Genomic DNA, 56,467 nt, shown 5'->3' on the forward strand with positions numbered 1-56,467 from the left:
CGAAGCATCATCAGGGGTTCAGTCGCCTTCACCCGTCCGGTCTTCCCCTTGCCTGTGGTCTGCGGATGGAACGCAGGCCCTTGGGCTTCTCCCCCCGAGCTCCGCACCAAGCCGTTACCGGCAACGCACGTCGGGGTGGGGACTGGCCCTGAGCACTGGCCAGGAACTACGCTGCCGACGTCAGTCGTCGGGCCTCTGACCAGCGCATTCACTCATCTCGTGCAGCATCGTGTCGCACCTCCTTCTTCTTCGTGTCCACGCTGATCACCGGGTCCCCGGCGAGGAATTGGCGCACCTTGTCGTTGAGGTGGTGGAACTGGGCATCGCGGTCCCGGTGGGCGCTGCCGGCCAGGACCTTGGCGTTGCTCCGCAGGCTGAAGCCTGCCTCCTTCAGCAATGCGGCGATCACGTCCCGACCCACCGCGCGGCCCTGGGCGGCGAGCTCGGTGGCCAGATGCCGCAGCGACTTCGTGGTCCAGGTCAACGGCCCTATCGGGTCACCTTGCGTGCTGTCCTCGACCAGGGCCAGCAGTGCGGCTCGGAGCCCTGGGTCCTTCGCCGCCAGCGCGGGGTGCCCCGCACCTCGCCGCCGTACCCGGCCATCGGGCTCGGCATCGTCCTCCAACTCGACAAGGCCCCGACTGACGCACCCCGTGGAGACCCCCGCGGCCCTGGCGACCGCCGCGATCCCGCCATGTCCGAGTTGCCGCGCTTCCGCCGCATACAGCAGACGGCGCTGCCGCTCGTTGAGATGCGGAGTCACCGCCTCGAACTTCGCCCGCAACGGACTGATCAACTCATCGAAACGGCCCATATCACATCAACGAACCCAAGTCCCGGAAGCAACCCATAAATTCGCGACGCCTCCCGGGCCACCGCTCGGAGTCGAGATTATCCGGAATGCTCCCGTCACGGCCGTGGCGCAGGACACCGAATCTCTCCTCGTCACGGCAGGCGGCCAGAAGCACCAGGGGCGCTGGCTGGTGGGCTGCGACGGCGGGCGTAGCGCCGTACGTCAGCTCGCCGGCTTCGAATTCGTCGGCACCGAGCCGCTGTTCACCGGCTACGTCGCCAAGTTCACCTTCGCCGATCCCGAGCAGCTGCCGCTACGGGTTCAACCTGACGCCGAACGGCATGTATCTGCGTACGCCCCTCGAAGGGCACCTGGGCATGATGGACTTCGACGGCGGCACCTTCGACCGCTCCCAGCCGCTGACCCGCGAGCACCTCCAGGCGGTCCTGCGCCGTATCAGCGGCACCGACGTGACGCTGAGCGAGGTCCATCTCGCCTCCAGCTTCACCGACCGCGCGATGCAGACGACGACGTATCGCGAGGGCCGGGTATTGCTCGTCGGCGACGCAGCACACATCCACACGCGAAAGGCGCGAGAGCGGCGCAAGCGGCAGGTCGCAGCCGAGGTGGTGACCCCGCCGGAGGACACCGAGGCGGAGCCCGTTGCGGAGCGCGAGGAGCGCCGCCGGCAGCGGCGACGGCGCCGGGCACGGTTGAAGGCGGCGGCCCTGGGCCGCTCCCGCGGCGGCCTGACCTGCAAGGTTCACCTGTCGGCCGACCGGCGTTGCCGTCCGCTGTCGTTCGTGGTCACTCCCGGGCAGGCTGCCGACAGCCCGCAGTTTTCCGCCGTGCTGGCCGGGGTGCGGGTGCGCGGGCCGGTCGGACGTCCGCGCACCCGGCTCGGCGCCGTGGCCGGCGACAAGGCGTACTCCTCCCGGGCCAACCGCGCCCACCTGCGCAGACGGAAGATCAAGGCCGTGATTCCGGAGAAGGTGGACCAGGCGGCCAACCGGAAGAAGAAGGGTGCGAGGGGCGGGCGCCCGGTCTCGCACGACGCCGAGTTGTACAAAGAGCGCAACACCGTGGAGCGGTGCATCAACAAGATCAAGGACTGGAGGGGGCTGGCCACGCACTTCGACAAGAGGCCCGACAGCTACATGGCGGGGCTTGAGCTGCGCGGCGCGGTCATCTGGTTGCGCAGCCTCCACCCCGCCACATGATCACGACTCAGAACAGACCCTAAATCCACGTCCCAGCGCGGCGAGGGAAACGGCGTTTGGGCTACGTGAGTGATTCCGGCAGAACGGTCGGGTCGCAGTCCACGCGCTGCCGGAGGATCGGTGCGCCCTTTCGCTAATGTCCAAGGCGCCGCGCCTGCGCGGGCGAACGTGCAGGCACCCCAGCTCATCGATTCCCACAGCAAGGAATGATCACCCATGGCCGTGTGCGAGGTCTGCCACAACGACTACGAGCTGGCATTCGAGGTGCGTGCCGCGGGAGGAGCGGTCCACGTCTTCGACAGCATCGAGTGCGCCGCCCAAGAAATCGCCCCGACCTGTGTCAACTGCCAGTGCCGCATCCTCGGCCACGGCCTGCAAGCCGACGGACAGTTCTTCTGCTGCGCCAACTGCGCGCGTGCGCAAGGTTTGTCCCAGTCCCAGCTCGTGGATCACGCCTGAGCCCCTCGACCCGGTCGCCGGACCACACCTGACCTATGCGGGACACCCGTCTCTGCGGGTGGTGTTGCTGCCCGGGTGGTCAGTCGGCGGGCAGCGCTTCGAGGAGGTCGCCGTCGCGCGGCCGGCCGGGACGAACGCCTCGCCAGCCGGTGTCAGGGCGACGCGGTGCGTCGTGCGGTCGAACATGTGCGTGTCAAGCTCACGTTCGAGGGCCCGGACCGTGCTGGACACGGCGGACTGGACCACGTGCAGGCCGCCTTGCCGACGTCGTGAACCCGCCCGCATCCGACACCGCGACCTTCATCTGCCGCAGATCCCACATCCGCTCCCGGTCGAACTGCGCTCCGTCCAATACAGAGACGACGATCTCCGATCCTTGCTGCGTCGGCCCCGGACAACGTCGTCGTCCGGGGCCGACGCATGCTCCTTCAGACACGCGCTCCGGCACCTTCGGACGCGGACCGGCGGGATCCTTCAGGCGCGGACGAGCGGGGTGTCGACCAGATGCTCGGCCAGGAACCAGGTCTGCAGTTCCCCTGTCCTGATCACCTGTGAGACCAGCACATCGTTGGTGCCGTCATCACCCAGCTCACCGGTTCGGGCGGCGGCGTCGTGGGCCTCGACAAGGATGGTCTCGTGGGCTTCCAGCAGCCGCGACAGCATCGCCGGCACTTCCTCCACCCCGTCCGGAGGCCGCGGGATCGATGTGATCTCCGCGACGTGCCTGGGGTCCCCCACCGCGACGCCGCCCAGGGACTGGACCCGTTCGGCGATGGTGTCGACGAGTTCGAGCTGCTCCCCCGCGTGCTTGTCCAGGACCAGGTGCAGTTGGTAGAAGGTCGCGCCGCGCATCAGCCAGTGATGCTTTTTGTAGAGGCCGTAGAGGATCTGAGTGTCCGCCAGGACCTTGTTCAGGCGCTGGCAGGAGTACATCCGCGCCTCATAGGACAGACCGATCGGGAACTGCTTGACGGTGCCGAACTCCTGGATCACCTCACCCCTCTGGTGCAGCCACGGCTGGCTGCTGCTCACGGGCTTGGAAATGGTGGTCATGGTCCGCCTCCTGTGGTGCCTTGCTGTGCGTACCCGAGTGACGTTAGGTGCCCCGACGCAGGGCGCATTGACCGGGAGCGCATGCGGTAGTGCCCGCCAGTGCACAGTGCGCGGTGTCCCGTGCCAGGCGTTCACTCCCGGGCAAGCATCCGTGCGCTGGCAGGCATGGGCCTTCGGCCGGCCGACCTAGCCTCGGCGGGACAGCCCACGTCCGTGGAGCCCGAGGAACGAGGAGAGGCAGGCATGAGCGCGAACGAGCAGGCGGATGTGGTGATCGTCGGGCTGGGGCCGGGGGGTGAGTACGCCGCGGGCACGCTGGCCGAAGCTGGGCTGGACGTGGTGGGAGTCGAGGCGGAACTCGTCGGGGGCGAGTGTCCGTACTGGGGGTGCGTGCCCAGCAAGATGATGATCCGGGCCGGGAATCTGCTCGCCGAGGCGGGTCGGGTGCCCGCCCTCGCCGGTGAAGCGGTCGTGACTCCGGACTGGGGCAGGGTTGCCGGGCGTATCCGCGACGAGGCCACCGACGACTGGAACGACAAGGTCGCCGCCGACCGTCTCGCGGACAAGGGCGGTCGGCTCGTCCGGGGGACGGGCCGTCTCTCCGGGCCACGCCGGGTGGTGGTCGGCGACCGCACGTTCGAAGCCCGGCGCGGTGTCGTGCTGGCCACCGGAACGCGGCCCCGGATGCCCCCGGTGCCGGGCCTCGAGGGAACGCCGTACTGGACCAACCGGGATGCCATGGCGGTCAAGGAGCTGCCGGAGTCGATGGTCGTGCTCGGCGGGGGTGCCATCGGTGTGGAACTCGCCCAGGTCTTCGCCCGCTTCAAGTGCGCGGTCACGGTGATCGAGGGGCAGGACCGGCTGCTGTCGCAGGAGGAACCGGAAGCCGGGGAGCTTGCCGCGGAGGTTCTGCGGGCGGACGGAGTCACCGTACTCACGGGTGCTCGGGCACGGCAGGTCAGCCATGACAGCACCGAGTTCACCGTTCGACTTGAGGGTGACGGGGAGCAGCTGCGTGCCGAACGGCTTCTGGTCGCCACCGGGCGCCGAGCCGACCTGGCCGCGCTGGCGGTCGACACGGTGGGGCTGGATCCAACGGCGGGAGCCGTGAACACGGACGGGCAGATGCGGGCAGGGGAGGGGCTGTGGGCGGTCGGCGACATCACCGGCCGTGGCGCCTTCACCCATGTGTCGATGTACCAGGCGCAGATCGCCGTCCGGGACATCCTCGGGCAGCCCGGTCCCGACGCCGACTACCGGGCGCGCCCCCGCGTCACCTTCACCGATCCGGAGATCGGCGCCGTCGGGTTGACGGAGCGGCAGGCGCGTGAGCGGGGGCTGCGGGTACGCACGAGTGTGGTGCGCATCGGCTTCTCCACCCGAGGCTGGATCCACGGGCCGGGCAACGAGGGGCTCATCAAGCTGGTCGAGGACGCGGACCGGGGTGTGCTGATCGGCGCGACGTCGGCGGGGCCGGCGGGAGGCGAGGTGCTCTACGGACTGAACGTGGCCGTCCATGCCGAGATACCCATCGACCGGCTTCAGCACATGATTTACACGTATCCCACCTTCCACCGGACGGTCGAGGCCGCGCTCGGAGCCCTCCGCTGAGCCGCCCCGAGATCGCCCACGCGGCCCCGGCGCCCAGGCGATGGCGCACCATGCCGGGCCGCGACCCCGGCGAGCCGCACAGGGCCGCCACCTCGCTGGAGCTCCTCTTCGACCTGTGCTTCGTCATCGCGGTGGCGCAGGCGTCCGGGAGTCTGCACGAGGCGGTGACCGACGGGGAGTACGCCACCGGTGTCCTGCGCTTCGCGCTGGTCTTCTTCACCATCTGGTGGGCGTGGATGAACTTCACCTGGTTCGCTTCCGCATACGACCCGGACGACGTCCCGTACCGGTTGACGGTGTTGGTCCAGATCACGGGGTCGCTCGTGCTCGCCGCCGGCGTTCCCCGTGCGTTCGAGGAGGGTGACCTGCGGGTCATCACCATCGGATACGTCGTGCTGCGCACGGCGTTGGCCTCCCTGTGGCTGCGCGCCGCGTGGTCCGACCCCGCTCGACGGGCGACCACCCTGCGCTTCGCCGCCGGAGTGGCAGTGTGTCAGGCCGGCTGGGTCGGGCTGCTCGGTCTCCCGGTGTCGGCGCGGCTGCCGGGCATTGTGGTGTTGATCGTCGCCGAGGTGTCCGTCCCGGTGTGGGCGCAGTCTGCCGGGATGACCCCATGGCATCCGCGCCACATCGCCGAGCGTTACGAACTCTTCACTCTCATCGTCCTCGGAGAGTCCGTCGCGGCCGCCACCGTTGCCGTCCGGAGCGCCTTCGACCGGCACCACGGCACCGGTTCGCTGTACGTGGTGGCGGCCGGCGGCCTGCTCATGGCCTACGCCATGTGGTGGCTGTACTTCGCCAGACCCGCGTACACCCTGCTTGCCACGACGCACCAGGCCCACCGCAGGAGATTCACCTGGGCCTACGGCCACTACCTGATCTTCGCTTCGGCGACCGCCGAGGGAGCCGGTCTGGCCGCGTACGCCGATCACGTCACCCGTCGCACGGACGCTTCGCCGTTGGCCGCGGGCGCGGCGGTCACCGTCCCCGCGGCCGTCTTCCTGATCACCGTCTGGGCCTTACACCTCCGGCCCCATCAAAGAACCGTGGCCGAGTGGATTCCGTATCCCGTCGCGGCGGTCGGCGTCCTGCTGGCCGCTTTCTTCCCTGCACCTGCCCTCGCCGCCGGTGCGCTGTTGGCGGTCCTGGCCGTGGTGGTCACGGTGGAGCGCCGGTGAAGAAGCCCGCGGCGAGATCTCACCCTGTGCCGGGACCGAAGGCCGCGCGGCGGCACTCACCGTGTGGTGAGTGCCGCCGCGCGGCCGCCGTGTCGCCTGCCGCCTCGTCAGCTCGTCGCGAGTACCGCATCGCGGATCAGTTCGGCGACCTCCTTGGGCCGGGACACGGCCATGTCGTGCGAGGCGCCTTCGATCTCGACGATCGTCGCCCCGGCCCGCTTGGCTCCGAAGCGCTCGACCTCGGGTTGATCGCCTGGTCCTCGACGCCTGCCACGGAGATGATCGCACCGCCGTAGGAGTGGCCGACGAGCACCACCGGACCGTCGATCTGAGCAGCCACGGACGCTGTAGCGCTTCCGCGGTCCTCGGAACCGAGCCGGCGTGCTCCAGGAAGGACCGCAGGGTCTCCTCCAGACGATCTCCCCCGGCGGCCGCGAGCGGGGCGCGCAGCGGCTTGGGCAGCAGATGCGTTCAGGGCGTGATCCGGAAGCTGCAGGAGGGCCGCGAACTCCCGCAGTTCCTCCCAGTCGCCGACGCGCTCGAAGCGGGGCATCCGTCGGGCCGCGTTTGAGCAGGGCCCAGGGCAGTTCCTGCGCGCCGCTCTCGTCGACATGGTCGGCCACATGTTTCGCACTCTTCGGGCTATGACGGTGTGCCGCATCCGGTGCGGGCGCCGTTCCACTCCGGCTCGCTGCTGCCGAGTACCCGCTCGGCCGACGCCGAGTGCGCTGAGCTGCGGGTCCGGTCGGTAGACGAGGTGCTTGCGATATTCCGTTTCCATGCGGTGGAGGAGATCGACCTCGATGTCGATCCGGTCCAGGCGGGCGGAGACAGCGGGGCGATGCCGCCGTGGCGTGATCGAGGAGCGGACGGTGGTCCCGGTCCTGAGCGGGTAGTGCACTCTCGTGCCAACTCCTGGGCGCAGGGAGAAAAGTCGGTCGGTCGGGCCGGTCATAGCTTTGGGATGTGCCGAGCCGCAGGAACGCGGCGGGCGGGATACCGACTGTTCCGAAAGGACTCTTTGTGTTCGACATCAACAAGGTGCAGGCTGCCCCCAGCGCGGACCTGCTCACTCCCGACAACGCGGTCATGCTTTTCGTGGACCACCAGCCGCAGATGTTCTTCGGCACCGGGAGCGGCGACCGCGCCGCGATCATCAACAGCACCGTGGGTCTCGCCAAGGCGGCTCAGGCGTTCGATGTGCCGGCCGTCCTGACCACGGTGGCCGCCGAGTCGTTCTCCGGCCCCCTGCTGCCGCAGCTTGCCGAGGTGTTTCCCAAGCACGAAGTCATCGACCGCACGACCATGAACGCCTGGGAGGACGAGGCGCTCGTGGCGGCGGTCAAGGCGACCGGGCGCAAGAAGATCATCCTGGCGGGCCTGTGGACCGAGGTCTGCTTGGTGCTGCCCGCGCTGTCCGCGCTGGAGCAGGGTTACGAGGTGTACGTGGTCTCCGACGCCTCCGGCGGCGTCAGCCCGGCCGCCCATGAGCACGCGCTGCAGCGGATGATCGCCGCCGGCGCGGTCCCGGTGACCTGGGTGCAGGTGCTGCTGGAGCTGCAGCGTGACTGGGCGCGTCAGGAGACGTACGGCGCGGTCATGGAGATCGTCAAGGCCCACGCGGGCGCGTACGGCCTGGGTGTCGTGTACGCGCAGAGCATCATCGGCGCACACGCGGCCGGCTGACCTCCTTGGACACCGGCATTCTGATCCTGCGTCTGTTGGTGGGCCTGCTCGTCGCCAGCCATGGGGTGCAGAAGATCAGCTCACACCTGGGCGGCAGAGGGCTCGAGGGTGGTACGGAGGAGTTCCGTGCCGACGGTTTCCGCGGCGGAGCCCTCACCGCCCTGGCGGCGGGCAGTGGCCAGATCGGATCGGGTCTGCTGCTCGCCGCCGGCTTCCTGACCCCGCTCGCGGCGACCGGAGCCATGGGAGTCATGACGGTCGCGCTCACCGTGAAATGGCACAACGGCCTCTGGGTGCAGAACGACGGATACGAGTACCCGCTCGTCCTCATCGGCACTGCCGCCGCTCTCGCTGCCACCGGACCAGGCGCCTGGTCGCTCGACGCGGCCCTCGGCCTCACGTCGTACCCGCTGTGGTGGGCGGCCCTCGCTCTCGTGGTGGGTCTCGGCAGCGGGCTGCTCACCCGGCTCGTACTGCATCGGCAGACCCCAGCGGCGCCGCAGGCCGCCGCCCACGGCGGGCGCTGAGCGCGAGTCGCGCAGACCGAGCCGGGCCGACCCGCGTCCCCCATCCGGGCGGCCGGGCCCTCCCACTCATCCGACCAGGAGCACCCGAAGGAAATGGTGATCACCGCATCCACCACGACACCCCCGTGCGGTGGCGGCCAGCCGCTGCCGTACCAGAAGGGCCCCGGAACCCAGGCGTTCGGCATGCTCGAGCAGCTGCCGATCGGCCTTGGCCACGACACCCGCACGTAGGCCTGCCGGCGGCTGAACCACGTAGTCGCCGACACGCAGACCCTCTATTCCCTTTGCCAGAAGCACCACTGGCTCATGCACGGGGCGACCTTCCTCGACCGCGCGCGGCACCGCTGAACGCCCGCCCCATTCCGCACAACCTCCGAAGGAGAACCCCTCATGCCGAACCGGCCGACCCTCGAACCCGCCGCCCAGGCTTTCGCCGAGGCCACCGCCCAGCCGCCGTTCCTCTACCAGATTCCCGTGGCGGACGGCCGCAAGGCCGTGGACGGCGTCCAGAGCGGTGAAGGCGTCCTGCTGCCCGCCGTCGACGAGGAATGGATCACTGTCCACGGCGGTCCGACCGGCGACGTCCGCGCCCGGATCGTCCGCCCGCGCGGTGCCACCGGCCCCCTCCCCGTCATCCTCTACATCCACGGCGCGGGCTGGGTCTTCGGCAACGCCCACACCCACGACCGGCTCGTCCGGGAACTCGCCGTCGGCACCGGGGCGGCCGTCGTCTTCCCCGAGTACGACCTCTCGCCCGAGGCCCGCTACCCCGTCGCCATCGAGCAGAACTACAGCGTCGCCCAGTGGATCGCCCGCGAGGGACACCACAAGGAGCTCGACGGCACCCGGATCGCCGTCGCCGGCGACTCGGTCGGCGGCAACATGGCCGCTGCCCTCACTCTCATGGCAAAGCAGCGCGGCGACGTCCGCCTCGCCCACCAGGTCCTCTTCTACCCGGTCACCGATGCGAGCTTCGACACCGACTCGTACCAGCAGTTCGCCGAGGGCTATTTCCTGCGCCGCGACGGCATGCAGCGGTTCTGGGACCAGTACACGACCGACGAGGCCGAGCGCGCCCAGATCACCGCCTCGCCGCTGCGCGCCACCACCGACCAGCTGACCGGCCTGCCGCCGGCCCTGGTCATCACTGCCGAAGCGGACGTCCTGCGTGACGAGGGCGAGGCGTACGCGGCGAAGCTCCGCGCCGCCGAAGTCCCCGTCACCGCCCTGCGCGTACAGGGGGTCATTCACGACTTCGTCATGCTGAACGCGCTGCGCGAGACGCAGGCCGCGGAACTCGCCATCGGTGTCGCGATCGACACCCTGCGCAAGGCCCTGGTGTGATGGGACCGTCGATGAGCATGCCTGTGGCGGGCCTCGTGCCCGGCCCGCGGCAGGAACAGCCGCAGGCCGACCTCCTCGTCCGCAACGCGAAGGTGTTCACCGGCGACCCCGACCGCCCCGAGGCCCGCGCCGTCGCGATCCGTGACGGCCGGGTCGCGGCCCTCGGTGACGACCACGACCTCGCCCACCTCGTCGGCCCGGGAACCAGGGTCGTCGACGCCCTCGGGCGCCGGGTGATCCCCGGCCTGAACGACTCGCACCTGCACGTCATTCGGGGCGGCCTGAACTACGTCCTGGAACTGCGCTGGGACGGCGTGCGCAGCCTCCGACAGGCCCTCGCCATGCTGCGCGAGCAGGCCGGCCGCACCCCCAAGGGGCAGTGGATCCGGGTCGTCGGCGGCTGGACCGCCGAACAGTTCGCCGAGCGCAGGATGCCCACCGTGGCCGAGCTGAACGCCGCCGCCCCCGACACCCCGGTATTCGTCCTGCACCTGTACCAGTCGGCCCTGATGAACCGGGCCGCGGTGCGGGCCGCCGGATTCAACCGAGACACCCCCGACCCGCGCGGGGGGCAGATCGTACGGGGCCGGGACGGCGAACCCAACGGGGTCCTCCTCGCAGCGCCGGGCGCCCTCATCCTGTACTCGACCCTGGTCAAAGCACCGGCCCTCGACGAGGCCGACAAGCGGACGTCGACGCGACACTTCCTGCGCGAGCTCAACCGCTTCGGACTGACCTCCGCGGTCGACGCCGCCGGCGGATTCCAGAACTTCCCCGACAACTACGCCACGGTCGTCGACCTCGCCCGGTCGGGGGAGCTCTCCCTGCGCATCGCCTACCACCTGTTCCCGCAGACAGCCGGCCAGGAGCTCGCCGACCTGAAGCGCTGGACCGAGATGGTGAAGCCCGAGGACGGGGACGAGTGGCTCCGGCTGAACGGCGCGGGCGAGAACCTGACCTGGGCCGCCGCCGACTTCGAGAACTTCTCCGAACCCCGGCCCGAACTCGCCGCGGGGTACGAGGCCGAGTTCGAGCGGGCCGTCCGGCTCCTGATGGAGAACGGCTGGGGCTTCCGGCTCCACGCCACCTACGACGAGACGATCCGGCGCGATCTGGCCGTCTTCGAGAAGCTCGCGGCGGAAGGACTCTTCCCCGGCGGCAACCGCTGGCTCTTCGATCACGCGGAGACCGTCTCGGCCGACAGCCTGGACCGGATCGCGGTCCTCGGCGGCGCCCTGTCCGTCCAGAACCGCATGTCCTTCCAGGGCACCGCCTTCCGCGACCGCTACGGCGCCGAGGCCGCTGCCCACACCCCGCCGGTCCGGGCGATGCTCGACCGGGGCCTGACCGTGGCCGCCGGAACCGACGCCACCCGCGTCTCCTCCTACAACCCGTGGGTCGCGCTCCACTGGCTGGTGACCGGGCGCACCGTCGGCGGCACGGCGCTCTACCCGGCCGAGAACCTGATCAGCAGGGAAACCGCCCTCGGCCTCTACACCCGCGGAGGGGCGCGACTCACCGGTGAGCAGGACGTCAAGGGAGTCCTGCGGGAAGGCTGCTACGGCGACCTCGCGATCCTGTCCGACGACTACCTCACCGTGCCCGAGGCGGCTATCCCCGACATCGAGTCCGTGCTCACCGTCGTCGGCGGCCGCATCGTCTACGCGAGCGCGGAGTACGAGGGGCTCGACGAGGCACTCCCGCCGGTCAATCCGGCGTGGAGCCCGGTGGCCCACTTCGGCGGCTACCAGGGCGGTGCTCGCCAGGCGTCGCTCGTGGCCGAGGCCGTCGCCGAGTCCGAGCAGCACCGCCAGTGGCGCGTCGCACGTGGCTCCGCTCCCGAAGCGCCTCTGCCGTTCTACGACCCCTGCTTCGAGCACTGAACGAGGGAACCACCAATGAGTACTGCTTCCGCCTCCCCTGCCGGCGCCGACGACGCGCCGGGCGACCGGACGGACACACCGCCGGGACGCCGCTTCGAACCGGACCTCCGGTCGATGACCCGGATCAACCTGCGCGCCATCGCCTCACCCATGCCGCTGGGCTTCTTCACGGTGGCGATCGCCTCCGTGATGACGGGATCCATGCAGCTCGGGCTCTTCGAGGCCGACGCCCGCGGCGCCGTCGCCCTGTGCGTGCTGCCCGCCTTCGCCCTCCAACTCCTGGTGAGCATCCTGGCCTTCGGCGCCCGTGACGTGATCGCGGCGACGCTCATGGGCATCTTCGCCGGCAGCTGGCTGGCCTACGCCCTGGTCATGTTCAGCGGCACGGCAGACGGCCTGCGCGTCCTTGGCGTCTTCAATCTGGCACTCCTCTGCTTCGGGGCGCTGATGACCGCGGTGACCCGGCCCAAGCGCGCGCTGTGGCTCGTCCTCGCAGTCTCCCTTCCGCGTTGGGCGGCCACCGGCCTGTCGGGTCTTACCGGCGCCGAATGGCTCACGCGCACGTCCGGGGTGCTCGGCCTCGTGGTGGCGCTTGTCGCGATGTACGCCGCCTTCGCGCTGATGTTGGAGGACATGCGCAGCGAGGAGGTCCTGCCCATCGGCCGCAGCGGCCCCGCCCACGCCGCCGTGGAGGGCGACCTCGCCGTCCAGCTCCGCAACCTGGAACGCCAGGCGGGCGTGCGCCGCACGCTCTGAACACCTCCCGAACCGCGCAGACCCGACCCACGCACTCCTACCGACCCCACGAGCCGTACGACCGCACAGGAGCACCCATGGAACCGCAGGTGGTGAACCGACCCGAGAGGTCCCGGTACGAGGTCCTCGTCGGTGACGACGGCGAGACCGCGGGCTTCGCCGAGTACTTCCTCTCGGAGGGCGAGATCGCCTTCATCCACACCGAGACCGATCCCCGGTTCGCCGGCCGGGGCCTGGGCGGGCTGCTCGCCCAGGGAGCCCTCGACGACGCTCGCGCCCGCGGGCTGCACGTCATGCCGTACTGCCCCTTCATCCAGGGATGGATCCGCAAACACCCTGAGTACGCCGACCTGGTGCCCGAGACGTGCCGCCCACGCTTCGGCCTGTGAGACACGACGGTTCCGCCTTTCACACCCCCACCCACGCTCCGAGGAGTTCACTCATGTCCCGACATGCCCGCCCCACGGTCGTCCTGGTCCACGGCGCCTTCGCCGATGCCTCGAGCTACGCCCGTGTCATCCCCGAACTGACCGCCGCGGGACTGAAGGTGGTGGCTCCGGCGGTGCCCAACCGCAGCCTCGTCGACGACGCCGCGTACATCGCCTCGGTCGTCCGTGCCGTCGAAGGCCCGGTGATCCTGGTGGGGCATTCCTACGGCGGCGCCGTCATCACCCTCGCCGGCACGGAGGACAACGTTCGCGCGCTGGTCTACCTGGCCGGATACGCCTTGGAGGAGGGTGAGAGCCTCGGCGAGCTGCAGGGACGCTTCCCCGACTTCGGCCTCGCCGACGCACTCGTCTACACGCCATTTCCCGTGGCCGACTCCGCCGAGACCGGCACCGACGTCTCGGTGGAGGTCGAGAAGTTCCCCGCCCTCTTCGCCGCGGACGTCGACCCCAAGCTCGCCGCGGTGCTCGCCGTCTCCCAGCGCCCCCTGGCCGCACGGGCCTTCGCGGAGGCGGCGCCGGTCGTGGCGTGGAAGAGCAAGCCCTCCTGGGGCCTGGTCGCCGCCTCCGACCGGACCATCAACCCCGACGTGGAGCGCTACGGCTACGAGCGCGCAGGCATGACCACCGTCGAGGTCGACTCCTCGCACCTGGTGATGCTGTCCCAGCCCAAGGCCGTGGCCGAGCTGATCCAGGACGCGGTCCGGTCCACCGCCCACTGACCTACAGCCCGGCTTGGAGGCCGTGCCGCCATCCTGCGGCTTTGCGCGGACAAGCACGCCGTATTCTTCCCTCGGGGTGGGGAGGAATGAGGGGTTGTGTTCGGGGAGATGTCGTTCGGGTCTGCTCTGCGTGGTCTGCGGCAGCGAGGCCGTTTGACGATGGAGGAGTTGGCCGAGGCGTCGGGTGTGAGTGTCCGGGCCATCGGTGATATGGAGCGGGGGCGCAGTCGGGTTCCGCAGCGGCGCACGGTGGTGGCGCTGGCGGATGGGCTGGGGCTCGCGGACGCGGAGCGGGAGGCGCTGCTGGCCGCGGCTCGGGCGGCGCGTCCGACGCGCGCGGTCGCGGCGGCGGGGACGGTTGTGCCGCCGCGATCGGTGGGGGACTTCACGGGGCGCGAACCGGAGCTGGCGCTCCTGCGGGAGGCGGCGGAACGAGCCCGTGCCGGCGGGGAGGTGTCGGTGTGGGTCGTCTCGGGTCCTCCGGGGTGCGGGAAGACGACTCTGGCGCTGAAGTCGGCAGCGGATCTGGCGGAGGAGTTCCCCGACGGGTGTTTCGTGGTGGACCTGCACGGGGTGGACGGCCCCGTGGACACGGGCGAGGCGCTGCTGAAGCTGTTGAAGGCCCTTGGCGTGTCGGACCGTCGGCTGGCGCACGAGGATCCACAGGGCCGCGCGGGGCTGCTGCGGGCGCTGTTGGGTGACCGCCGGTGCCTGGTGGTGTTGGACAACGCCCGCGACGAGGGGCAGGTCCGTGCGCTGCTGCCCGCGGGCGGGCGGAGTCTGGTGCTGGTCACCAGTCGGCGGCCCTTGACCGGGCTGGAGGATGTCGACCGCCTGGCGCTGTCGGAGATGGCGCAGGACGAGGCGGTCGATCTGCTGCGCCGGATCCTGGGCGAGGAGCGGGCGGACGCGGAAGCCGAGGCTGTGGCGCAGGTGGCGGAGCTGTGCGGGCGACTGCCATTGGCCTTGCGGGTGGCGGGAAACTGGCTGACGGTCCGTTCCGGATGGACCGTTGACCACCTGGTCCGGCGCCTGGCCGACGAAGAACGGCGACTGGGCGCGCTCGCCGCCGGCGATGTGCGGGTGGAGGCTGCATTCGAACTGTCCTACCGTCAGCTGACCGGTCAAGCCGCGCGGATGCTGCGGCTGCTGAGTCTGGTTCCGGGGCCGGACATGACCGCTGCCTACGGCGCCGCTCTGACCGCGACCGGCGTCTTCGAGGCCGAGGACGTGATGGAGGAGCTGGTCGAGGCCGGGCTGCTGCAGGCCACCTTTACCGGCCGCTACCAGCTGCACGACCTGCTGCGGCTGTTCGCCCGCGCCCGGCTGACCCGCGAGGAGGAACCCGGCGAGCGGGAAGCAGCCGACGAGCGGCTGCGCACCTGGCTGCTGGAGACGGCTGTGGTCGCCGGTCGCTGGTACAAGCCCAAGTACGGGGCGCCGCCGTCCTCCTGGCAAGGCCTGGCCCCGTTGGAGAGTGCCGAGCAGGCCCGTGCCTGGCTCCAGAGCGAAGCCCCCGCCTGGCTCGCTGCGCTGCGCAGCGCCGCCCACAGGGGTGAGCACACCCAGGTCGTGGAGACCACCTATGCCATGGAATGGTTCTGCGACCTGTGGGTCCACTGGGGACACTGGCCCGAAGTCTTCCGCTTGGCCGGCGAGGCCGCTACCGCGCTTGACGACCCGTACCTGCAGGCTTTCCACCTCAACATGTACTCCTGGGCCCTCTCCTGCGAATCCCGGTACAGGGAGGCCATCGAACGGGCCCACGAAGCGCTGGACTGCGCCCGCCGCGCCCAGGACGCTTCCCAGCAAGCCTCGGCACTGGCGCAGGCGGCATGGGCCCAATCGGAGCTCGGCGAGGCCCAGGAGGCCGCCGACACGTCGCTCGCCGCCATAGGCCTCTACGAAGAGGCCGACGACCGCGAGGGCTGGCTGGGTGCCATGTTCACCTACGGATCCTCCCTGCGCCTGCTCGGGCGTGCCGAGGAATCTCTGATCCAGCACAAGCGCATCATCACCTTCCTCGATGCGCCCGACTGCCCGGTGAGCGGGCACCTCGCCGACATCTACCGTGCCAACACGACCCGCGCGCTCGGTCGCGGCCACGCCGTCCTGCGGCGATGGCGCGAGGCCGCCGACCACTATCGCGATGCTGTGGTCCAGTCCAACCGCATCGGCATTCCCCACATAGAGGGCAGCACGCTACTGCATCTGGGAGAGGCCCTGATCGAACTGGGAGAAGCCGAGGAAGCCCGCTACTGCCTCCGTCAGGCCCTCGCCTTCGGTGACGCGGTCGACAGCAAGGACCTGAAGACCGCACAGAAGCTCCTGGACTCGTTCCCCGCAGAGTGAGTGGCGCCCGCCGCCGCGATGTGCCCTGGGCCCGGCGTCCCGCGGGGCTGCCGCCGGCCCGGACGATCAGGTCCTGACGTGCGGGTGCGCCGGTCCTGGGGCGGAGGGATCAACCGCGGTGCCGGTGCAGGGCGACGTGCACGGTGTCGAGGGCCTGGACGAGGGCGGCGCGGGCGGCGTCCGTATCGCGTAGCGGATCGAGCACCATGAAGCCGTGGATCGTCCCGTGGTAGCGCATGGAGACCACCGGTACGCCGGCCGCCCGGAGCTTAGTCGCGTACGCCTCGCCCTCGTCGCGTACCACGTCTGCCTCGCTGGTGACCACCAGTGCCGGAGGGAGTCCGGTGAGCTGTTCCAGGGATGCCCGCAGCGGTGATGCGGTGGCCTGGCTCCGCTGCCGTACGTCGGGCAGGTACTGGTCCCAGAACCAGCGCATGGTCTCGCGGCCGAGGAAGTAACCGTCGGCGAACTCCTGGTACGAGGGGGTGTCGAAGCCGGCGTCGGTGACCGGGCAGAGCAGCACCTGCTGCAGCAGCCGCACCCCTCCGCGCTCCTTGGCGAGCAGGGTCAGTGCCGCCACCAGGTTGCCGCCCGCCGAGTCGCCCACGGCGGCCATCCGGCTTCCGTCCAGGCCGATTTCGCCGCCTCGCTCGCAGATCCACCTGGCGACCGCGTAGCACTGCTCGACGGCGATCGGGTACCGCGCCTCGGGGGCGCGCTCGTACTCGACGAAGACCACGGCCGCGTCCGTGCCGAGGGCGAACGCGCGCACCAGACGTTCATGGGTGTCGGCGTCGCCCAGGGCCCAGCCCAACCCGTGGAGGAACAGCACGACGGGGATCTCGCCGACGCTGTCGGCGGGCCTGACCACCTGCACCCGTACGTGACCGGTCGGCCCGCCCGGCAGTGCGAACCACTCCGTGGAGGTGGCTTCCTCGTCGAGAGGGTCGGGGGCGTCCTTCCCCTGGAGACGCGCAAGGTCCAGACGGGCCTGTTCCAGGTCCGGGTCGTGCGCCGACGGTGGGCAGGTGTGCCGGGCCACGAATGCTCGGGTGGGGTGGTCCAGGACCGGGCGCCGAGCGGACGAAGGGACGAAGTCGGTCACACATGGTCTCCTGCCGAGAGGGCCTGAAGCGAAAGGGTGGTTCGGTGCACCGGGTCCTTGGTCGAGCGGCGGAACGCGGTGCGGCGGCTGTCGGGCCGGGGCACTGCCGCCGCAGGCACGGGGCGGCCGGCGCGGCTCCGAGCGGGGACCTTACCCGCTGGACGACGGGAGGTCAGCCCCCTGCCGGTCAGCACCGTGGAGATCGGCGGCGCCCATGGGGACGGTCCCGGGTGCCGAGGTGACCGCCGGGGACCGCCCGAGGTCGTCCTGGCCGGTGCGCAGGTTGCGCCATTCACGGGGGGAGACGCCGTAGGCGGCGCGGAAGGCCCGGCTGAAGTGGGCGGCGTTGACGAAGCCCCACCTCTGGGACACGGCGGACACGGTGGGGGCTGTCCTGCCGCGGCGGGCCAGTTCGCGGCCGCACTCCTCCAGGCGCCGTTGCCGGATGAGCCGGCCGACGGTGGTCCCCTCGCCTTCGAACAGTCGGTGCAGGTACCGGACGGAGATCCGGTGCTTCTGGGCGATGCGCTCCGGTGACAGGTCTGGGTCGCCCAGGTTCCGGTTGATGTGGTCGAGGACGCGCAGCATCAGATGGCCCCGTTCGTCCGCGTCCGTGCCGCCCGGGTGGGCCCGCTCCGCGATCAGAGTGGCGAACAGGTCGACGACATTGCCGGCCAACCGGTTCGCTACGGCCGGCGGGTAGCCGTCGGCCGAGGAAGAGGCCAGGGTGGCCAGGAACGGGAGCAGCATCGCGCCGAAGCCGTCCCCGGTGCCGATGGCGTTGCCCGTGACCTGCCGGATGTCGCTGTCCGACACGCCCAGCGTGCGGCGCGGAAGTTGGAAGACGTGCGTGGCGAACCGCTGCGGATAGTCGAAGGAGTACGGCCGGGTCGTGTCGTACATCACCAGGTCACCCTCACCCACCTCGGTCCGCCGGCCGTCCTGGTCGAACGTGGCCGTGCCGGATATCTGGACACCGACCGCCAGTAGCGCCTCGGACGACCTGGCGATCAGCGCCGGCGTGCGGCTGACCCGCTCCGCGTCGGCCTCCATGGTGGAGACTTGGAGATATCCGAGGCGTTCGGTGGCGATCCGGCCGTCGAACGGCCCGTCGCCCCGAGGGGCGACAGTCATCGGCACCAGCGTCCTGCTCACCGCTTCGTTCCAGTACGCGACCTTGTCCCGGTCAGGCACGGAGGCGGTCGTCAACACCAAGCTCAAATTGCTCTCCGGTCAGGGGAAGTGACTCCGGGGCTGCGACGGGCGGGAACAGGACGTTGCACCTCCCCGGAAGGCGGCGGCCGGTGCCCGGCAGGGCCGGACGTCTCGTCGTACGGGCAGCGACCTCGCTGGAGCGCAACCGGGCCACTTCGGCGGGACCCGGGTTCCCGCCCGCACTGAACAGCCAAGCAGCGGGCCGTTTCTGTCTCCAGGCAGAACCACAGGCAGGAATGGCGGGAGCCGACGGGCACGTCCGGTGCTGTGCGGTAGCTGAACAGCGCAGGGCACCGTGAGCGAGCATCCGATGGGAACTGCCGGCCCGCGTCGGGCTGGTCGGTCTCGACGAGTACGCCACTTGCAGGGCCGTCCTTGCGGCACCGTCCTCGTGGACGTCGAAACCCGCCGTCCGATCGATCTGCTCCCAGACCGGGCAGAACGCTGCGCTCATGGGCAAGGCGTAGTGCATGGCGCGACAACAGGCGGCGCTTCCCGGACCTTAGCGTGACGGCGTTCCGTGCCGCACAGAGGCGCGGACCAGCTACTTCGCATCGAGGAGACAACCCATGCCGTACATCACCGCGGGCCAGGAGAACACCACCGCCGTCGACCTGTACTACGAGGACCACGGCACCGGGCAGCCGGTCGTCCTCATCCACGGCTTCCCGCTCGACGGCCACTCCTGGGAGCGACAGACCGCCGCGCTGCTCGACGCCGGCTACCGCGTGATCACGTACGACCGCCGCGGATTCGGGCAGTCCTCCCAGCCGACGACCGGCTACGACTACGACACCTTCGCGGCCGACCTGAACACCGTGATGGAGACCCTCGACCTGAACGACGCCGTCCTCGTCGGCTTCTCCATGGGCACCGGCGAGGTCGCCCGCTACGTATCCACGTACGGCTCCGCCCGCGTCGCCAAGGTCGCCTTCCTGGCCTCGCTGGAGCCCTGCCTGCTCAAGACCGACGACAATCCCGACGGTGTCGCCCCCAAGGAGTTCTTCGACGGAGTCGTCGCCGCCGTCAAGGCCGACCGGTACGCCTACTACACGGCCTTCTTCAACGACTTCTACAACCTCGACGAGAACCTCGGCACCAGGATCAGCGCCGAAGCGGTGAGCAACAGCTGGAACGTCGCGGCCGGCGGCGGTTCCTTCGCAGCCGCGGCCGCGCCCTCCACCTGGTACACCGACTTCCGCGCCGACATCCCCGCCGTCGACGTCCCGGCGCTCATCCTGCACGGAACGGCCGACCGGATCCTCCCGGCCGAGGGAACGGCGCGCCCGTTCCACCAGATGCTCCCGTCCGCCGACTACGTGGAGATCGAGGGCGCCCCGCACGGCCTCCTGTGGACCCACGCGGAGGAGGTCAACACGGCCCTCCTCGCCGCTTCATCGAGGTCGAGTACAACCGCACCCGGCTCCGCAAGCACCCCAAGTACGGGTACGTCACACCCCTCGAAACCCGGAGCCTGCTGCAGCAAGACCTCACCCCCGCAGCGTAAACATCCGCTGTCCCGGTTCAGGGGGGAACTTCACACGGTGTACTCGATGATCCGCACCAGGTGTCCCCGGGGAGGCTGGGGCAGGGTGCGTCCGGCCGCGCGGGCCTGACCGTGGCGGATGTTCTCCGCGGGCGTTCTCATGATGGACAGGTAGGAGCCGTCGGAGAGCACTTGCAGCGGCACGAAGACCAGGTTCTTCTTGATCCGCCAGGCGAGGTGGGCGCCGGTGGCGCGGGCCAGGCCCCACAGTTCGTACCCGGCGAAGTTGCGGTCGGCCAGCAGTAGCATGTCCGGTCGCAGGGAGGCCAGCAGCCGGCGGGCGAGCTTGTGCTCGCTGAACTTGGCCACCGCGTCGAAGGCCGCATCGACCAGGGCATGGGTACCGCATTCGGTCAGGGCCATCAGGCGGACTTGCGGGTGTCCGCTCTGGTTGACACCGCCTTTGCCGGTGAAGCCGAACTCGGCCGCGTTCGCCGGGGTGTCGGGGACGTCCAGCGCGGTGCCGTCCCAGGCGACCAGCCGCAGCCCGAAGGCGAACGCGCCCGGAGCGAGAGGTGTGGCCAGCGTGCCGCGTCGCCGCTCGAACAGGGCCTGCAACGGTTTGTCGCCCAGCCGCTGCCGGGCTCTTGTCAGGGCGGAACTGGTGGGCAGGCGCTGCACACACAGGCCCGGCAGGTGCCGCAGCTTGTCGGTCAGCGTGCGCAGGACCGACCGGTATCCCGGCGGACCGGCACTGTCGGAGCTGCTGAACAGGCATAACGCCAGGACGAAGTAGACCACTGCCCGGGCCGGCAACAGCCGGCGGCGTCGCTCGCCGCAGCCGGTCAACTCCACGACCTCGTCCACCAGTCCCGGGCTGATCTCTTCGGTCAACACGCCGAGCCGGACATGCTCGCCAAAGCGCTGATCCGGCGGCGCCACCAGCCCGTTCAACGGGGCCTGGCCGCCCTCGGCGATGGCAGACGGCATGCGGACGATGGCACACTGAGCACCCAACGGAGTTCCCTCGCGGACAGTCGGATCTTGGTCGATCTTCTGTCCTACCGGGAACTTTTTGCCGTGTCCCGGCCTCCGCTGACACATCACCAGAAGTGACGGATCACGCAACATCACCAGGGGATATTCCCACCCAAATCCCGCACCATCATGTGCCTGACCTGCATCAACGTGCTAACTCACCGGCATTGTCCTGACCTGGAACGATAGGACTTGTCGAGGGTCCAGATCGTGCCGTGGAAAGAAGCACTTCTCAGGTGAGGAAGCGTATCGGGTCGTACGCGCGTGTCCGCGTTGAGGGCAGCGGTCGTGGAGTGGTCTCGCAGGTCGGGTCCGTGCTACTGGTGGAGACGGTCCGCAAGACGGGCTTGGATACTGCGGTATCGGCGGCTCTGGCACCCTGGCGCAAGCCGCGGGCAGTGCACGATCCCGGGAAGATCCTGCTGGATTTGGTGCTCGCGGTCGCCCTCGGCAGCGACTGCCTGGCCGACATCGGCATGCTGCGGGCCGAGCCGGCCGTGTTCGGGCCGGTGGCCTCGGACCCGACAGTCTCCCGGCTGATGGACACGCTCGCAGCCGGTGGGCAAAGCGCCTTGAACGCGATCCGCAGCGCCCGGTCCCAAGTGCGCCAGCACGTATGGAAGATGGCCGGGCAGACGGCGCCGGATGCGACCGGCTCTGTGACCGTGGACCTGGACGGCGTCCTGGTGATCGCGCACTCCGACAAGGAAGACACGGCTGCGACCTGGAAGAAGACCTTCGGTCACCACCCGCTGATGGGCTTCGTCGACCACGGCACGGGCGGGACCGGAGAGCCGGTGGCCGCTCTGCTGAGGCCCGAGAACGCGGGCAGCGACACCGCCGCCGATCACATCACCACCACCCAACTGGCCCTGGTCCAGCTGCCCAAGTCCTATCGGCGCGGGCGCCGGACACTGATCCGCACCGACTCCGCGGGCGGCACCCACGATCGGCTTGGCGGTTGGCGATCAAGGTGGCCCTTTCGCCCACGGCAGACGAGAAAGAACCTCAAGGGACTGGAACCCTTTCTGGGGCTATTTCAACGTACAATATCCCCGGGAACAGGGCCTGCCAGCGGCTCGCCGGGCGGAACTTGAGGAGTCTGTTGTTTTGCCCCGTGCTCTCCGACCTGTTCAAGAAGAGACCCAGTCGTCCTTGCTCCGGGGCGGCCAGCGCCTGGTCCACGCAAACTTAATCGGTGAAAGGCGCAGTTTTGTCCGTCCTTCATTCGTTTTTCTGTGCTGCCGGCCTCTTCGCCGAGGGCTTTGTGCGACGGCGGTACAGCCCGGATCGTCGCACCCTCGCTGGCGTATTCGAAAGCTTGGATTGGTGAGCCACTCGATTACACCGCAGCTCGGTCGGGCGGAACGCGCTGTCACCGTGAGACCCCAACGCCTCTGCGGGGTAAATCTATTGGTTAAGGCCAGGTGGGCATCAGGCGCTTGCGCGTCTACCGGTTAGCACCGCTGACGGCGGACGAGGGCGTCTCTGAGGGGGCGAGCGCAACATAGTCGACGATCGCCGGTTAGCCAAACCGGCGATCGTGACGACCATTGAGGGTGTTCGCAGCGGCTGTGCTTGGCGGTGGAGTCGTTCGAACACTACGGCCCTTCATGTCGGCGCCTTGCAGCCCCGCAATTGACAGCGCCTGCCCATCAGCCGTGACGGGATGGGTGCAAGTTGCGCGCTGCCGCTTCGGCGGCCGACAAATCTGGAATCCCCGAGGAAACATCAATGGCTCGTCCACCTGCACTCAAGCTCGCCGAGGTTCTAGCGGAAATCCGGATGAGCCCATCGGCCTTCTACCGCCTACGCACTCGCGGTCAGGTACCCCGAATGATCAAGCTGCCCAATGGTGAATTGCGCTGTCGCCGCGCCGACCTGGACACGTGGTGGGAGGCGTGTGAAAGGGATACGCCTGTATGGCGATGAGTTACAAGGTCCGGTTCTGGGAGATCCGCGAGCGGCCAGATCGGCGCAAGGGATTTGAGGTCCGATGGACGGTTAGTGGACGTGAGAAGTCCGAGTCCTTTCTCACCAAAGGGCTCGCGGAGAGTCGGCGCGCCAAACTGATGACCGCCGCCCGTGACGGCGAACCCTTCGACACCCAGTCAGGTCTGCCGGCCTCCGAAATCCGGGCCTTGAAGCAGCGGACCATTTGGTACGTTCTGGCCCGGGAGTACATCGAGCAACGGTGGGACCGGACCCCAGGAAATACGCGCCGCACCCTTGCAGACGCCTTGGCGACTATCACTCCGGCCTTCGTTGAGCCAGGGGCCGTGTACCGTGCGCCTCGCGTACTGAGACGCGCGCTGTACTCGTGGGCCTTCAACAAGAATGCCTGGAACGCGGATGCCCGGGAGGAGTGGCAGGCCGCATTGGACTGACTGCAGCGCCACTCGCTGCCTGTCAGCGAGTTGGAGGAGCCGGACGTACTGCGGCGGGGGCTCGACGCCTTGTGCCGGAAGGTCGACGGGGCGGCTGCTGCCGCGAAGACCGTGAACCGGAAGAAGGCTGCGGTCAACGAGGTGTTCGGAGTAGCCGTCGAGCGCGGATACTTCGCTCAGAACCCGCTGAACGGCCTTCGCTGGACGGCGCCGGAAGTCGCTGACGAAGTCGATCCCGACTGCGTGCCGAACCCGGCTCAGGTCGCCCGACTGCTTGCCGCCGTCAAGGCGCTACCGGGCCGGGCCCTCACCTGTACGCCTTCTTCGGCTGCATGTACTACGCCGCCATGCGTCCGGCGGAGGTCATCCACCTGCAGAAATCTCAGTGCCGCCTGCCAACGAGCGGCTGGGGACTTCTGAACCTGAAGGGTGGAGTGGTGACTGCAGGTAAGGAGTGGACGGATCACGGCGCTGTCCATGAGGTCCACTCCCTGAAACGGCGAGCAGCCAAGGCCACGCGGCCGGTTCCTGTCCCACCAGTGCTCGTCCGCATGTTGCGCGAGCACATACGAACCTTTGGAGTGGCACCCGACGGACGTCTCTTCCGCAACGCAGCGGGGAACTACATCGATGCCTCGGCGTACGGCATTACCTGGGGGTGAGCGCGTGACGTCGCTCTCACCCTTGACGAGCACGCCCTTGAGCCGGCGAAGCGCCCCTATGACCTGCGCCACGCCGGCATCTCGTTCTGGTTGGCCTCCGGAGTCGACCCCGCCGAGTGCGCGCGCCGAGCCGGACAAAGCATCCAGGTCCTCTTCCGCTACTACGCCAAGTTCCTGGCCGAAGCGCGGAACCATGCGAACCGGCTGATCGAGGAGTCCATGCAGCGGTGGGAGACGCCGACGGGCGACGCGGAGGGCGACTGAGCGGGACCTTGGCCCGGAAATGCCCCGGAACAGCTGGTCAGATCTGGGATACCGATGGGAGATATCAGGAGTAAGGGCGCGTATCGCCTTACCATTTGGCCGTGTGCTGTGGAGGGCGCCTGACGGGTATCTTGCCTGGTCAGGCGCCCTTTTTCTGCGTCTAGAAGAAGCCAAGCTTCTTCGGCGAGTACGACACCAGGAGGTTTTTCGTCTGCTGATAGTGCTCCAGCATCATCTTGTGGTTCTCGCGGCCGATCCCCGACTGCTTGTAGCCGCCGAAGGCGGCGTGTGCCGGGTACGCGTGGTAGCAGTTCGTCCAGACCCTGCCTGCCTGGATGGCTCGGCCGGCCCGGTACGCGGTGTTGATGTCGCGGGTCCATACGCCCGCGCCGAGGCCGTAGAGCGTGTCGTTCGCCGTTCTGATCGCGTCGTCGAAGTCCGAGAAGGAGGTGACCGCCACGACCGGGCCGAAGATCTCCTCCTGGAAGACCCGCATCCGGTTGTCGCCCTCGAAGATCGTCGGCTGGACGTAGTAGCCGCCGGCCAGCTCCCCGTCGTACTCGATCCGCTGACCGCCCGTGAGGACCTTCGCCCCCTCCTGCTGGCCGATGTCCAGGTACGAGAGGATCTTCTGCAATTGGTCGTTGGAGGCCTGTGCACCGATCATCGTGTCCGTGTCCAGCGGGTGCCCCGGCACGATCTTCTCGGTGCGTGCGATGCCCGCCTCCAGGAATTCGCTGTAGTGGCCGCGCTGGATCAGCGCGCGTGACGGACAGGTGCAGACCTCGCCCTGGTTGAGGGCGAACATGGTGAAGCCTTCGAGGGCCTTGTCGCGGAAGTCATCGTCCGCGTTCCACACGTCGTCGAAGAAGATGTTCGGCGACTTGCCGCCCAGTTCGAGTGTCACCGGCTTGATGTTCTCGGAGGCGTACTGCATGATCAGCCGCCCGGTGGTGGTCTCACCCGTGAAGGCGATCTTCGCGACGCGCGGGCTGGAGGCGAGTGGTTTGCCGGCCTCCGCGCCGAAGCCGTTGACGACGTTGACGACGCCGGGCGGCAGGAGGTCGGCCACCAGCTTCAGCCATACGTGGATGGAGGCCGGGGTCTGTTCGGCCGGTTTGAGGACCACCGCGTTGCCCGCGGCGAGCGCCGGGGCCAGCTTCCAGGTCGCCATCAGGATGGGGAAGTTCCACGGGATGATCTGTGCGACGACGCCCAGCGGCTCGTGGAAGTGATAGGCGACCGTGTCGTCGTCGAGCTCGCTGAGCGACCCCTCCTGGGCGCGGAGCGCACCGGCGAAGTAGCGGAAGTGGTCGATGGCCAGCGGGATGTCGGCGGCCAGGGTCTCCCGCACCGGCTTGCCGTTGTCCCAGCTCTCCGCGACCGCCAGCTCCTCCAGGTGCGCCTCCATCCGGTCGGCGATCCTGTTCAGGACCGAGGCGCGGTCTCCTGCCGCGGTGGCTCCCCAGGCGGGGGCCGCCGCGTGGGCCGCGTCCAGGGCCCGTTCGACGTCCTCGGCACCGCCACGGGCGATCTCGGTGAAGGGGCGGCCGTTGACAGGGCTGGGGTTCTCGAAGTACTGGCCACGGGCGGGCGGGACGTAGGCGCCGCCGATCCAGTGGTCGTAGCGGGACTCGTACGAGACGATGGCGCCCTCGGTGCCCGGCGCAGCGTAACGGGTCATCTCTGTGGCCTCCCGGATCCGTGCCGTCCGCCCTTGGACGGCCCTCGGCGTGAGGATAGGCGCTGCCACGTTGCAACCCCGTTGCGGCGAAACGCGGCTACCGCCGCTCGGCGTCCAGGGCTCGCGCCCTGGCGAGGAGCGCGGGGCGCTGCCTTGCGGGTACGGCCGCCGCGAGCGCCCGCCAGACCTGGAGGTCGTCCTCGCCCCAAGGGCTGTACGCCCAGTCGGCCAGCAGCCCCGGGTCAGCGCGCGCGATCAGCGCCGCCCGCAGCTGCCCGTTGAGCCGGCCCCGCAGGCGGACGACCGAGGGCGCTTGCGAGCCGGGCAGCAGCGGGCCCGGGTAGGCGCTGAGCGCCGCCGCGACCGCGCCGGACGCCAGCCTGCGCGCCACCGTGTCGAAATCGGCGTCGACCGGCGCGGCGAGACGGTAGGGGCGGGAGGACAGCAGGTCGGGGCCGAGCAGCCGCCGCAGCCGGGAGAGCTCGGCCCGCAGGGTCACCGGAGTCACCGACTCGTCCTCGTAAAGCTCGACGAGGAGTTCGTCGCCGCCGAGGCCCTCGGGGTGGCGGGCCAGCGTCACCAGGATCTCACTGTGCCGTCTGCTGAGCCGGAACTTGCGGCCTTTTGTGACCAGCAGTGCCTCGTCCCGCCCGAGCGCACTGAGCCGGATGGTCCCGCCGTCGGGTGGGCGTGTACGCAGGGCGAGTTGCGATTCGGCGGCGCGTGCCACCGCCTGTACGAACGCCAGGCTGTGCGGATGCGCCAGTCGGTTTCCACCGGTGATGTCCACGGCGCCCAGGACCCGCCCCGTGTGCGGGTCGTGGAGCGGTGCCGCCGCGCAGGTCCACTGCTGGACCGGTCGCAGGAAGTGCTCGGCCGCGAAGACCTGTACCGGTCGGTCCACGGCGATGGCCGTACCCGGCGCGTTCGTCCCGGCCACCGACTCGGCCCAGCAGGCGCCCTCCACGAAGTTCATCCGGTCCGCGGCCTGACGGGTCGACGCGTGCCCTTCGACCCACAGCAGTCTGCCGTGCGCGTCGCACACCGCGAGGAGGTGTTCCCCGTCCATCGCGTACGCGCTCATCAGCTCACGGATCAACGGCATCGCGGGGGCCAGGGGATGCCCGTCCCGGTACGGCCCCAGATCGTCCGCGCCCAGCTCGACCAGGGCAGCGCCGTCCGGGCTGACGCGTGCCCGTGCCGAGCGCCGCCACGACTCGCCGACCACCGGTCGCACCGGCCGCTCCAGCCGCCCGGCCGTGGTGAACACCTCGTGCGCGTGCCGCAGTTGGCCGAGCCGTACGCCGGGATCCGTATCGGCTGTCAGGGCCACCCAGGGGTCCGTCAACTCACTCTCCCGTCCAGGTGCGTCGTGCCCGTCCCATCGTGGCCGCAGTCGACGCCTGCGACAACCGGGGTGCGGAGAGTGAGCGGACGTGACGGCGAAGACGCGTCAGCCGGCGGAGTGCAGATTGACGAGCCGGATGTAGCGCACCCAGTCCCAGTTCGGGCCGGGATCCGTGTGGTCGGTGCCCGGGACCTGGACGTGGCCGAGAATGTGCGCGCGGTCCTTGGGGACGTTGTAGCGGTCGCAGACCGATGCGGTCAGCAGCGCCGACTTCTCGTACATGGCGTTGGTGAAGTAGGAGGGCTGGTCCACCCAGCCCTCGTGCTCGATCCCGATGCTGCGCGTGTTGTAGTCCCAGTTGCCCGCATGCCAGGCGATGTTCTGTTCCCGGACGCACTGGGCGACATAGCCGTCCGCCGAGCGCACCACATAGTGCGCGGATACCTGTTTCGCCGGATTCTGGAAGATCCCGATCGTGTTCGAAAAGGTTTCCTGGGTGACATGGATGATCACATACTGGACCGGATAGGCCGAAGGGCGGCTCGACGCCGTGTAGTTGGACGTCGATGCGGGGGTCCAGTGGGCGAGCGGATAGTCCGTGTCGCCTGCCGCTGTGGCAGCCGCGGCGCGGGCGGAGGCCGGGATCAGCGCGGCAGCCGCCGTCGCCGCGGCGCCCTGAAGAATCCTTCTGCGATGCATGAACACTCCTGTGCGTGGGGGGAGGGACGAGGGGCGGGTGGTGGGGTCATGGGCTGGACAGCAGTGTCGCCGTCTCCCGCAGATGGTGGTGGAGTCCGCGATGGGGATCACCCGCGGGCAGCCACTCCTTGCGGATCTTCGCCACGCAGGTGTAGTTGGTGTCGCACACATTGGCCAACGGCGCCTCGCCGGCCTGGCTGACGAGCTGATAGGCGTCGAGTTCGGAGAGTCCGTAGTCGCGCGCCACCCACCGCACGAGGTCCAACTGCGAGATCCGGAAGGCGTCTTCGAGGGGACGCGCGGAACCGGTCGACATCAGATGGGTGTCGGACTCGATGCGCGGCCACGGAGTCGTGACGCCCTTCAGCAGCTCGACGAGCACCACCGTGTTCATCGCACTCTCCACGGCGACCCCGCAGGTCTCGCCCTCGCCCTGACGGGCATGACCGTCGCCGAGGCTCAGCAGCGCCCCCTCGACGTTGACGCCCAGGTAGCAGGTGACGCCCGCCCTCATCTCCGGGGTGTCCATGTTGCCGCCGTGTGCGTCGGGCACCAAGGCCGACCGGACCTCCAGATTCGCCGGCGCCACCCCGACCGTGCCGTGCATCGGATCCATCGGCAGCTCCACCTGGACGTCACTGTCCCGGGCGCTGAACAGACAGGTGCGGCGTGCCCGGTCGAGCTGCCACATCCACACCACCTCGGGCAGCGGATCCTGCAGCGACGCGGTGGTGTGCGTGGAGGTGAGCGCCCCGAAGAGCGGAACGGTCGTCGAGGCGGCCCAGTCCCTGGCCGGTTCGACGGACACGAAGTGCACCGCGACGGTGTCACCGGGCTCCGCACCCACCACATGGAAGGGTCCGGTCTGCGGGTTGAGAAAGGGGAACTCGCAGACTTCGGAGACCAGGTCCTCCTCGGAACGCACCCGTCCTGCGAAGCAGTCCTCGGTGTACACGGCGAGGAACGTCCCCGGCTCGATGCGGGCGACCGGGGCCGCTCCGCCGAAGGTCCAGGCGTACTCGCCCTCCTTGGGCCGGACGGTCAGGATTCGGGGGTCGTTCATCGCTGTGCCGCTCCTGTCCGGGGTTCCCCGGCCGGCTCCAGGGCGTCGTCAAGATGGATCCGTCCGGTCTGTGCCACCCGCTCCGGATGTCTGCGCAGCAGCACCACCAGTACAACGATTCCGATCAGCATCCAGACACCGACGACCGGACCGGCGTAAGAGACGGGCGCGCTCAGCTCGGAGACGAAGTCGAAGGCCGGGATTCCGGCGGCTGTCAACAGCGCGGGCACGAACGCCGCTGTGCCCAATGCCGGGAAGAGCAGATGGAGTACGGGGTTGAACGTGTCCCGCCGCCGTCGCAGGAAGTACCCGGCGCAGGAGAGGTTCACGATGATGTACACACCGATGATCAACATGACGATCACGTGGCCAGCAGAACGAAGGCCGTCACCGGGTCGTAGGCGAACCCCAGTCCGAGTGTCGCGCCCACCGCGATCACGAACTGCACGGCCACGCCGGTGACGGGGGAGCGGCGGCGGGGGTGCAGTTGTGCGAACGCCCGTGGGAAGACCCCGATCCGGCCGAGGGCGAACGCCGTCCGGGTCGAGACGGTGGCACAGGCGTTGGCGTTGGCCACCGTCGAGTTGACCACGGCGAGGAAGAGCAGCACCCAGAACAACCCGAACGAGGCGCGTGCCACGCCTTCCCAGGACGCCGCTCCCGAAGCCCCGAATCCGGCGAACCTGTCGGGCCCGAAGTACACGGACATCGCATAGGTGGTGAGGACGTACACCAGGCCGATGGAGAGTGCCGCACCGAGCACCGCACGCCGCATGGTGCGCCGCGGGTTCTTCGTCTCCTCGGCAAGCGGTGCCGCGGCCTCGAATCCGGCGAAGGCCAGTACGGTGCAGACCGACCCCGCGAAGATCCCGCTGATGCCGTCGAACCCGTCCGCGGTGTGCGAAGTGCCGAACACCGAGAGCGTGTTGTCCGAGCCGGCCTGTCCGATGAGCAGTACGGCGAAGGCGACGAAGACGAGCACCTCGAAGATCCCGAGCACGGTTCCGAACCGGGCGGAGGCCCGTACGCCGAAATACCCGGCGAGCGCGATGACCGCCGCGCCGAACAGCGACCAGGGCCACCACAGGTGTGCCGGATGGGACGACCACTCCTGGTGCAGGGTGCCCGCTGTCGTGAAGCCGAGCTGGAGCAGCAGCAGTGCGGGGACCAGAGCCTCCACGAAGACATAGCCCCAGCCGACGAGAAAGCCGATGGCCGGGTGCAGGCCTTGCGCGGAGTACGTGGCGACCGAACCGGCGGCGGGCAGATGACGCGCCAGTTCCGCGACGCACGACGCGGTGAACAGACAGGCGATCAGTGCCACGACCACGGAGAGCGGCAGACTCCCGCCCGCGAACGCGGCCCCGGAGGGAATGGAAGCGGCGATGGCTGCGGCCGGCGCCATCGCCGTGATGCTCTGGAAGAGGACCTCGCGCAGCCCGACGGCATCACGTAACAGTCCGCTGCTCGAATCCCCCGACACCCTTGTGGCTCGCTTTGTCCGATGATCGGAAGGTGCTGTCCGATGTGCGGCTCAGCTTCTCGCGCGCCCCACCGTACGGGCGTCACGCGGGCGGCGGAAGACGGCAGGAGCCCGGAATCGGGTACGCGGACGGGGAAGTCGGCGGAACGCACGGCGACGGCGGCACGGGAGCATGTGCCCCCGTACCGCCGGGCGGGAGCGCGGTCAGCCGTGCAGCGGGCGCGGCAGCTTCAGCAGCGTCACCGACGTGTCGATGCCACTGTCGACCAGCCGGCCGTTCGCGTCGAACGCCTCGGCGCCGTCGGTCATCCCGAAGTCGTTGTCGTTGATGAGGGCGAGCGTGTCCCGGCCCGTCACCGCCACGCCCTCGACCTTCCCCGGCACACCCGTGACCTCGCCCAGGTCGACGACCAGGCTCTTGCGGAGCGTCGGTACACCCGACGCCGAGGGGTCGGAAAGCTCCTCGTAGGAGGGTGACGTCATCGGGTCGTCCCAGGCGGAACCAAGAATTCCGGAGCCGCGGGGGAGCGTCACCCGGTGCAGCCGCGCCACCCTGTCCGTGCGTTCCTCGACCAGGAGCCCGTCGCGGCCGACCGCGACGACCGAGGAGATCTTCAGTTCGGAGGTGTCGTCCTCGCCGGGGTCCACGACATCGACCGGGTCGAACCGGTAGGCGTACTCCGCCGTGACCGCGCGCTTCTTCGTCGAGAAGCGCAGCAGCCGCACATTGCGCGACGACTCGCCCGCGTCCTGGTCGGGCAGCGAGAGCGGGCTCTGCACCGCCATCACCAGGTCACCACCCGGCAGCAGGGCCAGCCCCTCGAACCCACGGTTGATCCTGCGGTTCAGAAGCACGCCGGGCAGCGCCTCGACCACCGGATAGTCGGCGCCCGTCAGCCCGAGCCCCTGCGGGACGTAGCGTGTCAGCACCCGGCCGCGGGCCGAGACATGGACCAGGGAGGGACCGTACTCGTCCACGAGCCAGAACGTGCCGTCGGCGGCCCGGACGATGCCTTCGGTGTCCAGGCCGTTCGGGTCGTACGCGAGCGGTGTCTTCGCATCGTACGTGTACGGAGCCTCGTCACGGCCCCGCTGGTTCGGCAGACCGGTGACGGCGGCACCGGAGCGGGTGGTCAGCGCAATGGCCCGCAGCACCTCGATGTGCTTGCCGCTGACCCGGATCCTGACGATCGCCGGGTCGAAGCCCGGGACCGGGAAGGTGCGCCGCTTCTTTCCGTCGATCTTGATCTGGCCGTTGGGGCCGCGGTCCGTCACCGTCCAGAACTCGCCCTTGCGGCCCGCCGGGTAGAGGTCGCTGCCGATGCCGCCGAGCATCACGCCGCGGTCGTCGGCGACCGTCCCGGGGAGCAGCCCGTTGCTGAAACCGGCGAGCGGGATGTCAGGGAGCACGGCGCTCCCGATGACCCGAGCGGTGGGTTCCTGGTGCTCGTGCCGGTCCGGCGCGCCCGTCGCCGTCCCGGCGGCACACACCGTTGCGAGCAGGGCGAGCGGCAGCCCGACGGCGAGCGAACGACGGACAACACGCTTGGACATGGGGCCTCCTGAAGCACGAACAGCTCGGACGGCCGTCAGGTTCCGCCCTCACCCTCAACGGGCGGTGACGTCGAGCTGAACGCTGGGGCGGAACTCGGCGACGGACAGGAAACAGCACTGCCCGGCCGCCGCCCGTCCCGCCACCGAGCGGTCCACGCGGACGGCGACCTCAGTCGTCCGTCACGCCGCAACTCCCCAGCGCCGCCGCCGGATCGTCGTCCGCCGGGCCTGCCGGAACCCAGCGCCCGCTCTCCGCACGGTAGGGCCACCAGCGACCGTCCCGCCCGAACCGGAGCTGCACACCCTCCTGCACGGCCGTCCACCGGTTGCCCGCCGAACAGAACTGCGGCTGCTCACCCTTCTCCCACGCCTCGGCGAGCCGCGTCCGGGCCCTGGCCAGGGTCTCCGGATCCGGGGTCCACTCCTCGTCGAGCACGGTGAGCGCGGCCGCCCCGCCATACCGCCACGTACGCACCGCCGCATCGAGCTCGGGACGCGAACGTCCCGATCCGGCGGCCAGTCGTGTGGCGATCCACGGCTCCGGCCCGGCGTCCGCGATCAGACGTACGGCGTCCTGTCGCGGTGTCAATTCCGTCGGCAGCGGCTGATGTTCATGGCCGGGGGGAGAGCGCGTCCGCCAGCATCCGACAGGCGCGCACCGCGCTGTCCGTGACCAGCATCTCCAGGACCGCCGGTTCGACACCGGGCTCCGGTTCGGTCTCCGCGTCCAGCGACGGAGCGGGGCCCGGTTCCACCGGCAGCGACGGGGGCGCGGGCAGTGGGGGCAGAATGTCCCGCGCGTCGAAGGTCTCGTCCGCCCGTACGCCCCGGTCCCGCGCCCTGGGTTCCGGCGCGCCGGAACCGTCGGAGGCGACCGGACCCGACGGCGCCCGCCCCTCGGCGCGGTCCGCGATGCGGACCTGGAGTTCGTCCAGGAGCCGCCGCTCAGCACGCCCGCGCATGAGCAGCAGGACGAACGGATCCTGGTCCAGCAGCCGCGCGACCTGGTAGCACAGGGCGGCGGTGTGCGGGCAGTGGTCCCACGCCTCACAGGTGCACTCCGGGTCCAGATCGCCGATCCCCGGCAGCAGATCCACCCCGGCCGCCGCCGCGTCCTCCACCAGGTGGGGCGGCATCTCCCGGTCGAGGAGCGCCGCGATGTGCCCGGCCCGGGAGGCGGCCATGTCCAGGAACCGTTCCCAGTCCGCCTCGCTCAGCTCCTGCAGGAGCACGTCACCGCGGTACGTGGACGCGTCCCGGTCCCGGACGACAGCGGTGATCCGGCCGGGCCGTACGGTCACCGCGCCGACCCGGCCCTCGCGGGCGAACCTTCGCCCCTTCTTGAGCTGTCCGCCGTCCAGCGCGGTGTCCTCCAGGGCCTTCAGCCACGCCCGGCCCCACCAGGACTCCGCGAAGCCGCGGCCGCGCGCGGGCGGCAGCGCGGCGAAGGTGCGCTCCGGCACCGGCACCGGCGCCGGGGCGCCGCGCCCGTCGTCGGCGGAATCGGTCCCTCGACCGTCGTGTCCGACATCGCCGTACCGGTCACCGGCATCGCCGTACGCGACGCGCTCGTGTCCTTCGCCGTCGTATCCGTCGCTCATCGCGTGCCCCCTCGCAGCTGCACCAGATCGGCCAGTTCCGCATCCGTCAGTTCGGTCAGCGCCGCCTCGCCGGAGCCGAGCACCGCGTCCGCCAGCCCCTGCTTGCGGGTCAGCATGTCTGCGATCCGGTCCTCGATGGTGCCCTCGGCGATGAGGCGGTGCACCTGCACCGGCTGGGTCTGCCCGATCCGGTACGCGCGGTCGGTGGCCTGCGCCTCCACCGCCGGGTTCCACCAGCGGTCGAAGTGCACGACATGGCCGGCCCGGGTGAGATTGAGTCCGGTGCCGGCGGCCTTCAACGACAGCAGGAAGACCGGGGCCTCGCCCGACTGGAAGCGGTTCACCATCGCCTCCCGCTCGGCGACCGGCGTACCGCCGTGCAGGAACTGTGTGCGAATCCCGCGCGCCGCGAGGTGCCGTTCGAGCAGCCGGGCCATCTGCACGTACTGGGTGAACACGAGCACACTCGCCTCCTCCGCCAGGATCGTGTCGAGCAGTTCGTCCAGGAGTTCCACCTTTCCCGAACGGTCCTCGATCCGCGGCTCCTGTTCCTTCAGGTACTGCGCCGGGTGGTTGCAGATCTGCTTCAGCGCCGTCAGCAGTTTCACGACGAGGCCCCGCCGGGCGAAGCCGTCGGCGCCGGAGACGGCGGTCAGAGTCTCCCGTACCACCGCTTCGTACAGGCCCGCCTGTTCCGCCGTCAGCGACACCGTGCGGTCTGTCTCGGTCTTCGGCGGCAGCTCCGGGGCGATACCCGGATCCGATTTGCGCCGTCGCAGCAGGAAGGGCCGCACCAGCGCGGCGAGTCGCTCGGCCGCCGCCGGATCGCCGCCCTCCGCGGTTCGCGCGTATCGCGTACGGAACGTGCCGAGCCGGCCCAGCAGGCCGGGCGTCGTCCAGTCCAGGATCGCCCACAGCTCGGACAGATTGTTCTCCACGGGGGTGCCGGTGAGCGCCACCCGTGCCCGCGCGCCGATCGTGCGCAACTGCTTGGCCGTTGCCGAGTACGGGTTCTTGACGTGCTGCGCCTCGTCGGCGACCACCATGCCCCACCGGATGCCGGCGAGTTTCGCCGAGTCGAGCCGCATCGTGCCGTAGGTGGTGAGGACGAACTCGCCGTCCGCCAGGCCCGTGAGACTGCGCGAACCGCCGTGGAAGCGGCGCACCGGCGTACCGGGAGCGAACTTCTCGGTCTCCCGCTGCCAGTTCCCCATGAGTGACGTCGGGCAGACCACGAGCGTCGGCCCGGCGGCGGATTCGATGCTCTGGCGGTGCAGATGCAGAGCGATCAGCGTGATGGTCTTGCCCAGCCCCATGTCGTCGGCGAGACAGCCACCGAGGCCGAGCGAGGTCATGGTGTGCAGCCAGTTCAGACCGCGCAGCTGGTAGTCGCGCAGTGTGGCCGTGAGCGCCGGGGGCTGACCGACCGTCTGTGCCTCGCTCCCCGGTCCGTCGGACTCGGGATCTGCCAGCCGACGGCGCAACCGCTCCAGCCAGCCAGTGGCCCGCACATCGATCCTGCGGCCGTCAACCTCGGTGGATCCGGTCAGTACGGCACCGAGCGCATCGATCGGAGTGACCTTGCGGTCCTCGGTCTCGCGGGCGCGCCGTGCCTCCTCCGGGTCGATCAGCACCCACTGGTCGCGCAGCCGGACCACCGGCCTGTTGGCCTCGGCCAGGCGGTCCAGCTCGGCGCGGCTGAGCTTCTGGTCACCGAGGGCGAACCACCAGTTGAAGGCCAGCAGCGCATCCGCCGACAGGAGCGGTGGTGTGTCGGATCCGGTGCGGGTGAACGCCTTGTGTTCCGGGTCCTCCCCGTCCTCGGCCGGACCGATCACCGCGCGTGCGGTGAGCTTGCGGGCCAGTTCCCTGGGCCAGTGCACCTGGACCCCGGTCGCGGCGAGGGCCCGCCCGGCGTGGCCGAGCAGGTCGGCGAGCTCCTCGTCGGCCGGTTCGACGGAGTCGGGCACCGCGGCCGAGAGCAGCGGAGACAGCGGCGGCCAGGCACGGGCGGCCCGGCGCAGCGCCAACAGGGCATCGATCCGGGCACGGGGGCCGAAGCCCGCAGCGGCCGGCGCGGACCCCGTCCAAACCTCGGTGGCATCGGCGACCAGCGTCGGATCGCTGACGCTGTGGATCTGCAGAACAGCACGGAAGGACGGCCGGGCTTCCTCGTCCGGCGCCGTCAGGCCCGACACCTCCACCCGCAGCGAGAGCCGCACGCCGGCGTCGTGCCCGGCTGCGATGTCGGCGGCCCAGGCCCGCTGGTCGGGGAGATGCTGTGGCTCGTCGACGGCGAACGCCGGACCACCGGTGGCGAAGGCCGCGGCGGGGGTGCGGGGCAGCCCGTCCGCAACCGCGTCGAGGAACGCGCGGAGCAGTCGCTCGGGTTCGGGCAGCAGAACGGGCCGCGCGGTCAGGTCGAGTGGTACCGCGTGGGCCAGGGGAGGCATCGAGGCCGCGAGCGTACGGATCCGGGACTGATCGTCGGCGGTCAGCGGCCCGGCCCGCCAGGCATCGTGATCGGTGACGGTCAGCCCGGGAAGCAGCAGGCCACGGGCGGCGAGTTGGAGAGCGAGAAGCGTAGCGGCGCCCCAGAACGCGGCGGCGCCGGAGGCATGGGCCGAAGTCCGGGCCCGCGTCAGCACGGGCAGCGCGTCGCGGACCGGAAGCAACAGCGCCGGCACGGCGTGGACCCGCGCGTCGGCGCCGGCGACGGTCAACTCCTCCACGGAGCCGGGAGCGTCGGGCGGACTGCTGCCGTCCGGATGCCAGAAGGCGATGCGGCCGGTACGGGAGGGGTCCGCGGGCAGGAAGACCACGGAGCAGCCGGAGAGTGCGGAGATCTCGGAGAGCGTTGCCGCAGGGAGCCTGTGCACAGCGATGCCGAATTCCTCAAATTTGACTAGTCGGGTTCGAGCCGCCGAGGGTACTCCACCGAGACGTACGACCGTGAGCACGATCGTCGTGATCCAGCTCACTTTCACGTGCCTCGGCCGCCTCGCGACGCTGCCGGACGCGGCGGCGTGTCGCACCCCGGGGCTGCCGGGCGATGGGGCGTGTCGCCCCCCGGGGTGGAGCCAGCACCCCCTTGGAGGGAGGGGGCTTGCCCCCGTACGTCCCGGGTGGTGGCGCCATGGTCGCCCTGGCTCTGGTCACCGTACGTTTCTACAGGTCAGCGCAGCTTTCCAGAGACCGGAGACCTCATGCCCCAGGCCGTAGCCACCGTTGTGGAAGGCACCCGTTACGGTGCGGGAAGTGCTGTCAGTGCCGACGGTGCCGGAGCCGCTCCGAGCCAGGGGAGCGACTTCGCACCCCTCCTGCGGGCGGTCAGGGGGCAAGGTCTCCTGGAACGGCGCACCGGCTGGTACACGGCGGGCATTGCCATCAATCTGGTCGCCCTGGGTGCCGTACTCACCGGGATGTTCCTCCTCGGCAACACCTGGTGGACCCTGCTGCTCGCGCTGCCACTGGCGGTCTTCTGGTCCCGCACCGCGTTCGTCGGACACGACGCCGGACACGCCCAGATAACCGGCGACCGCAGGGCGAGCCGGGTCATCGGGCTGTTCCACGCGAACCTGCTGCTCGGCATGAACGAAGCCTGGTGGAACGACAAGCACGTACGCCACCACGCCAATCCCAACCACATCGACAAGGACCCGGACGTCGGCGTCGGCGCCCTCGTCTGGACCCAGAAGCAAGCGGCCCAGCGCGAAGGATTCGCCCGCTGGCTGACCCGCAACCAGGCCGGGCTCTTCTTCCCGATGCTGCTCCTCGAAGGCATCGCGCTCAAGATCTCAGGCTTCCAGTACCTGCGGCGGCAGCCCGCCGGGGAGCGCGCTCTCTCGGCACTGCTCCTGGTCGCCCACCTCGGTCTCTACGCGACCCTGCTGCTCACCGTCATGTCCCCGGGCAAGGCCGTCGTCTTCGCGTTGGTGCACCACGCGCTGTTCGGGCTCCACCTGGGTATGGCGTTCGCCCCGAACCACAAGGGCATGGAGATGCCCGACCCCGACGGCGACCGTTGGGGCCACCTCCAGCGCCAGGTCCTCACCTCGCGCAACGTGCGCGGCGGCCTTCTCACCGACTGGTTCCTCGGCGGGCTCAACTACCAGATCGAGCACCATCTCTTCCCGAGCATGCCCCGCCTGCATCTGCGCCTGGCGCAGCCCATGGTGCGCGCCCACTGCGAGGCACTCGGCATGCCGTACGCGGAGACCGGACTGATCGAGTCCTACCGGCAGGCACTCCAGCACATGCACGAGGTCGGCGAACCTCTCAGGTGAGGACTCCCGTCCGGCTGGAACCGACGGGCGCGTACAGGCGTTCTCACAGCAGGAGCGGCCTCGGGCCGCGAAGGAGGCGTGGACGATGTCGAACAGCGCGAAGATTGCCATCGGGGGAGTCGTCGCGGCGGTCATCCTGATCCCGTTCATCGGATTCTGGCTGTCGCTGCTGGTCCTGATCGGGGTTCCGGCGGTCGCCTATCTGATGCTGGATCCCGGCCAGCGGCGCAGGCTCCGCAGGATCACCCGCAAGGAAATAGGCCGCTGACAACGATGGGGGCGCCGCGATGACCGGCAGAGTGACGGTGGTGAGCAGGAGCGAGGCGTATTCGTTCACCAAACCGAACAGGCGGAGCGTCACGCTGCTGGCCGGGCTCGGCGTGGAGGGAGACGTGCACGCGGGGGTCACGGTCAAGCACCGGTCCCGGGTCGCGCAGGATCCCACCCGGCCGAATCTGCGCCAGGTCCATCTCATCCACGGGGAGCTGTTCGGCGAACTGCGGGCAGCCGGTTTCGAGGTGGCTCCCGGCGACCTCGGGGAGAACGTGACCACCAATGGTGTCGATCTCCTCGCGCTCCCCGTCGGCGCCCTGCTGCACCTCGGTGACGAGGCCGTCGTCGAGGTCACCGGACTGCGCAACCCCTGTCTGCAGATCGACAGCTTCAAGGACGGTCTCCTCAAGCAGGTCGTCGGCCGTGACGCGACGGGCCGGGTCGTGCGCAAGGCCGGGATCATGGGCATCGTCACGGTCGGCGGAGTGGTCCGTCCTGGCGACCCGATCGAGGTCGAGCTGCCCGTGGGTCCGCATCGGGCGCTCGAACGCGTGTAGCCGGAGCGCGGGTGAGGCGAGGCCGGTCGCCTCGGCCGACTCGGTCTGCTGTTCGCCGACAGCGGTCGGCCGCCTGGCCGGCGTGGTGGTCTCGTGCTCAGGCCGGCCGTACCGCGATCTCGTCCAGGGCCTTCAACAGGCCCGGCAGCGCCGCGCCTCGCCCGACCGGCAGCACCTCGCCCGGTACCTCGTCCAGCAGGACGAACGCGATGTCATCGGTTCTGGCGACCAGGGACCAACCGGGGCCGTCGGCGCGCAGCATGCGGGCCTCGCCGGTGGCGAAGGAGGACCGGACACGACCCGGGGGCGGCGGGGTGTCCACATAGGAATGTGCCTCCGCGAGCGCCCGCCGTACACCGGGATGTGCCCCGGAAGGGGCGTCCGGCGCGGGGCTCTCGGCCGTGGCGTCGGGGCCGCTGCTCCGGGCCTCGCCCTCGGCCGTGGCCCCGGCTCCGGTTACGGCCTCGTCCTGGGCCTTTGCATCTGATCCGCCCCGGAGTCCGGCCTCGGGCTCGGCCTCGATCCCGGCCGCGGCTTCGCGCCCGCCCTCGATCGCGACTTCCTGCTCGCCCTCACCGTCGTCCTTGGTCCCGCCGTCGGCTCCGGTTCGACTCCCGGTCCCGCTGCCGGCGTCGGCTGCCTCGTCGTTCCCAGCGGTGGCGCGCACCCCCGTGGCGTCGTCGGCCGTGCCGCCTGCGACCTTGGAGCCGTCCGTGACTCCCGGCGTGGTGAAGGCCGTCTCGTCGTCGATCTGCTCGCGCCAGGCCGCCCACTGATGCGCTATCTCGTCCGCACCCATGCGCCTCTGGGCCGGGCCCCACGAATCCGTGTCGGGTGGTGCCAGTGGCGCGGGATCGGAACCCTCGGCCGCCGGATCCGGCAACGGATCGTGCGGCGCGGCCACTCCCGGCGCCGCGACCCCCACCGCGAGGGGCCAGCCGGGCAGCGCACAGACCACCGAACGGTCGTCGGGAGAGAGGTCGTACTCCATTCCGCAGTCCCACGACGCGATCGCCACAGCGACCAGCGACACGTCCTCGACGACGACGGTCCACCGCGCACCACTGCCGTCCTGCCCCAGGACCAGCCCGTATCCCTCGGCGTACGGTTCGAGGGCGAGGGCCGCGCACGCGGCCGGGTAGTCGTCACCGAGCACGCTCGGGAACTGCGCGGGTGTCAGCAGTACCGCGGTCAGCACATACAGTGCGTCGTCGTCGGCGACTGTGTCGCTCGTCCCGGCCACGGCACCCTCCTCGTCCGTCATGGTTGTCCGTCGGCGCACCTTAACGACTCGGTAACCCACTCGTCGAGGCCCTGACAAGGGATGACACGCGCACGGCCCGGCGGAGGAAGTCCTTCAGTCGGCGGGCAGGCCGAGCAGCGTACGAGCCACTGCCCGCGGCGACTCGTCGCGCTCACGGGCCAGGGCGATCACGGCGCGGCAGGCAAGCTCGCTGACACCGAAGGAGAGTGCCTCGGGTGACCGCTTCGTCGGCCAGCGCCTGATCGTCGTCCACGGACGCCGAGACATAGGCGGCGGCAGCCTCGAAGAGATTGCGCCGCTTGCGTCGCCCTTCATCGAGAGATCGCGCCTGCCGCGTGTCCTTCCGGTCCGGGGAGACCACCTTCCGCAAGCTGCCGATTATGCCGATCACGGAGACCGCCTTTCCGAGAACCTCCGAGCGCATGACTTGCGCCTGCCACCTACGGTGTTCCCCGCCGACGTAGTGTTGGACCTTCGACCGAGAAGAGGGGGCGGTGCGGTGAAGCGGTACGACCGGCTGAAGGAGATCCAGCGTCTCGATCCGGAACGGGACTTCCTCCGGATCTACCGGATCACGGCGACCTACGAGTTTCCCTGGGACATCACCCGCGCTCTCGAACTGGCCCTGTACCGCACCTATGCCGTCCCCAGCATCGGCCGACTCCTCGCGGAGACCGCCGAGCTGACGGTCCGTTCGCAGAAGCGCTACGACGACACCGCACTTCTCCTCGACACGGTCGTGGAGCACGGGTTCGACAGCGACCCGGGACGCACGGCCATCCGCCGGATCAATCAGATGCACCGCAGTTACGACATCAGCGACGACGACATGCGCTATGTGCTGTGCACCTTCGTCGTCACCCCGAAGAGATGGCTCGACGACTACGGATGGCGTCGGCTGTCCGATCACGAACTGCGGGCATGCGCCGCCTATTACCGCACCCTGGGTGCGCACATGGGTATCAAGGACCTGCCTCGGACGTACGAGGACTTCGAGTGCGCCCTCGATTCCTACGAGGCCGAGCACTTCGGCTGGGACGAAGGGGGGCGCCGCGTCTCCGACGCCACGCTGGACCTGATGAGCTCCTGGTATCCGCGCCCCCTCACTTCCGTCGCGCGGAAGGCGGCCCTCGCGCTTCTCGACGACTCGCTGCTGCGGGCATTCCGCTACGAACGGCCGAGCTCCACGGCACGGGGCCTCATCCACGGCGCGTTGCGGCTGAGAGCACGGGCCGTGCGACTGCTGCCGCCGCGTGCAACCCCCCACTACGCCCGGCAGAACCCGGAGATCAGGGGCTATCCCGGCGGCTACGAGATCTCCGGGCTCGGTACGTTTCCCACCCCGGGCATCCGAGGCTGTCCGGTACCGCACAAGCGCGGCCCCGCCGCCACGGCCGAGTGAGCGGAAGTCAACCGCGCCCGCAGGTCAGCGCATCCGTACGGCCAGGGCGAGGAAGCAGTCGTCCTCATCGGTGTACGCGTCGAGCCGCCAGCCCGAACATGCCAGCAACGGGCCGAGGTTGTGCTCGGCCCGCAGGTCGTCGTCGGTGATCGGGCGGCCGTGGCGCGCTGCCAGGGCGGCCCGCCCGATGGGGTGGAAGAGAGCCAGCTGCCCGTCCGGTCGAACCACCCGCGCCAATTCCGCGAGGTCCGGTCCTGGGTGCGACAGATGGGAGATGAGCCCGGCCGCGAACACCGCGTCGAGCGACCGCGAGCGCAGGGGCAATCGGGCGACATCGGCGAGGATCAGTGCCCCGCTACGGTCACGTCCCGCCCGTACCGCCGAGTCCAGCATCGCCTTGGTGAGGTCCACGCCCAGCACCGTGCCCTGCGGTCCCACGGCGGCGCGCAGCGCGGGCAGCGCCCGCCCCGTACCGCAGCCGGCATCGAGCACGGCGTCCCCGGCCCTCAGCCCGAGGGCGTCGACCCCGGCGGCGTAGGCAGGCCCGTCGTCGGGAAACCGGGTGTCCCAGTCCGCCGCGCGGGCCGTGAAGAAGTCCTGGACGTGTGTGTGGTCATCGGCCATACGGACATGATCGCGCAGTTGCCGACGGGGCGAAACGGGCCGTGACGTCGGACAGCGGCCGTCGACCAGCTCGAACGGCTCCGCCACCCCCACCCGTCGACTGCCCGCGCAATTGCCCGACGGGCTCATCCTCCGCGAGGTGGTCAGCGGCCCGAGGTCCTCTCGGGCGCGATGGGGTGGGCGCGGCCAAGAGGGCACGTGCAACACAGGCCCTCCTCCCTGCCCGGGTGAGCGGAGAAGGAGGAGAGGCCCGTGTTTCATCGCCCGTACAGGTCCACGAGGTCAGACGTTGACCCCGTAGTCGGACGCGATGCCGGCCAGGCCCGAGGCGTACCCCTGGCCGACGGCGCGGAACTTCCATTCTGCGCCGTGCCGGTACAGCTCGCCGAAGACCATGGCGGTTTCGGTCGAGGCGTCCTCGCTGAGGTCGTAACGGGCCAGCTCGACGCCGTTCGCCCGGTTCACCACGCGGATGAACGCGTTGCGGACCTGGCCGAAGCTCTGCCCGCGGCTCTGCGCGTCGTGAATGGAGACCGGGAAGACTTTCTTCGCGACGTTCGCCGGGACAGCCGACAGATCCACGTTGATGGACTCGTCGTCGCCCTCGCCCTCACCGGTCAGATTGTCCCCGGTGTGCTGGACCGAACCGTCCGGGCTCGTCAGGTTGTTGTAGAAGACGAAGTGCAGGTCGGAGAGCACCTTGCCGGTGTCCGAGCACAGCAGAGCACTCGCATCCAGGTCGTGATCCGCGCCCGTCGTCGTCCGTACGTCCCAGCCCAGGCCGACCGTCACTGCGGTCAGGCCGGGCGCCTCCTTCGACAAGGAGACGTTGCCGCCCTTGGCCAGGCTCACACCCATGAACTTCCTCCATTGATCCAGTGGTCCAGCGCTTCAGTGCTGCGATGATCGGCGCTTCTTCGGCCGTCACCCGGGCCAACGACGGCGCCGCACTCCTGGTTCCCTTGCTTGCGCAATCCCTGAAGTGAAGGCGACGAGGGCCGCTGTACTCCGGCGAACCGGTGTCTCATGCGCGGGGCTCGGTGCCCGGGTTCGCGTCGGTCTCCTTCATGGCCTTCGCCTCACTCTTCAGGATCCGCATGGATTTGCCCAGGGCGCGGGCCGTGTCCGGCAGCTTCTTCGAGCCGAACAGCACGATCACCACAATGGCCACGATCAGCAGGTGCCAGGGTTCGAGACCGTTGCGCAACATCTATGTCCCGCCCTTCCTTTCGGTGTTTTGACCGCTGTTTTCGCTCGGCGTTCGCGGACGGTGCCTCAGGCTGGCTGTGGGCAGGTCCGGTGATCCAGTCGAGCAACGTTACTTGTCACATTGCGCAACTGTACAACCATGGGGTGGGCGGAACGCGTCTTCCCCCTTGGAAGCCGGATGGACGGGGGGCCGATGACGGGAAGTCGCAAGGCGGGAACCGACGGGGAGCGAGGCAGCAGCCTGCGGCGCACGGCAGTGTCGGGGCTGTCGTTGCTCGTGCTGTTCGTCGCCGGCATCGGGTGGGGCTGTCTCCGGGTGAATGGCAGCATCGGCACCTTCAGCACGGACGGAATCTCCGGAGACCGACCACCGGACTTGTCGAAGGGGCAGAATGTCCTGGTCATCGGGTCGGACTCGCGCGCTGGCGAGAACAGCGGGCTGGGCGGCGGCACGGGTGCGGTGGGGCGATCCGACACCGCGTTCCTTCTCCATGTGTACGGTGACCACAGGCACGCGGTCGCCGTGTCCATCCCGCGTGATTCCCTGGTCGACATCCCGCCCTGCAAAGCACCGGGGGGCGAGTGGACCGCGCCGCAGCACGCGGTGATGTTCAACGCGGCGTTCTCGGTGGGGGAGACGGCCGAGGGGAACCCGGCCTGCACCCAGAACACCGTCGAACATCTCACGGGCCTGCGCGTCGACCACACCGTCGTCGTCGATTTCGCCGGATTCTCGGCACTGACCTCGGCCGTCGGAGGCGTACCCGTATGCCTTCCCCAGGACGTCTACCAGCGCGACCTCAGCCCGAAGAGGCCCACACGAGGCGCCCGGATCTTCGCGAAGGGACCGCAGACCGTCTCCGGGCAGCGGGCACTCGACTACGTCCGTCTCCGGCACGGCATCGGTGACGGCTCGGACATGGGGCGGATCAAGCGGCAGCAGGCCTTCGTGGCCTCCCTCATCAAGAAGATCAAGTCCCAGGGGCCGAACCCCGGCACGCTGCTGCCGCTCGCCGACGCGGCCACCGGGGCGATGACCGTCGACCCCGGACTCGGGTCGGCCGACCGGCTTCTGTCGTTCGCCATGTCGATGAAGAACATCGACCTGCGCAACACCAAGTTCGTCACCGTCCCCTGGCGCTACGAGGGCCCACGTGTCGCGCTCGTCGAACCGGATGCCGACGCGCTCTGGGCGGCGCTGAAGGCAGACCGCACGGTCGACGGCCAGGACGCCGACGGCAAGGGACCGGCCGAGGGAGGCGGGGCGGACAGCCGCCCGGCATCGCCCACGGCCATCGCTCCGGTCTCCGGCACGGGCATCACCGTCGCCGTCTACAACGGCACCAGGGTCACAGGACTCGCGGCCCGAGCCACCGGGCTGCTGCGCTCCCGGGGCTTCACCGTCACCACCACGGCCACGGCGAGCAGCCAGGACCACGTCTCGACCGTCGTCGAATTCGGACCGGGCCTGCGGGACGCGGCGAAGACCACCGCAGGGTTCTTCACCGGCGCGCGGACGACGGCGTCCACAACCGCCGGAATCCGGGTGATCCTCGGCAGTTCCTTCGCCGGGAATCCAGTGGTCCGGCCGGGAACGCCGACCGCCTCCGCAGTGCCGTCCCCCCTCTCCGGCGGAGTCAGGTCGGCCGACGACGACCCCTGCGCGGACCTCTCCTACGGCTGACCGCCGCCCAAGAGCGGGATCACGGCACGCTCAGCGCGGTGCCCGTCCCGTCCGAAGCTGCAAGGCCGGGTGCCTGGGAGCCGCGAAGCCGTACGACTCGTACAGCGCGGCACCGTTCCCCGTGGCGTTCAGATCGACGACCATGGCCCGGGTCTCCTCACGGAACCAGGTGAGCAGGGCTTCGAGGCAGACACGGGCGTGCCCGCGGCGGCGCCGACGGGGGTCGGTGCTGACATTGGACACATGCCCGCGCAGCCCGCTCGGATCGGCCGGGCCGGGGGCATGTGCGTCGCACGTCCCGACCGCGCTGGAGACGGTGCCGAGCTCGGGATCGTCGACGAGGAAAGCCGCGAACATGTCAGGGCGGCGCATCTGCTCGGTGAACCACCGCGCGGAGGCCGCCCGCCATGGGGCGTCGGCGCCCCCGGTCTCCACTCCCATGTCGGCCAGCATCAGCAGCCGCACCAGCGCGGGCACATCGTGGCCCGGCGAGCACGCACCACCTGCCCACCATCGGCGCCGGGGCGGGTGCCGGGTTCGGGGTGGTCGATGCCTGGTGGGGTCACGAGTATCTCCACTTCCGTTCGTAGCGGGCTCGGGCCGCCCACAACCCGTATGCGTACAGAGCCAGGACCGTTGCCAGCAACAGGTAGTAGAGCGGTGGCAGCGCACTCATGCCCAGCAGCGGCCCGAGCGGGCTGAGCGGCAGCACCAGGCCGACCACGGCAAGTCCGGACACGGCGGCGCGCAGCGGTCCCCCGCTGCGCCCCTCGGCGGAGCGACGGCCCGTACGGAGCAGCAGCATGACCAGAGCCTGGGTGAGCAGGTTCTCGGTGAACCACCCCGAGTGGAAGGCCTCCTGCCCGTCCGTGGTCGCCGAATCGTGCAAGGCGTAGGCCAGCACGGCGAACGTCGCCAGGTCGGCGGTGGCGTTCAGCAGACCGAAACCGGTGATGAAGCGGAGGAAGTCGCGCGGGCGCAGCACCGTCGGCCGCCGCAGCACCGCGGGTGCCGGCCGGTCGAACGCGAAGGCGAGCTGTGCCACGTCGAAGCACAGGTTCTGCACCAGGACCTGCGCGGGAAGCATCGGCAGGAACGGCAGCATCAGCCCAGCGGCGAGCATCGCGATGACATTGCCGAGGTTCGACGAGAGAGTGATGCGCAAATACGTGGCGATGTTCCCGCTGCAGTGCCGGCCCGCCGTGATCGCGTGATCGATGGCTGCGAGATCCTTCTCGGCAAGCACCACATCGGCGGTCTCCCGCGCCACGTCGACCGCGTTGCGCGGGCAGATGCCGACATCGGCCGCATGCATCGCGGGCAGATCGTTGACGCCGTCGCCGAGGAAACCGGTGGTGTGCCCGGCGGCACGCAGCGCGGAGACGATCCGGGCTTTGTGCTCCGGCGTGCAGCGGGCGAAGACCGTGGCCCGGTCGGCGGCATCCGCCAGCTCCTCGTCGGACAGCGCGTCGATCCGCGCCGCGGAGACGACTTCGCCCGGATCGAGGCCCAGATCCCGGCAGGCGCGGGCGACCGTCCCGGGATCGTCGCCGGTGAGGACCTTCACGCAGACGCCCCGGTGTTCCAGCACGCCCAGGGCCTCCGCGGCGCTCGGGGTGAGCGCGTCCCGCAGAGCGACGAAGCCGAGGAAGGTCAGGCCTCGCTCGTCGGCCGTCGTGTACGCGCCGAGCCGGGCGGGCCGCTCGGTCCGGGCCACCGCGAGCAGCCGCAGGCCGTTCGCGGACTCACGGGCGGCCAGGGCCCTCAGCCGGTCCCGTTCGGAGTCGTCGAGGGAACAGCGGTCGAGCACCGCCTCCACCGCCCCCTTCGTGACGAGGGTGTGAATGCCGAGCCGCCCAGGACTGCGTACGACGGCGGTGCCCAGTCGCCGCACCGGATCGAACGGCAGCGCGGTCACGCCGTCGTACGTGGACAGCGCCTCCCCCTGCTCCTCGGTCGCGTCCAGCACCGCCTCGTCGAGTGCGTCGGGGGCGGGCAGATCAGCGAGCTGCAGCGTCCACAGCGCGTTGACCGCGGCCCAGTGCAGTACCTCGGGATCGGACCGGTCCGCTCCGTTCAACGACCGTTCGACGACGGGCCGGTCCTGGGTGAGCGTTCCGGTCTTGTCCAGACACAGCACACCGATTGCGCCGAGATCATGCAGGGCCGGTAGCCGTTTGACGATCACCCCGCGGTTGCGGGCAAGCAGCGAAGCGCCCCTGGCCAGGGCCGTCGTGACGATCACCGGCAGCATCTCCGGAGTCAGACCCACCGCCACCGCGACGGCGAACGGCAACGTCTCCAGACCGCGGCCGCGCAGGGCCGCGTTGGCCATCAGCACCAGGGGCGGGGTGAGCAGCATGAACCGGATCAGCGTCCACGAGATCCCCTGGACCGAACGGTCGAACGCACTCGTGCCGCGGCGGCGTGCCGAACTGTCGTACGCGGCGGCGAACCGGGTGTCCGCGCCCGTGGCGGTCACGACCGCCGTGCCGCTGCCGGACGCCACGCTGCTGCCCTGGAAACACAGCTCGGGCCGCGCGAACAGCCCGGCCTCGCCACCGGGCCCGACGCCGGGCGACCGGTCCCGGTCCGGAGCGTCGACGGGCTCCTTGGCGACCGGCGCCGACTCGCCGGTGAGGGCCGACTGATGCACGGTCAGGCCGCTCGCGCGCAGAAGCCGTACGTCGGCGGGCACAAGATCTCCGGGACCGAGGCGGATCACGTCGCCCGGCACCAGCTCCCCGACCGGCAGCTCACGTGCCTGCGGCACGGCGTCCGGTCCGGTGCGGCGCAGCACGGTCGCTGTTGTCGCCACCAGTTCACGCAGCGCGGCCGTGGAGCGATCGGCCCGATGCTCCTCCGCGGAGCGCAACACACAGCTGACGACCACGAGCACTAGCGTCACCGAGGCCGTGCCCCACGAGGCCACCGCCGCAGAGACCAGACCCAGACAGAGGAGCACTGAGGTGAACGGGTCCCGCAGGCTGCGAACAAAACGGCGGGGCCAGGAGACCGGACGCCAGGCCGGCAGGGTGTTCTCGCCGAACCGGGCCAGCCGTTCCTCCGCCTGCGCCTCCTGCAGCCCCCGAGGGCCGCTGTCCAGCGAACGGAGTACCTGCAAGGAGGTCGGCGCGGCGACGGACGGCGCGGGCGGCGCGACATCGGCGGCGCTCCGGCTTGCCGACGCGCTCGCTATCGGCACGACGACGGCGGACGAGTCATCGGGATCGGTGCTGCCGGGACCTGCGGCGGCACTGCTCTCAGGCACCGAGCTCACGGAGGTGTACGGGCTGCTCGGGTGTGTGTCCGGCGCGTGCGGCGAGCTGGCCGACCATCAAACGGACGACGGTCACCACATCGGGATCGTCGACCAGATACACCTGCCGACGGCCTTCACGCCGTGACCGTACGAGGCCGGCCAGTTTCAGCTTCGTCAGATGCTGGCTCACCGACGGAAGGGTGCCGCCCACCCGGTCCGCGAGGCCGGTCACATCACTCTCGCCCTGGGCGAGGGCCCACACGATGTGCAGCCGCGCAGGTGTCGCCAGCAGGCCGAAGGCGGCTGCCGCCTCCACCAGTACCTCCGCGGGCGGATCCGTGAAACCGCCGTCGGCAGCTGTCGACACTCTTGCTCTCCCTGTCAGCGTGGGCCGACTGCTCGCGCCCGAAGCCTCCAGTGTAGGCGCCGGACGTCTGCCGTCCGCGGGCTGTTCGCCGGAGAGGGAACGGGAGCGGACGGGAACCGACAGGGCGCGGGTGGGAGCGGGCGGACCGGAACGGCCGCGTGCGGTCACTACAGGGAGCGAGGGACAGGGTCGGCCATGTACGCGGGCCGGACGCGGACGGTACGACTCCTCAGTGCGGTGGACCGCGCCCTCCGGTCCCAGCCGTCGGCCGGCCGTCGCCCAGCAGGGGCCCGGACCCGGCCACATGACGAAGGAGTGCTTGCCCGTACGTGACCAGTGCGCAAGGCTTATGTGAAACGTGGGGCACGGGCAACGCATGAGCGGGGAGGAGCGGGGAAATGGCGCTGGACAGGGGACTTGACTGGCTTCTTGACGACCTCACGAGCAGGGTCGAGCACATACGGCACGCGCTGGTGCTGTCGAACGACGGACTGGTGACCGGAGCGAGCACGGGCCTGGCGCGTGAGGACGCCGAGCATCTCGCCGCGGTGTCGTCCGGCCTGCACAGCCTCGCGCGCGGTTCGGGACGTCACTTCCGGGCAGGGAAGGCCCGGCAGACCATGGTGGAATTCGACGAGGCACTGCTCTTCGTGACAGCCGCGGGCGAGGGCAGCTGCCTGTGCGTGCTGAGTGCGGCGGAGGCCGATGTCGGCCAGGTCGCGTACGAGATGACGTTGCTCGTCAACCGGGTCGGCGAACATCTCGGTGTCGCCGCGAGGCAGGCGGGAAGCGAAGGAACCGACCCTGCCTGACCGGCGGGCGGGAGTTGTCCACAGGTCGTGCGGGCGGTATCTGTCGGAGGTACGGTACTCACAGAGAGTAACCGAATCTCACGGGGGAGAGCGTCATGACCGTTACCGAAACGGTGAGTCCGGAGACCGCGCGCACGATGGCTGTGGGCACGGCGGCTCAGGAGCTTCAGCTGAAGCGCGGCGAGTTCGCCGTCGCGCTCCACGTGGGTCTGGTCCGCGTGCTGGTGCAGCAAGGCGGCGGAAGGCCCAGGGTTCTCCGGGAGGAAGTCGACCGGCTGCGGTCGCAGGACGGGTTCCCGGAGGTCCTGCTGGAGCGGGTGCGTACCGTCGGGACGGCGGAGGGGGCTCGACTGCTGGGGATCAGTCCGGACCGCTTCACCAAACTGGCCCGCGCGGGATGCTTCACGCCAGTCACCTTCTATGTCAATCGGTACCGGACGGTGGTCTGGCTCTATCTCGCCCAGGAGCTTGCGGGGTTCGCCGTCCGGGAACCCCGGCTCCTGGTGGGGAAGAGCCCGGACTGGTTGCGCAGCCGGCTGGAGGGAGGTGCCGACTGTCGTGCGCGCGACTGGCGCTCGCGCCGGGTCGAACGGCTGCTGAGCCTCGCGGAGGATCCCTGGGCCCGGGCGGCGGTGCTCGCCGGCACCCTGGATCCGGTGCAGTTGGAGGAGGTGGTCGACGATCCCTACGAGCGCGCCTTCCTCGCGAGGATCCGGCCCGAGCCGGTCTTCGGGGCAACGGGATCGCCCACGGCACGGGAGGCCCAGGCACGCCTGATGCAGGCCGACGAACCGGACGAGATGCTGTGGCGGCGGGTCGGTCTGATCATGGAGCTGGACCACGCCCGAGAAGCTCGACCGGCACCGCGGCCGGGCGACGGACGGCACCTCTGCCCCGACCGTCTGCACGAGCGAGGGCCTGATGGCGCGCACGGATTCGAGAGCGAGTACGGGCTCGGACCGGGAGTCAGCGCCGGGGCCGACCGCGGTCCCGTGGCCCGCTGCGACGCCGAACCTGCCTCGGCTCGTGACCACACTCCCGCGGGTGAACCCACCTCGGTCACCGAGCCTGCCCCGGCGTTCGAGTCCGCGCGGGTGGCCGAGCCCGAATCCGTCCCCGATCCCGTGCGCGATTCCGATCCGGTGGATGGGCCGGATTCCGGACCTGCTCCGGCGCCCACAGCGTTGCCGGAACACGCACTTGGGCTGCTCGCCCGGCTGGGGCTGCGCAGGCGCACGTCTCGGCGGGCTCGCCGGTAGACGACTCGCGCAGGGAGTCCGGCGCCGACATCCTGGCCCCTATGCCGATCAGAGAAGCCACTGCCGAGGACTGGCCCGCCATTTGGCCGTTCTTCCACGAAATCGTCGCCGCGGGCGAGACGTTCACCTATCCGCTCGATCTCGGTGAGGACGAGGCCCGCTCCTGGTGGCTCCTCGCATCACCGAACCGTGCGGTGGTCGCGGTCGACGACGACGGGGCGATCCTCGGCACGGCAAAGATGAACAACAACCACATGGGCAATGGCGCGCACATCGCCAGCGCGAGCTACATGGTCGATCCCCGGCGTTCCGGGCAGGGTGTGGGCCGGGCGCTGTGTGCCTACACGCTCGACTGGGCCCGCTCGTCGGGGTTTCGAGCCATGCAGTTCAACGCCGTGGTCGAGACGAACACCCACGCCGTAGGGCTCTACCGGTCGCTCGGCTTCGAAATCCTGGGAACCCTGCCCGAGGGGTTCAACCATCCGACACAGGGGTTCGTCGGACTGCACATCATGCACCGCACCCTGTGACCACCGCCTGGCGGGTCGCTCGGCAACCCTTTGACCACCACCGGCCACTGACGGACTACCGTTCTGACTGCCTCTCAGGCCGACCATCGCCAAGGGCCGCTCCTCACTTCGCACACGACCCGCGTGCGCCCGTCACGCCGTGTCCGTCATGTCCTAACCAGTGGTGATGTGGGATCAGTTGTGACTTCGGATGTTTCACGGGGCGGGTGCACGCACGGTCGGCAGGGGCAGTACTGTGCGCCCCACCGCCATTCGGGCGATGAAACATATGCGGAGGAAGAATTTCATGACCATACCCAGGAGATCGTTGCGTGCTGCGGGGACACTCGCGGCCGCTGCGGTGGTCGGCCTGACCGGCGCGGTCCTCTCCGCCGGCCCGGCCGCAGCTCACACACCCACCTGGGCCGTGACCTGTTCCGAGGTGAGCCTCGACCTGACCGCCTACAACAGCAACGTCACCAACCAGGTGACCGTCACTGTCGACGGCAAGGACCTCCTGCCCACCGAGACCTTCGGCAGGGAGTTCCACAAGAAGCTTGAGCTGCCCGAGCACGACAAGGAACTCACGGTTCACCTTGTCGTCAAGGCAGGGGACGGAGACAACTTCTCGCGCGACGAGACCAAGCAGGCGCCGGTGTGCGAGGGCACGACCCCGTCGCCCGAGCCCTCCGAGGCCACCCCGACGCCCGCACCGTCCGAGGAGACCCCGTCGCAGGCGCCCTCCTCGGAGGCGCCCGTCGGCAGTGCCACGCCCAGCGAGGCAGCCTCGGAGTCCGCCCCCGCGGCGGCCTCTTCGAGCCCCAGCTCGCCGGACCTGGCCGAGACGGGTTCCTCGTCCGCCACCCCGATCATCGGTGGAGCGGCTGTGGCCGTCCTGCTGGCCGGTGGCGGCATCATGTGGTCCGTGCGCAAGCGTCGCACCGCGCAGCACTGACGTAGGCCAACGGTCCTGCCGCAGAACTGCGGCAGGACCATCGGCCGTGGGGTGTGCCGCCTCGTTCGCGGGGCGGCACACCTCTCGGTGTTCCCGTCACACCCGGTCCGCGGGCGGTGGCCGAGTGGAGTCGGGTGGCGTCAAGGCCCGATCTCGCACCAGATGGCCTTCCCCTCGCCGCGGGGCTCGACGCCCCAACGAGTGGTGACGGCGTCCAGGAGCAGCAGGCCGCGCCCCGATGTCGCAGTCTGGCCCGGACTGCGGCGTCTCGGCCAGACGCTTGAGCGATCCTGAACCGACAGCCGGACCCGGCGGACGGGCTCGGGCAACACCTCCAGGGTGAGCACCGCGCCGCCCTCCGTGTGCAGAAGCACATTCACCAGCAGCTCCCCGGTCACCAGCTCGGCGTCATCGGCGATTTCAGCCATGCCCCAGTCGGTCAGGGCCTGGCGCACGATCGTACGGGCGTCGGAGAGACCCTCGGGGTCGGCCTGATGGATGTACTGGTGCACCCGTGGGGCCCGGGGCGACCCCGGGTCCGGACTGCGCCGCAGTACGAGCAGGGCGACATCGTCCCCCGACCCCCAACGTTCCCAGAGCCGGTCCGAGAGATGATCGGCCAGTGCTTGAGCGCCCGCGGGCCCTGCGCTCACCTCATGGATCAGCGTCTGGACACCCGTATCGATATCGACCCCCGGCTCTTCCACCAGCCCATCGGTGTACAGGACAAGGGTTTCGCCCGGCACCAGGTCGAGACGGGTCTCCGGATACTCCTCGTCCTCGAAATCGGTCGAAATTCCCAGGGGCAGACCGCCTCGTACCTGTGGGCTGCCGACCCGGCCGTCCATGTGCCGGATCAGCGGGCCGAAATGCCCGGCACGGACCACCCGTACGGTTCCGGAGGCGAGATCGACCTAGGCGTACGTGCAGGTCGCGAAGCGCTCCGTGTCCAGTTCGGCGAGGAAGCGCGAGGCCCGGGCCAGTACCGTCGACGGAGGGTGCCCCTCGGCGGCGTACGCGCGCAGGGCGATGCGCAGCTGGCCCATGATGGCGGCGGCATGCGTGTCATGGCCCTGCGCGTCACCGACCACGATCCCGCAGCGGTTCTTGGGAAGCGCGATCACGTCGTACCAGTCACCACCGACCTGGCGTCCGCTCCAGGCCGCGTGATGGCGCACCGCAATCTCGCCGCCCTCGATCTCCTGGATCCGCCGCGGCAGCATCGTCGCCTGGAGACCGGTGGCGAATTCGCGCTCCTCGTCGAAGAGCCTGGCCCGCTGCAGCGACTGCGCGACGATGGCGGCGAGCCCCAGACACAGATTGCGCTCATCGGCGTGGAAGGCCGTGCTGTCGCGGTAGAACAGCGCCAGCGCACCGAGGGATCGGGCCTGTGCGACCAACGGCAGATACGCGGCCGCACGGAAATTCACGCCGCCCGCGTATCGCGCCAGCACGGGATAGCGATGGAGGAGTCCCGACACCGAGGTCAGGAACCGGGGCCGACCGCTGAGGACCGCGTCGCCCCCTTGTCCCTTCTCGCTCAGCGGACGGGACGGGACGGGGGCGCTCGGTTGCCGGTCGTGATCGGTCATTCCTGCTCCGGAGATCGTCCGCCGGGGCTGCCGGGCCGACGCGGCCCGTACGGGTGCCTCAATTGTCGAGCCGGTTCCGGCGAGCTGCCAGGCGGACCCGGTGGGAACCGGGGCGGAGCCCGGTACGGCCAGCCTTCGCACCCCCGCTGCCCGGTCCCACGACGTGCCCCGCAGAATGGCAGCCGAAGATCGTCCGCGAGTGGCGGGCGATACCGCACAGGGGCCGACCGGAGCGCATTCATGAACCACGACGATCCTGTTCTGCTGCACACCGAGGGACGCATCCGCCACATCACCCTCAACCGCCCGCGCGCCCTCAACGCGCTGAATCACGCCATGGTGCTGCGCATCGACGAAGCGCTCGCCGAAGCCGAGGCCGACGACACCGTCACCGCCGTCCTGATCACCGGAGCCGGCGAGCGGGGCCTCTGCGCGGGCGGCGACATCCGGTCGATCCACGACGACGCCCGTGCGGGCGGCAGCGCATCGATGGACTTCTGGCGCGACGAGTACCGGCTCAACGCCCGTATCGCGCGGTTCCCCAAGCCGTACGTCGCGATCATGGACGGCATCGTGATGGGTGGTGGCGTCGGCGTTTCGGCCCACGGCGATATCCGTGTCGTCACCGAACGCTCGCGCATCGCCATGCCCGAGACCGGCATCGGCTTCGTCCCGGATGTGGGTGGGACGCACCTGCTCAGTGCCGCGCCCGGCGAGCTCGGCACCCACTTGGCGCTCACCGCGGACGCAGTCGGCGCGAGTGACGCACTGCTCTGCGGTCTCGCCGACCACTTCGTACCGTCGCAGACCCTTGCCGGGCTGACCACGGAGCTCGCCGCCTGCGACTCGGCAGCAGAGGTCGAGGAGACCGTCCGGCGCCATGCCGTCCCCGCGCCGGACGGCGAACTGGCGACGCACCGGGAGTGGATCGATTCCTGTTACGCGGCCGATTCCGTCGAGGAGATCCTCGACCGGCTCGACAACAGCGGTGTCCCCGCCGCCAAGCAGTCCGCCGAAACGATCCTGGCCAAGTCACCCACCGCGCTCAAGGTGACCCTCGCGGCCCTGCGCAGGGCCCGCGGGCTCGACAGCCTGGAGGCGGTGCTCGACCAGGAGTACCGGACGTCGTGCACCGCCTTCACCCGGCCCGACCTGGTGGAAGGCGTACGTGCCCAGATCGTCGACAAGGACCGCAGCCCGCGGTGGAGCCCGGCTGACCTGGCCGAGGTCACCGAGGCCGACGTCGCGCGGTACTTCGCGCCGCTGGGCGACCGTGAACTCGGCCTGGACACCGGCTTTCGGGCGACGGACTGAGCCGGGACGATCCGCGACGCATCGCGAGGACCGGGACGGATAGCGAGGACGGGGACGGATCGCGAGCGGCGGGGGACCGCGGACCGGCTCAGAGATCGTTCGGGCCGGTGACGGTACGGAACGGCAGACCGAGCAGGTCGGCCGCGGCCCTGAGATCCTTGGCGCGGTGACCGGTGCAGAGAGTCCAGTGATGACCGATGCCGGTCGCGGACCAGGCGTCGGTCCACTCGCCGGGGTCGAAGCCGAAGTCGACACGGGAGGTGGTGTTGCCGATCTCCAGCAGCGGTCCCGGGACGACTTCACCCTCGGATGCGATGAACGCGAAGGTGCCGTCGGCTTCCTGACCGATGCCGAACGTGGTGACGGGGCCGTGCCTGACGTCGATCTCGACGCTGACGCCCCACCCGCGCTTGCCGTGGTAAACACCCAGCCCGCGCAGCAGTGGACCCTTGGCACTGATCGCGAGGTGGGCGGGGCCGTCGTGGCCCATCTCGACCACGCGGTCGCGGAAGTTGAGGGCCTGGAGTGCGGTGAAGGAGCCGCCGGCTCCGAGGGTGTCGGCGATGAGCATGGCGAGGCTGGCGCGCAGCTCGTACTCCCCGGCCATCGGCACGCCCCGGGCCGTCAGCAGCGACGCGCCGAGGATCATGCCCGCGCCGAGCCGTTCGTGGATCTCGCCCTCCAGCCCGCGGTGGTAGTAAGCGAGGCTGTCGAGTCCGAAGTCCTCGACGAGCCGGTCCAGTCCGACCGACACCCGGGCGGCCCAGGCGAGATCGTCCTCGTCGACGGAGTCGTCGAGCGTGAAGACCGTACGCGCCAGCGCGACGCGCTCCACTGCCTCCTCGTCCGTCACGTCGGCTACCCGGACCCGCAAATCGTCGAATTCGAGGACTTCGACATGTCCGCCGAACTGGGCCGAGACCAGCGTCATGTCAGTGGAGACATCGAGCATCCCGGGATAGAGATGGCCCATCAGCCCGTGCCGGCCGTGCCGCATCGCGCCCCGCACGCGCGCGGCGGAGATCCAGCGGCGGATGCGGCTCCAGGCGTTCTCGTCGTGCAGATGGCCGGATACGGAACGGAAGGGAATGCCGCTGCGCCGGAACACATTGGCGATCTCCGGCAGCGGGCACTGTCCGCAGTGGGCCAGCCACTTGCCCGTGTCGGTGTCGGCGTGGTCCATCGCTTCGGTCGGCTGGAGGTCGATGACCAGTACCGGAGTGTGGGTGCGCTGGGCGATGGGCAGGACCATCGAGGCCGTGAGGTACGTCGTCAGGAACGTCACGACTATGTCGCAGTCGGCTCCGCGGAGCCGTTCGGCCGCCGTGGCGGCCTCCGGCGGGTCAAAGATGAAGCCTGCGTCGACGACCTCGCAGCCCAGTTCCTCGAAGCGCCCGGTCACGAAGCGCGCGGATTCCCGCAACCGGTCGAGGAGACCGGGGAACTGCGGCCAGTACGCACCGAGTCCACCGGATACCA

45 protein-coding genes and 10 pseudogenes (1 of these 55 cut by a window edge) are annotated in these 56,467 nt (G+C 69.9%); 29 read left to right on the forward strand and 26 right to left on the reverse strand.

The features are described 5' to 3' along the window. Positions 1-235 precede the first annotated feature (235 nt). A pseudogene (locus tag ABZ826_RS29625) lies at positions 236-814 on the reverse strand (ISAzo13 family transposase); the annotation flags it as partial. Positions 815-878: 64 nt separating this feature from the next. Here ABZ826_RS29625 and ABZ826_RS29630 point away from each other — a divergent pair. The 3 genes and pseudogenes from ABZ826_RS29630 to ABZ826_RS29640 all read left to right on the forward strand — a co-directional run. Beyond that, a pseudogene (locus ABZ826_RS29630) lies at positions 879-1,377 on the forward strand (FAD-dependent monooxygenase); the annotation flags it as partial. Between the two features lie 87 nt (positions 1,378-1,464). After that, a pseudogene (locus ABZ826_RS29635) lies at positions 1,465-2,013 on the forward strand (IS5 family transposase); the annotation flags it as partial. 216 nt (positions 2,014-2,229) lie between these two features. Next, entirely contained in the window at positions 2,230-2,472 is a 243-nt protein-coding gene (locus ABZ826_RS29640) for a hypothetical protein (protein WP_361454871.1), read from the forward strand. 33 nt (positions 2,473-2,505) lie between these two features. Here ABZ826_RS29640 and ABZ826_RS29645 read toward each other — a convergent pair whose 3' ends face one another. Next, entirely contained in the window at positions 2,506-2,757 is a 252-nt protein-coding gene (locus tag ABZ826_RS29645; RefSeq protein ID WP_361454874.1) for a LysR family transcriptional regulator, read from the reverse strand. A 189-nt stretch (positions 2,758-2,946) separates the two neighbouring features. After that, positions 2,947-3,525 carry a DNA starvation/stationary phase protection protein gene (locus ABZ826_RS29650; RefSeq protein ID WP_361454877.1) on the reverse strand — a complete coding sequence of 193 codons (579 nt, stop codon included), beginning with the start codon at positions 3,523-3,525 and terminating at the stop codon, positions 2,947-2,949. A gap of 243 nt (positions 3,526-3,768) precedes the next feature. Between ABZ826_RS29650 and ABZ826_RS29655 the strand changes: the two genes are divergently transcribed. Both ABZ826_RS29655 and ABZ826_RS29660 read left to right on the forward strand, forming a co-directional pair. Further along, on the forward strand, positions 3,769-5,136 hold the full coding sequence (locus ABZ826_RS29655) for an NAD(P)/FAD-dependent oxidoreductase (protein WP_361454880.1): 1,368 nt from the start codon (positions 3,769-3,771) through the stop codon (positions 5,134-5,136). Positions 5,137-5,186: 50 nt separating this feature from the next. Next, positions 5,187-6,314, forward strand: coding sequence for a low temperature requirement protein A (locus tag ABZ826_RS29660; protein ID WP_361454883.1), 1,128 nt, complete (start codon positions 5,187-5,189; stop codon positions 6,312-6,314). A gap of 107 nt (positions 6,315-6,421) precedes the next feature. Here ABZ826_RS29660 and ABZ826_RS29665 read toward each other — a convergent pair. After that, a pseudogene (locus ABZ826_RS29665) lies at positions 6,422-6,660 on the reverse strand (hypothetical protein); the annotation flags it as partial. Positions 6,661-7,337: 677 nt separating this feature from the next. On the opposite strand from ABZ826_RS29665, the gene ABZ826_RS29670 reads away from it, so the two are divergent. The 9 genes from ABZ826_RS29670 (at position 7,338) to ABZ826_RS29710 (ending at position 16,030) form a co-directional block, all read left to right on the forward strand. After that, on the forward strand, positions 7,338-8,000 hold the full coding sequence (locus ABZ826_RS29670) for a hydrolase (RefSeq protein WP_361454886.1): 663 nt from the start codon (positions 7,338-7,340) through the stop codon (positions 7,998-8,000). Positions 8,001-8,005: 5 nt separating this feature from the next. Then, a complete protein-coding gene (locus tag ABZ826_RS29675; protein WP_361454889.1) occupies positions 8,006-8,527 on the forward strand; it encodes a DoxX family protein in 522 nt (173 codons plus the stop codon). 93 nt (positions 8,528-8,620) lie between these two features. Continuing rightward, the gene (locus ABZ826_RS29680) at positions 8,621-8,758 is read left to right on the forward strand and encodes a hypothetical protein (RefSeq protein WP_361454892.1); all 138 of its coding nucleotides are present in this window, start codon (positions 8,621-8,623) and stop codon (positions 8,756-8,758) included. 159 nt (positions 8,759-8,917) lie between these two features. After that, the gene (locus ABZ826_RS29685; RefSeq protein ID WP_361454895.1) at positions 8,918-9,871 is read left to right on the forward strand and encodes an alpha/beta hydrolase; all 954 of its coding nucleotides are present in this window, start codon (positions 8,918-8,920) and stop codon (positions 9,869-9,871) included. 11 nt (positions 9,872-9,882) lie between these two features. After that, positions 9,883-11,754, forward strand: coding sequence for an amidohydrolase (locus ABZ826_RS29690; protein WP_361454898.1), 1,872 nt, complete (start codon positions 9,883-9,885; stop codon positions 11,752-11,754). A gap of 15 nt (positions 11,755-11,769) precedes the next feature. Then, a complete protein-coding gene (locus ABZ826_RS29695) occupies positions 11,770-12,510 on the forward strand; it encodes a GPR1/FUN34/YaaH family transporter (RefSeq protein ID WP_361454901.1) in 741 nt (246 codons plus the stop codon). 77 nt (positions 12,511-12,587) lie between these two features. Then, positions 12,588-12,899 carry a GNAT family N-acetyltransferase gene (locus ABZ826_RS29700; protein WP_361454904.1) on the forward strand — a complete coding sequence of 104 codons (312 nt, stop codon included), beginning with the start codon at positions 12,588-12,590 and terminating at the stop codon, positions 12,897-12,899. A 53-nt stretch (positions 12,900-12,952) separates the two neighbouring features. Then, positions 12,953-13,678: an alpha/beta hydrolase gene (locus ABZ826_RS29705; RefSeq protein ID WP_361454907.1), complete on the forward strand. Its 726-nt coding sequence runs from the start codon at positions 12,953-12,955 to the stop codon at positions 13,676-13,678. Positions 13,679-13,786: 108 nt separating this feature from the next. Continuing rightward, positions 13,787-16,030, forward strand: coding sequence for an NB-ARC domain-containing protein (locus ABZ826_RS29710; RefSeq protein WP_361454910.1), 2,244 nt, complete (start codon positions 13,787-13,789; stop codon positions 16,028-16,030). A 109-nt stretch (positions 16,031-16,139) separates the two neighbouring features. Here ABZ826_RS29710 and ABZ826_RS29715 read toward each other — a convergent pair whose 3' ends face one another. Further along, positions 16,140-17,135 (reverse strand): alpha/beta hydrolase, encoded by a 996-nt coding sequence (locus ABZ826_RS29715; protein ID WP_361454913.1) that lies wholly within the window; start codon positions 17,133-17,135, stop codon positions 16,140-16,142. A gap of 150 nt (positions 17,136-17,285) precedes the next feature. Then, a complete protein-coding gene (locus ABZ826_RS29720) occupies positions 17,286-18,329 on the reverse strand; it encodes a helix-turn-helix domain-containing protein (protein ID WP_361454916.1) in 1,044 nt (347 codons plus the stop codon). Between the two features lie 590 nt (positions 18,330-18,919). Between ABZ826_RS29720 and ABZ826_RS29725 the strand changes: the two are divergent. After that, positions 18,920-19,753: pseudogene (locus ABZ826_RS29725) on the forward strand (alpha/beta hydrolase); the annotation flags it as partial. A gap of 134 nt (positions 19,754-19,887) precedes the next feature. On the opposite strand, the gene ABZ826_RS29730 reads toward ABZ826_RS29725, so the two are convergent. Further along, entirely contained in the window at positions 19,888-20,826 is a 939-nt protein-coding gene (locus tag ABZ826_RS29730) for an IS4 family transposase (protein WP_361454919.1), read from the reverse strand. A 284-nt stretch (positions 20,827-21,110) separates the two neighbouring features. Here ABZ826_RS29730 and ABZ826_RS29735 point away from each other — a divergent pair. The 4 genes and pseudogenes from ABZ826_RS29735 to ABZ826_RS29750 all read left to right on the forward strand — a co-directional run. Continuing rightward, a pseudogene (locus ABZ826_RS29735) lies at positions 21,111-21,821 on the forward strand (transposase); the annotation flags it as partial. A 787-nt stretch (positions 21,822-22,608) separates the two neighbouring features. Continuing rightward, positions 22,609-22,806, forward strand: a complete 198-nt coding sequence (locus ABZ826_RS29740; protein ID WP_361454922.1) for a helix-turn-helix domain-containing protein — start codon at positions 22,609-22,611, stop codon at positions 22,804-22,806. Next, on the forward strand, positions 22,797-23,261 hold the full coding sequence (locus tag ABZ826_RS29745; protein WP_361454925.1) for a hypothetical protein: 465 nt from the start codon (positions 22,797-22,799) through the stop codon (positions 23,259-23,261). The genes ABZ826_RS29740 and ABZ826_RS29745 overlap by 10 nt, the downstream gene beginning before the upstream one ends. 752 nt (positions 23,262-24,013) lie before the next feature. Beyond that, a complete protein-coding gene (locus ABZ826_RS29750; protein WP_361454928.1) occupies positions 24,014-24,187 on the forward strand; it encodes an integrase in 174 nt (57 codons plus the stop codon). A gap of 160 nt (positions 24,188-24,347) precedes the next feature. On the opposite strand, the gene ABZ826_RS29755 is transcribed toward ABZ826_RS29750, so the two are convergent. The 9 genes and pseudogenes from ABZ826_RS29755 to ABZ826_RS29795 form a co-directional block, all read right to left on the reverse strand. After that, positions 24,348-25,871 (reverse strand): aldehyde dehydrogenase family protein, encoded by a 1,524-nt coding sequence (locus tag ABZ826_RS29755; RefSeq protein ID WP_361454931.1) that lies wholly within the window; start codon positions 25,869-25,871, stop codon positions 24,348-24,350. A 97-nt stretch (positions 25,872-25,968) separates the two neighbouring features. After that, positions 25,969-27,219: a GAF domain-containing protein gene (locus tag ABZ826_RS29760; protein ID WP_361454934.1), complete on the reverse strand. Its 1,251-nt coding sequence runs from the start codon at positions 27,217-27,219 to the stop codon at positions 25,969-25,971. 105 nt (positions 27,220-27,324) lie between these two features. Then, entirely contained in the window at positions 27,325-27,918 is a 594-nt protein-coding gene (locus tag ABZ826_RS29765) for a peptidoglycan recognition family protein (protein WP_361454937.1), read from the reverse strand. A gap of 46 nt (positions 27,919-27,964) precedes the next feature. Beyond that, complete coding sequence (locus tag ABZ826_RS29770) at positions 27,965-28,981, reverse strand: acetamidase/formamidase family protein (RefSeq protein ID WP_361454940.1); 1,017 nt, start codon at positions 28,979-28,981, stop codon at positions 27,965-27,967. Next, positions 28,978-29,346, reverse strand: coding sequence for a hypothetical protein (locus ABZ826_RS29775; protein ID WP_361454943.1), 369 nt, complete (start codon positions 29,344-29,346; stop codon positions 28,978-28,980). The genes ABZ826_RS29770 and ABZ826_RS29775 overlap by 4 nt, the downstream gene beginning before the upstream one ends. After that, positions 29,343-30,386 carry an APC family permease gene (locus tag ABZ826_RS29780; RefSeq protein WP_361454946.1) on the reverse strand — a complete coding sequence of 348 codons (1,044 nt, stop codon included), beginning with the start codon at positions 30,384-30,386 and terminating at the stop codon, positions 29,343-29,345. Before ABZ826_RS29780 ends, ABZ826_RS29775 begins: the two co-directional genes overlap by 4 nt. A 282-nt stretch (positions 30,387-30,668) precedes the next feature. Then, positions 30,669-32,018 (reverse strand): esterase-like activity of phytase family protein, encoded by a 1,350-nt coding sequence (locus tag ABZ826_RS29785; RefSeq protein ID WP_361454949.1) that lies wholly within the window; start codon positions 32,016-32,018, stop codon positions 30,669-30,671. Positions 32,019-32,187: 169 nt separating this feature from the next. Then, a pseudogene (locus ABZ826_RS29790) lies at positions 32,188-33,619 on the reverse strand (SWF or SNF family helicase). Continuing rightward, positions 33,616-36,498, reverse strand: coding sequence for a DEAD/DEAH box helicase (locus ABZ826_RS29795; RefSeq protein WP_361454952.1), 2,883 nt, complete (start codon positions 36,496-36,498; stop codon positions 33,616-33,618). The pseudogene ABZ826_RS29790 and the gene ABZ826_RS29795 overlap by 4 nt, the downstream one beginning before the upstream one ends. 327 nt (positions 36,499-36,825) lie before the next feature. On the opposite strand from ABZ826_RS29795, the gene ABZ826_RS29800 reads away from it, so the two are divergent. From ABZ826_RS29800 to ABZ826_RS29810, 3 genes are all read left to right on the forward strand, one after another. Next, positions 36,826-37,905 carry an acyl-CoA desaturase gene (locus ABZ826_RS29800; protein ID WP_361454955.1) on the forward strand — a complete coding sequence of 360 codons (1,080 nt, stop codon included), beginning with the start codon at positions 36,826-36,828 and terminating at the stop codon, positions 37,903-37,905. 85 nt (positions 37,906-37,990) lie between these two features. Next, positions 37,991-38,173 carry a hypothetical protein gene (locus tag ABZ826_RS29805; protein ID WP_361454958.1) on the forward strand — a complete coding sequence of 61 codons (183 nt, stop codon included), beginning with the start codon at positions 37,991-37,993 and terminating at the stop codon, positions 38,171-38,173. 19 nt (positions 38,174-38,192) lie between these two features. Next, positions 38,193-38,735: an MOSC domain-containing protein gene (locus tag ABZ826_RS29810; protein WP_361454961.1), complete on the forward strand. Its 543-nt coding sequence runs from the start codon at positions 38,193-38,195 to the stop codon at positions 38,733-38,735. A gap of 97 nt (positions 38,736-38,832) precedes the next feature. Here ABZ826_RS29810 and ABZ826_RS29815 read toward each other — a convergent pair whose 3' ends face one another. Further along, entirely contained in the window at positions 38,833-39,999 is a 1,167-nt protein-coding gene (locus ABZ826_RS29815; protein ID WP_361454964.1) for a hypothetical protein, read from the reverse strand. 93 nt (positions 40,000-40,092) lie between these two features. Continuing rightward, positions 40,093-40,423: pseudogene (locus ABZ826_RS29820) on the reverse strand (hypothetical protein). 75 nt (positions 40,424-40,498) lie between these two features. Between ABZ826_RS29820 and ABZ826_RS29825 the strand changes: the two are divergent. Further along, positions 40,499-41,401 carry an oxygenase MpaB family protein gene (locus ABZ826_RS29825; protein WP_361454967.1) on the forward strand — a complete coding sequence of 301 codons (903 nt, stop codon included), beginning with the start codon at positions 40,499-40,501 and terminating at the stop codon, positions 41,399-41,401. Between the two features lie 24 nt (positions 41,402-41,425). On the opposite strand, the gene ABZ826_RS29830 is transcribed toward ABZ826_RS29825, so the two are convergent. The 3 genes and pseudogenes from ABZ826_RS29830 to tatA all read right to left on the reverse strand — a co-directional run. Then, entirely contained in the window at positions 41,426-42,025 is a 600-nt protein-coding gene (locus ABZ826_RS29830; protein WP_361454970.1) for a class I SAM-dependent methyltransferase, read from the reverse strand. Between the two features lie 282 nt (positions 42,026-42,307). Beyond that, entirely contained in the window at positions 42,308-42,883 is a 576-nt protein-coding gene (locus ABZ826_RS29835) for a TerD family protein (protein ID WP_361454973.1), read from the reverse strand. Positions 42,884-43,076: 193 nt separating this feature from the next. After that, positions 43,077-43,235: pseudogene (gene tatA / locus ABZ826_RS29840) on the reverse strand (Sec-independent protein translocase subunit TatA); the annotation flags it as partial. Between the two features lie 255 nt (positions 43,236-43,490). Here tatA and ABZ826_RS29845 point away from each other — a divergent pair. Next, the gene (locus tag ABZ826_RS29845) at positions 43,491-44,918 is read left to right on the forward strand and encodes an LCP family protein (RefSeq protein ID WP_361455012.1); all 1,428 of its coding nucleotides are present in this window, start codon (positions 43,491-43,493) and stop codon (positions 44,916-44,918) included. A gap of 30 nt (positions 44,919-44,948) precedes the next feature. Here the strand turns inward: ABZ826_RS29845 and ABZ826_RS29850 are convergent, their stop codons facing one another. The 3 genes from ABZ826_RS29850 to ABZ826_RS29860 all read right to left on the reverse strand — a co-directional run bounded on the left by ABZ826_RS29850 (position 44,949) and on the right by ABZ826_RS29860 (position 48,547). Further along, complete coding sequence (locus ABZ826_RS29850; protein ID WP_361454976.1) at positions 44,949-45,395, reverse strand: GNAT family N-acetyltransferase; 447 nt, start codon at positions 45,393-45,395, stop codon at positions 44,949-44,951. Between the two features lie 85 nt (positions 45,396-45,480). Continuing rightward, entirely contained in the window at positions 45,481-48,198 is a 2,718-nt protein-coding gene (gene mgtA / locus ABZ826_RS29855) for a magnesium-translocating P-type ATPase (RefSeq protein WP_361454979.1), read from the reverse strand. Next, on the reverse strand, positions 48,182-48,547 hold the full coding sequence (locus tag ABZ826_RS29860; RefSeq protein WP_361454982.1) for a metalloregulator ArsR/SmtB family transcription factor: 366 nt from the start codon (positions 48,545-48,547) through the stop codon (positions 48,182-48,184). Before ABZ826_RS29860 ends, mgtA begins: the two co-directional genes overlap by 17 nt. 398 nt (positions 48,548-48,945) lie before the next feature. Here ABZ826_RS29860 and ABZ826_RS29865 point away from each other — a divergent pair, with 398 nt between their 5' ends. The 4 genes from ABZ826_RS29865 to ABZ826_RS29880 all read left to right on the forward strand — a co-directional run bounded on the left by ABZ826_RS29865 (position 48,946) and on the right by ABZ826_RS29880 (position 52,082). After that, positions 48,946-49,359, forward strand: a complete 414-nt coding sequence (locus ABZ826_RS29865; RefSeq protein ID WP_361454985.1) for a roadblock/LC7 domain-containing protein — start codon at positions 48,946-48,948, stop codon at positions 49,357-49,359. 95 nt (positions 49,360-49,454) lie between these two features. Further along, positions 49,455-50,618, forward strand: a complete 1,164-nt coding sequence (locus ABZ826_RS29870; protein WP_361454988.1) for a DUF6397 family protein — start codon at positions 49,455-49,457, stop codon at positions 50,616-50,618. A gap of 41 nt (positions 50,619-50,659) precedes the next feature. Beyond that, positions 50,660-51,148 (forward strand): GNAT family N-acetyltransferase, encoded by a 489-nt coding sequence (locus tag ABZ826_RS29875; RefSeq protein WP_361454991.1) that lies wholly within the window; start codon positions 50,660-50,662, stop codon positions 51,146-51,148. Positions 51,149-51,434: 286 nt separating this feature from the next. Continuing rightward, on the forward strand, positions 51,435-52,082 hold the full coding sequence (locus ABZ826_RS29880) for an LAETG motif-containing sortase-dependent surface protein (protein WP_361454994.1): 648 nt from the start codon (positions 51,435-51,437) through the stop codon (positions 52,080-52,082). A 96-nt stretch (positions 52,083-52,178) separates the two neighbouring features. Here the strand turns inward: ABZ826_RS29880 and ABZ826_RS29885 are convergent. Continuing rightward, positions 52,179-53,602 (reverse strand): annotated as a pseudogene (locus ABZ826_RS29885) (SpoIIE family protein phosphatase); the annotation flags it as partial. 312 nt (positions 53,603-53,914) lie between these two features. On the opposite strand from ABZ826_RS29885, the gene ABZ826_RS29890 reads away from it, so the two are divergent. Further along, positions 53,915-54,988 (forward strand): enoyl-CoA hydratase/isomerase family protein, encoded by a 1,074-nt coding sequence (locus tag ABZ826_RS29890; protein WP_361454997.1) that lies wholly within the window; start codon positions 53,915-53,917, stop codon positions 54,986-54,988. An 88-nt stretch (positions 54,989-55,076) separates the two neighbouring features. On the opposite strand, the gene ABZ826_RS29895 is transcribed toward ABZ826_RS29890, so the two are convergent. Then, positions 55,077-56,467, reverse strand: partial view of an L-fucose/L-arabinose isomerase family protein gene (locus ABZ826_RS29895; protein WP_361455000.1) — the 3' portion only. The gene runs 73 nt beyond the window's last position; the window shows 1,391 of its 1,464 coding nt (coding positions 74-1,464); its start codon lies beyond the right edge, outside the window — the gene reads right to left on this strand; it ends in the stop codon at positions 55,077-55,079.

It is taken from the genome of Streptomyces sp. NPDC047515, assembly GCF_040643055.1.
Lineage (GTDB): Bacteria > Actinomycetota > Actinomycetes > Streptomycetales > Streptomycetaceae > Streptomyces.

Excerpts from the sequence above, each read along its gene's own strand:
- ABZ826_RS29805 (WP_361454958.1), top strand. The coding sequence starts at position 37,991 with ATGTCGAACAGCGCGAAGATTGCCATCGGGGGAGTCGTCGCGGCGGTC.
- ABZ826_RS29865 (WP_361454985.1), top strand. The coding sequence starts at position 48,946 with ATGGCGCTGGACAGGGGACTTGACTGGCTTCTTGACGACCTCACGAGC.
- ABZ826_RS29745 (WP_361454925.1), top strand. The coding sequence starts at position 22,797 with ATGGCGATGAGTTACAAGGTCCGGTTCTGGGAGATCCGCGAGCGGCCA.
- ABZ826_RS29730 (WP_361454919.1), bottom strand. The coding sequence starts at position 20,826 with ATGCCGTCTGCCATCGCCGAGGGCGGCCAGGCCCCGTTGAACGGGCTG.
- ABZ826_RS29755 (WP_361454931.1), bottom strand. The coding sequence starts at position 25,871 with ATGACCCGTTACGCTGCGCCGGGCACCGAGGGCGCCATCGTCTCGTAC.
- ABZ826_RS29815 (WP_361454964.1), bottom strand. The coding sequence starts at position 39,999 with ATGACGGACGAGGAGGGTGCCGTGGCCGGGACGAGCGACACAGTCGCC.
- ABZ826_RS29700 (WP_361454904.1), top strand. The coding sequence starts at position 12,588 with ATGGAACCGCAGGTGGTGAACCGACCCGAGAGGTCCCGGTACGAGGTC.
- ABZ826_RS29880 (WP_361454994.1), top strand. The coding sequence starts at position 51,435 with ATGACCATACCCAGGAGATCGTTGCGTGCTGCGGGGACACTCGCGGCC.
- ABZ826_RS29690 (WP_361454898.1), top strand. The coding sequence starts at position 9,883 with ATGAGCATGCCTGTGGCGGGCCTCGTGCCCGGCCCGCGGCAGGAACAG.
- ABZ826_RS29640 (WP_361454871.1), top strand. The coding sequence starts at position 2,230 with ATGGCCGTGTGCGAGGTCTGCCACAACGACTACGAGCTGGCATTCGAG.
- ABZ826_RS29655 (WP_361454880.1), top strand. The coding sequence starts at position 3,769 with ATGAGCGCGAACGAGCAGGCGGATGTGGTGATCGTCGGGCTGGGGCCG.
- ABZ826_RS29680 (WP_361454892.1), top strand. The coding sequence starts at position 8,621 with ATGGTGATCACCGCATCCACCACGACACCCCCGTGCGGTGGCGGCCAG.
- ABZ826_RS29770 (WP_361454940.1), bottom strand. The coding sequence starts at position 28,981 with ATGAACGACCCCCGAATCCTGACCGTCCGGCCCAAGGAGGGCGAGTAC.
- ABZ826_RS29780 (WP_361454946.1), bottom strand. The coding sequence starts at position 30,386 with ATGGCGCCGGCCGCAGCCATCGCCGCTTCCATTCCCTCCGGGGCCGCG.
- ABZ826_RS29740 (WP_361454922.1), top strand. The coding sequence starts at position 22,609 with ATGGCTCGTCCACCTGCACTCAAGCTCGCCGAGGTTCTAGCGGAAATC.
- ABZ826_RS29785 (WP_361454949.1), bottom strand. The coding sequence starts at position 32,018 with ATGTCCAAGCGTGTTGTCCGTCGTTCGCTCGCCGTCGGGCTGCCGCTC.
- ABZ826_RS29685 (WP_361454895.1), top strand. The coding sequence starts at position 8,918 with ATGCCGAACCGGCCGACCCTCGAACCCGCCGCCCAGGCTTTCGCCGAG.
- ABZ826_RS29660 (WP_361454883.1), top strand. The coding sequence starts at position 5,187 with ATGCCGGGCCGCGACCCCGGCGAGCCGCACAGGGCCGCCACCTCGCTG.
- ABZ826_RS29835 (WP_361454973.1), bottom strand. The coding sequence starts at position 42,883 with ATGGGTGTGAGCCTGGCCAAGGGCGGCAACGTCTCCTTGTCGAAGGAG.
- ABZ826_RS29710 (WP_361454910.1), top strand. The coding sequence starts at position 13,787 with ATGTCGTTCGGGTCTGCTCTGCGTGGTCTGCGGCAGCGAGGCCGTTTG.
- ABZ826_RS29695 (WP_361454901.1), top strand. The coding sequence starts at position 11,770 with ATGAGTACTGCTTCCGCCTCCCCTGCCGGCGCCGACGACGCGCCGGGC.
- ABZ826_RS29800 (WP_361454955.1), top strand. The coding sequence starts at position 36,826 with ATGCCCCAGGCCGTAGCCACCGTTGTGGAAGGCACCCGTTACGGTGCG.
- ABZ826_RS29705 (WP_361454907.1), top strand. The coding sequence starts at position 12,953 with ATGTCCCGACATGCCCGCCCCACGGTCGTCCTGGTCCACGGCGCCTTC.
- ABZ826_RS29870 (WP_361454988.1), top strand. The coding sequence starts at position 49,455 with ATGACCGTTACCGAAACGGTGAGTCCGGAGACCGCGCGCACGATGGCT.
- ABZ826_RS29650 (WP_361454877.1), bottom strand. The coding sequence starts at position 3,525 with ATGACCACCATTTCCAAGCCCGTGAGCAGCAGCCAGCCGTGGCTGCAC.
- ABZ826_RS29875 (WP_361454991.1), top strand. The coding sequence starts at position 50,660 with ATGCCGATCAGAGAAGCCACTGCCGAGGACTGGCCCGCCATTTGGCCG.
- ABZ826_RS29830 (WP_361454970.1), bottom strand. The coding sequence starts at position 42,025 with ATGGCCGATGACCACACACACGTCCAGGACTTCTTCACGGCCCGCGCG.
- ABZ826_RS29765 (WP_361454937.1), bottom strand. The coding sequence starts at position 27,918 with ATGCATCGCAGAAGGATTCTTCAGGGCGCCGCGGCGACGGCGGCTGCC.
- ABZ826_RS29645 (WP_361454874.1), bottom strand. The coding sequence starts at position 2,757 with ATGCGGGCGGGTTCACGACGTCGGCAAGGCGGCCTGCACGTGGTCCAG.
- ABZ826_RS29890 (WP_361454997.1), top strand. The coding sequence starts at position 53,915 with ATGAACCACGACGATCCTGTTCTGCTGCACACCGAGGGACGCATCCGC.
- ABZ826_RS29810 (WP_361454961.1), top strand. The coding sequence starts at position 38,193 with ATGACCGGCAGAGTGACGGTGGTGAGCAGGAGCGAGGCGTATTCGTTC.